Origin of the sequence: Streptomyces sp. NPDC091272 (assembly GCF_044757485.1) — a bacterium.
In the GTDB taxonomy this organism is placed as follows: Bacteria; Actinomycetota; Actinomycetes; order Streptomycetales; family Streptomycetaceae; genus Streptomyces.
Map to the genome: position 1 here is coordinate 113,252 of NZ_JBIVVC010000016.1, position 54,964 is coordinate 168,215.

Consider the following 54,964-nt stretch of genomic DNA (forward strand, 5'->3'; position numbering starts at 1 on the left):
CGGCCAGTGCGCGTTCGGTGACGCTGATCATCGCGATGCTCTCCGCGGGCCGTGCCTTGCCCACGACGAAGCTGATGGCGGCATCCGCGGCGACTCCGCTCTTGGAGACGGCGAGGTCAAGGGTGAGCAGGTCACCGTCGGCGAGCGCGTAGTCGTGGGGCAGGCCGTGGAGTACCGCGTCGTTGACGGCCGTGCAGATGTAGTGGCCGAACGGGCCGCGCCCGAAGGACGGCGCGTAGTCGACGTAGCAGGACTGAGCTCCTGCCTCGGCGATCATTTTCTTGGTCCAGCGGTCGATGTCCAGGAGGTTCGTGCCGACGGTGCTCCGGTCCTTCATCGTCTGCAAGATGTCCGCCACCAGGGCGCCCGTGTCCTTCGCGCGGGTGAGCAGGGCGGGGTTCAGGATCTCGATCATGTGCCACTTTCCTTCTGGAACCAACAACTATACCGGTCAAACTATACCGGTATAAGAATCGGGCATCCATGCGGGAAATGTTCCGGCTCCGGCACGCCCCTTGTGTGCATTTTGCGGTGCATATGCGGTTTCACCGTTACATCCCCTACGGAATGCCTTGATGTGACATGCGTAGCTTCGTAGATGTCGCCACGGAGCAAACGGCTCGGGCGGACATCACATCCTGAAACCGTGACCCGGAAAGGGCCTCTTTCACCATGCGTATGACTCCCCGCGCGCTGCGTACCAGCATCATCACCGCGACCGCCGCCGGCGCGATCACCTTCGGCGCGGCCTCCGGCGCCATCGCCGCCACCCAGGACCACGCCCCGGCGGCGATCGAGGCCTCCGCCCACGCCGACACCAAGCGGCCGCACGTGAAGACGGTCAAGCTCGCCTCGAAGAACCACACGGCGAAGATCTACAAGCTCGGCAAGTGCAAGTACCGGGCCGACGTCCTCTTCAAGGGCAAGAAGATCGCCGTCCTGAACGCGTTCGGGAAGACCGCGAACGCCAACCTCAACGGCCTGCACGTCAAGCTCACGAAGACCGGCACGGTCTCCTCATGGGTCGAGCGCGCCAAACCGCAGCCCAGGCCGCACCCCAAGCCGCACCCCAAGCCCAAGCCCAAGCCGAAGCCGCAGCCGGAGAAGCGGGAGCACGTGCGCAACGACACGCTCGCCGACGGCTCCATGGCCCGGGTCTACAAGCTCTCCGCCGGCCACTGGCAGGCCACCATTTACGGCGGCAGTGCCGGCGCTTCCGCGATCGGCACCCTGGACGCCGACGGCCGTTCCGCCGCCGGCGAGCACAACGGCATGCACGTCGTCCTCGCCCCGGACGGCTCCCTGACGTCGTGGCTCGACACGGCCCCCGTCCCGGACCCGGAGCCGAAGCCTGACCCCGAGCCCAAGCCCGACCCCGAGCCGAAGCCGGCCCCGGACCCCGTCGACCCGATCGGGCCCGATGACAACGCCAAGCCCTACCCGGACGTCCCGGACGTCCCGGACGTCCCGGACGTCCCGAGCACCCCGGACGTCCCGAGCACCCCGGACGTCCCGAGCACCCCGGACGTCCCGAGCACCCCGGACGTCCCGAGCACCCCGGACGTCCCGAGCACCCAGGACGTCCCGAGCACCCCGGACGCCGTGGCGCCGCAGCCGAACAAGGCCACCGAGCCCGCCCCGGCCCCGGTCGCGCCGTCCACCGACCCCGGCAAGGTCCAGCTCACCCCCGCGGCCTGATCCACCGCAGTGCCGGGGCGCGCCTCCCCGCGCGCCCCGGCCGGGCGTACTCCTTCCGCACACGCCCGCAGTGGGTGTGCTAGCCACGCAGACATGCCCCCCCGCCGGGTGTGCTCGCCACGCACGTCTCCCCACGCACCCCCCCGTTCGTTCCCCCCGTCGTCCGGTACGGAAAGGCAGCCGACCCATGCCCGCGCGCGAGCGACTTCGAGCTCTGGCCATCGTGACCGGGGCCCTTGCCGCCACCACCCTGCCCACCGTCGCGGCCTTCGCCCACACCCCGCAGCTCCCCGCGAACGTGCCGCACTCCACTCCGCGCGAGGAGATCCAGCCGGCCGCGCACATCGTCGGCCAGCTCGCCCGCCGGACCGCCGAACGCTTCACCGGCAAGCCCCTCGGCATCGTTCCCGAGCAGCCCAGCCGGCTCATCGCGCTCAAAGCCCCGCTGCCTCACCCGTGCAGCCCCAACTGATCCGCGTCGCCGGGCAGTCGTGCGACGTACGAGCCCGCCCTTCGGGTGGCACGTGCCTGTCGCCGAGGTGTGTGCCGGGCGGGTAGCGGTGATCATGGGCCCATGTCCCCGCGACCGGTACGACCCCTGCTCGGCGCGATGGTGATCGGCGCGGTCGCCACCCTCGCGGCAGGGTGCGCGGACGCGGAGGAGCTGCGCGGGTACGGCGACCAGGCCGAGCTCAAGGCGCCGCTGTCCATGTGGGCGACCTCGACGCCCTCCCCGCCGGCGCCCGGCCAGGCCCCCAACATGCCCACCCGGATCGACACCCCGGACGTCCCGTCCGGCGACATGCGCGGGGCGGACGCCCTGGCGGTGGTGAAGGCGGACGTGGCGGCCTCGGGACGGGCCGACCGAGGCAAGGGCACTCTCGTCGACCCCCGGGCGGTCGCCGCCCTGGCGTCCTGCCGGGGCGACCGCTGCCCGGTACGCCCACCGGTGCACCACGACCTGACCGGCGACGGAAAACCGGAACTGATCACCGCCGTGGACCTGGACGGCAGGGTCAGCGAACTGCGCGTCTACACCGCGCGCGACACCCAGGTGGTCCGGATCCTCGCCCGCCGCGCGGTACTGGAGGCGACCGAGGTGGCGGCGGGCCATCTGACCGTACGGGAGCCGACCTCGAACGCGGACTTCGTCAGTGTCTCGGAGTACATCTGGGACGGCACCCGGATGCGTCTGGGCGGCCTGACCCTGGACGACTGCCCCGCGCACAAGAAGTCGGCCGCGCCATGTCCCCGCAGCGAGCTGTGAACCTCCCCCGCTACCGCCCGGCCTGGGCCTCCAGCCTGCGGTGGACGATCGCCGCGAGTACCACCGCAGTGTGCTGCGCCGTCGCGGTCGTGCTCGGCACGCTGGTGCACAACGAGGTCGCCCGGCAGACGGTGGGTCAGGTGCGGGCGGAGGCCCGCCAGGCGCTGGACGAGGCGTCGACGCAGTACACGTACGGCACCTCCAGCGGCGCGGTGGCCGTCGAGATCGACCCGAAGGAGCTGCCGGAGGAACTCCGTGAACTGGTCCGGGGCAGACGGAGCGGGAGCATGGTGGGGCGCCGGGCGGGCAAACCCGTCATGTGGGCCGCAGCACCCGCCGACGGACGGGCGCTCGCTGTCTGGGTGCCCTACGAGAGGACCCGTTCCCACCTGCGCGACATGGACACGGCGATCATCGGTTTCTCGGTCCTGGCGGCGGGGCTGGTGGCGCTGGCGGGTCTCTTCCTGGCGATGCGGATCAGCCGCCGTCTGTCCGCGACCGCGGAGGTGGCACGGCGGATCACGGACGGGGACCTGAACGCGCGGGTGGGGATGGCCAGGGGCGGCCGGGGCGAGAACCGCGACGAGGTCCTGGCGGTGGCGACCGCGCTGGACTCGATGGCGGGCTCGCTCCAGGCCCGCCTTGAGAGCGAGAAGCGCTTCACCGCGGACGTGGCCCACGAACTGCGGACACCTCTGACGGGAGTGCTGGCGGCGTCGGGTCTGCTGCCGGAGGGCCGCCCCAAGGAAATGATCAACGACCGGCTGAACGCGCTGCACAGACTGACCGAGGACCTGCTGGAGATCTCCCGGCTGGACGCGGGGGTGGAGACCGCTGAACTGGCCGTGCACCAGTTGGGGCCGATGACGGAGCGCGCGGTACGGGCGACCGGCCTGGGCGCGGAGGTACGCGTCCTGCGGGACGCCTGGGTGGAGACCGACCGGCGTCGCTTCGACCGCGTCCTGGCCAACCTCATCGTCAACGCGCACCGCCACGGAGCGCCTCCGGTCACCGTCACCGTGGACGGACCCGCCGTCGAGGTCCGCGACCACGGGCCGGGCTACCCGCAGGGCCTGATCGAACAGGGCCCGCAACGCTTCCGCACCGGTGACCCGGGCCGGGGCAGGGGCCAGGGCCTGGGACTGACGATCGTGCAGGGCCAGGCGGAGGTACTGGGGGCGACGCTGGAATTCGGCAACGCGGACGACGGCGGCGCACGGACGGTGGTGTCCTTCCGATCGGCGGAGGAGCAGCGGCGGCGTGCGGGAGCGACCGAGGCCTGAGGTCCGGGGACACCCCGTTTCCTCCCGGCGGGAGGGGGCAGGCGGTCGTTCGAACACCGATGGAGGGATCACCATGAGCGCTGGAGAAAAGGCCAAGGCCAAGACCGAGCAGGTCGTCGGGAAGGCCGTGAAGAAGACGGCCCACGCGGCCGGCAAGGACACCACGGCAGCCAAGGGCGCCGCCCTGGAAGCCCGGGGCGAGGCCCGGGAGTCCAAGGAGAAGGCGAAGGACACCTTCAAGCGCTGACGCGTACTCGGCGTTCGACCGCACACACAGGCAGGGCGGGTTTCCGGTGACGAGCCGCAGACCCGCCCTCCGTGCGTCCGAGCGCGGTCGCGGGCCCTCCTTTCGAACGGCCTGCCATAGTGTGGAGGATTCGATAGATGTAGCGGGCATCATTTAGTGCGCTTCGAGGTGGATCGAGCAGATCGTGCCGGTTGAGCAGATCATGCAGATCGGCCAGATCGAGGCGGACTGACGGGAGATGCCCGCGGCGAGCCCCCTGGAAGACCGTGGACACCAGCAAGAGCAGCACCGGGAACGACCCCCAGCCGGCCGGCCCCGCCGGACCCGACGGCGCGCCACCCCGGGAAGTACCTCCCTCACGGCGGGGCTGGCGGCGATGGGCGGTGGACACCCGCCCGTTGCGCATCCCCGCCTACCGCCGTCTGTGGTCCTCGACCATCGTCACCGCGGTGGGCAGCCAGCTCACCGCCGTGGCCGTGCCCAAACAGATTTACGACCTCACCGGCTCGTCCGCGTGGGTCGGCGCCGCGAGCATGGCGGGGCTGGTGCCCCTGATCGTGTTCGCGCTGTGGGGCGGTGCGATCGCCGACAACGTGGACCGGCGCAAGCTGCTCCTGGTCACCAACTGCGGCATCGCCGTCACCTCGGTGCTCTTCTGGCTGCAGGCCGCCGCGGGACTCGACTCCGTCGCCGCGCTGATGGTGCTGCTCGCGGTGCAACAGGCGTTCTGGGGGCTCAACGCCCCGGCCCGTAACGCCTCCATCGCCCGTCTGGTACCAGCCGACGAGCTGGCCGCTGCCAACGCGCTCGGCTCGACGGTGATGCAGACCGGACAGGTCATCGGCCCGCTGCTCGCGGGCGTCCTGATACCGGTCATCGGCTTGCCCGAGCTGTATCTCGTCGACGCGCTCGCGCTGTGCGTCACGGTGTGGGCGGTCTACCGGCTCCCCTCGCTGCCGCCCCTGCACAAGGAGACCGGCCGGCGGACCGTGCGACTGGGCGGTGTGCGCGAGATCGTGGCAGGTTTCCGCTACATCGCCTCGCACAAGGTGCTGTTGCTCTCCTTCCTCGCGGACATCATCGCGATGGTGTTCGGGATGCCCCGGGCCCTGTTCCCGCAACTCGCCGCCGAGACCTACGCCCCGTACGGCGAAGGGCTCGCGCTCGGCCTGCTGTTCGCGGCGATCCCCGTGGGCGCGGTGCTCGGCGGTCTGTTCTCGGGCACGTTCTCCCGGGCCCGGCGGCACGGCTGGATGGTGATCGGCGCGGTGCTCGCCTGGGGCGCGGCGGTGGTCGGCTTCGGGCTCAGCGACAGCCTGTGGCTCGCGGTGATGTTCCTGGCCGTGGCCGGGATCGCGGACATGGTCTCGATGGTCTTCCGCGGCGCCATCCTGCTGTCCGCGGCCACCGACGAGATGCGCGGCCGCATGCAGGGGGTCTTCACGGTCGTCGTGGCGGGCGGACCGCGGCTGGCCGACGTCCTGCACGGCTCGGCGGGCTCGGCCTTCGGGGCCCCCGCGGCGGTGGTGGGCGGCGGGCTTCTCGTCGTGGTCGCCATGACGGTACTGGCTCTGGCGGTACCCGCCCTGCGCCGCTACCGCATCTGAGGCGATGCGGGGGCGGGGGCGGGGGCGGGCCCCGGGGTGCGGAGCCCTCTCCTGCCCTGACAGGAGAGGGCCCCGCGAGTCAAGAACCGGTTACGGGCGCCCAGTTCGGACGACGGGCTCTCAGGGATGGACCTCGATCTTTCCGATGCCGGTGCCGAGTGCGCCGCAGTGCGCGGTGGACTGGCCGCTCTGGCCGGGACGGATGGTGACGCGCTCACCGTCGACGTCCGGGGACCAGCCGCAGATCAGATGGACCCAGAAGGTCTGTGTTGAGCCTCCGTTGTTCGTACAGAACGCCCAGCCGGTGTAGTCGTCGTTGTTGTGGACGCCGGTGTCGCAGGACAACCCCGGCGGGATCGCGACCGGCGCGTCGGCGAGGGCGGTGCCGGTGGTCAGCGGCACGGCGAGCACGGCGGCCAGCCCGAACGCGGTGGCGGCCCGGACCGTGTTCCGGAGGAGGGACGAAGCGGTACCCAGGAAAGGCGACATGGTGGTGCTCCCTTTTCTGCTGAGATGTTGCTGATTGAACCGCTTCACGAGGTTGATCCCCACGAAGCACCCCGAAGCTCCCCACACCCTGAGTGAGGAAAACATCGGGAGACTTCGCTCTCTGTCATCAGCCTGACGGGTGGGCCGACACGGGGTGCACATGGCGATGCCGGCGAACGCTCGCCGCCGGCCCTCGCAGGCCGCCCTGGTGCGCCAGTTGGCGGCCGGGCAGGCTAGTTTGGCTCGGATGAGTCTTCTTGATGATGTGGCTGAGCGCGACGGCTGGCAGTGCTGGGTGTGCGACGAACCGGTGGACCCCGACGAGTCGGTGAACGATCCGCGGGGGCCCAGCGTCGACAGCCGGACCGCCGACCGTAAGGCCAAGGTCGCCGAGCGCCTCGCGCACCGCGGGTGCAACACCCGCAAGGGCGCGGTCAAGGTGGTCATCGCCTGGCCCGAGCACCTCTACGTGGTCGAGCCCGCGCCGCTGATCGCGGTCGCGGCGAGGCTGGAGCGCAAGGGGGGCCGCGAGATGGTGGGCCGCTGTCCGACCGAGCGGGACGCCCAACAGGCGGCGGACTGGCTGGTGGACCGGTTCTCCCGACTGGTACCGGGGCTGCCGGTGACCGCCGGCGTCGAGGCGGGCGGCGGCCAGTTCCTCGTCACCCTGTCCACCGGCCGACGCTGACCCGGAGCACCGCGGTACGGGAGCGCTTCCCGTACCGGAACGCCGAGCGGGCGTCAGTGCCGGCCGTGCTGTCGCTCGTTCAGCGGCTGCTGATTCTTCGGGACCGGGGAGCGGCCGTCACGGGGAGCTCCTCGGGGGCGCCGTACCCGTCGTCCGTGGGTTGTTCCTGGTGGGGGAGGTCCGGCTCGACGAAGAGATTGTTCCAGGCGGGCTTGGCCGGGGTGCGGATTCCGGCGACAGGCGCGGAAGATGTGTGGGGCTGAGCAGTCATGGGCGGGACTCCGGTGGAAAGTGTGTACGGGCAGATGAGCTGAGTGTCCCTCAGCGCACGTCGAACGACTACAGCACCTCCCCCCTTCCCGCGCGGTGTAGGCACGCGTGGCGCGACCCACCAGCTTCCCGAGCGTGAGAAGTCAGGGCGTGCCACGGTGACTCCCGGTGCTCCAGCGCGACGGAGGCGGTTGCCACCTCTCACGCACCGAGCCCCGCGCACCCGTACGAACAATCACAACAATCACATGGTGCGCAGCGCCTTCCGTGGACAGAATGGCCGGATGCGCCGTCTCGTGGTTCTTGACGCCCCGTCCAACCTCGGCCTCAGGCCGCCCGCCGAAGGCACCGTGCCCGGGTGCTACAAGCTGGCGGGTGCGCTGCGCGAGCAGCGGCTGGTGCGGCGGCTCGGGGCGTACGAGGGCGGAGTGGTCGTGCCGCCCCGCTACGACCGCGGCGGGTGGCAGGAGGGTGACGGCGTGTTCAACGCCGGGGCGATCGCCGCGTACACCCGCAAGCTCGCCGATCGCATCGAGCAGCACGTCCGGGCGGGGGAGTTCCCGGTGGTTCTGGGCGGGGACTGTTCCATCCAGCTCGGCGCCTCTCTCGCGCTGCGCCGCATCGGGCGGTACGGGCTGGCGGTCGTCGACGGTTCGTCGGACTTCCGGCACCCGGGGAACTCCGACCACGTCGGCGCCGCGGGTGGCGAGGAACTGGCACTCGCGACCGGCCGCGGCCAGGCGGACCTGACGGACATCGAAGGGCTGCGGCCGTACCTCAGGGACGAGGACGTCCGGGTCCTCGGCATCCGGGACTACGACAAGGACCGGGCCGAACTCACCGAGCTCAAGATCACGAACGTGACGGTCGGGGAGATCCGGCAGTGGGACGCGGCGGAACCCACGGGCGGGGTGCTGCGAGCGCTCGAAGCACCCGGGACCGAGGGGTTCTGGGTGCATCTGGACGCGGACGTGCTGGATCCGTCCGTCATGCCCGCCGTGGACAGCCCCGACCCCGGTGGGCTGCTGCCCGCCGAACTCGCCTCGCTGCTGCGCGCCTTGGTGAGGTCGGAGCGGTGTGTCGGCTTCAACCTCACCATCTACGACCCCGATCTCGACCCGGACGGCTCCTGCGCGGCCCTCCTCGCCGACCTCCTCGAAGCGGCCTTCGTACGCCCTTGAGGCAGGTGTGACGGAACCGGCGGACCGGTAGGCGCCCGGCCGGGCCGTTGCCGGGGACACGGTCATGCGGTCACCTGCGAGGTGGATCCGGCAGGTGTGAATGTGCGGTCCGTGGGACACATGGGATTCCAGGGATGCATTTTTACGTACGAAACGCCGCAAAGCGCACGAGAGGGAAGGGCAGTACCGATGGGTGAGACCCCGCAGGATCCGAGGACCAAGCACCCGCAGCCGAAGTTTCCGCAGCAGGACCAGGAGACGCCGGGCGCGACGGGGGCCATGGACCCGGCGCCCGACCACGGCGAGGAGTCCTACCGGGGCAGCGGACTGCTGCGCGACCGGGCCGCGGTCGTGACCGGCGGCGACTCCGGCATCGGCCGTGCCGTCGCGCTCGCCTACGCCCGCGAGGGGGCGGACGTCCTCTTCACCCACCTGCCCGAGGAGGCGGAGGACGCACGCACGACGGTCGGCCTGGTGGAGCAGGCGGGACGCCGGGCGGTGGCCGTGGAGTGTGACATCCGGGAGGAGGAGCAGTGCCGTGCGCTCGTCGAGCGGGCCGTCGCGGAGTTCGGGCGGATCGACGTGCTGGTCAACAACGCGGCCTACCAGATGTCCCAGCCCGAGGGCATCCAGGACATCAGCACCGAGCAGTTCGACCGGGTCGTGCGCACCAACCTGTACGGCATGTTCTGGCTGTGCAAGATGGCCGTGCCGCACATCCCGTCCGGCGGGTCGATCATCAACACCACCTCCGTGCAGGCCTACAAGCCGAGCCCGCACCTGCTCGACTACGCGATGACCAAGGGCGCGATCGTCACCTTCACGCAGGGCCTCGCGCAGATGCTGATCGAGAAGGGCATCCGCGTCAACGCCGTCGCACCGGGGCCGGTGTGGACACCACTGATCCCGGCCACACTCCCGGACACCGAGGAGTTCGGCGCGCAGGCCCCGATGGGGCGGGCGGCCCAGCCCGCCGAGATGGCCCCCTCGTACGTCTTCCTCGCCTCGGAGCACGCGAGCTTCATCACCGCGGAGATCATGAACGCGACCGGCGGTACCCCGCTGCCCTGACCGGTCCTCCCGCCGCGCGCCGCCTCACGTAGGCGCGTGGCCCGGTGGCGGGAGCGGCGGGGGCGGATCACCCCGCGGCGGGCGGACCCGGCGGGGGGCGGGTCACCCCGCGGCCATGTCCGGGCCGGGTCGCAGCGTCTCGTCGAGGTGGTACCCGAGTTCCTGGAGCCCGCGGGCGACCGCGATGGCGCGGCGGTGGCGCTGGGCGAGTTCCGGGGACGGCGGGTCCTGCGAGGGGGCGCCGGTATCCGCCCCCTCCACCGGGTCGGGGGCCGGCGGCGTGGCGTCCTGCACCGCGTCCCAGGCGTCACGAGCGACCTGTTCCGCCACCTGGTCGTCGACACGGCCGCTCTCGCGCCACTGCTCCAGTTGCGCTTCGCGGTCCGGGGACTGCGTACGGGCGAGGAATTCCTCGACGGCCTGCCGCGCCTGGCGGACGTCGCCCGAACCGGCCGAGCCCAGATCAGATTCTGTCGTCATGTCGACAACTTAACGTGACGGGTGGGTACTGGGCATGCGGACACGAGCAGGCGCACGGTCGGTCCACGCCGGCCCCGGTCCGGCGAAGTGTGCCCCTTTCGTCGTCGGGTGTGCCCCGGCGCACCTGGATCCACGGTGCCGGATCGAGTGAAATGGGAAGATCCATTTCCTTGAGGAGGACACATTGGCTTCCGCCATGGACCGGGAGAAGGGGCGCGCCGGAGAGCGCGAGGCCGCTCCCCGGCGACGTACCGACGCTCCCGCGAGCACCGTCGACCGAGGTCTTCTCGGGCTGCAGGCGGCGGCGGGGAACGCCGCTGTCGTCCAGCTGCTCCGAAAGAACGGGCATCCGTGGGCCCAGGACGACCATGAACACTCTGCCCACTGCGGCGCGGGGGCTGAGCAGCACGCGGTGCAGCGTTCCGCCGTCCACAACGTTCTGCGCGGGCCGGGGCAACCCCTGGAAACCGGGATCCGCGCCGAGATGGAAGCGCGCCTCGGGGCCGACTTCTCCAATGTCCGCATCCACTCCGACAGCGCCGCGCAACAGTCCGCGGCGGAGCTGGGAGCGCGTGCGTACACCTCGGGCAGCCATGTGGTCGTCGGGCAGGGCGGTGGCGACAAGCACACCCTCGCCCACGAGTTGACGCACGTCATCCAGCAGCGCCAGGGCCAGGTCGCGGGGGCGGACAACGGCAACGGGCTGCGGGTGAGCGATCCGTCCGACCGCTTCGAGCGCGAGGCCGAGGCCAACGCGCAACGCGTGATGGGCGGCCCGGCCCCCACCCGGAGCCACGAGACCGCCACCCCGGCCGCGGGCGGCGCCGACGAACTCGCGCCGACCGTCTCGCGGGCGGTGCAGCGCGCGTACGGCGGCCGTCACTATGTGCAGTACGGCAGCACGAACAACGGCGTGGGCACCGCCATGTCCGCCGAGCTGCACCCCAAGTCCCTGGGCAAGGGCAGCTCGCCGAAGGTCAAACCGTCCTGGTGGCCGTCGTCGAGCAGCGGCGCCACGGGCGCCTGGTTCGCGCGGAACATGGTGCAGGGCCACCTGCTGAACGAGAACCTGGGCGGCCCGGGAAACACCCTGACCAACCTGACCCCGCTCACCAAGACCGGCAACTCCAACCACCTGCACTACGCAGAGGCGAACGTGAAGAAGGAGATCAAGAACGGCAACGTGGTGGAGTACCAGGTGATCGCCCACTTCGACGGAGTGACGGGCGCCGACCTGGGAGCGACCGGCGCGGTGGCGGCCGACATCGACCAGAACTACGCGTACGCCATTCCCTCGCACCTCGAATGCAACGTCCAGGTGTACGACAAGCGGGGCAAGGAGCTGTACGGCGAGAGCTGGTTCGTACGCAACACCAAGTGAGCCAGCCCCGCCCCAGCAACCTCAACACCCCCGCCGGCGGTCGTTCGAGAGCGCCGGCGGTCGTCGCACACGGGCCTGTGACAGGCCGGGGGTGCTCCCCGTCGGCCCGCGTTGTCAGTGGCAGCTGGAAAGCTGGGACGCATGGACAGGGACGAGGAGTTGCTGCGCGGCCGTATCTACGGTGAGGAACACGATCACCCACGGCCCGGCCCCAAGCCGGGCCGGGTCTACGCGCAGTTGGTCGGCGGGCCGCTGGACGGCCTGCTGCTCGACATCACGGGATGGACGGCGGACGAGATACGGACCGGCGCCGTCCTGCAGACCGAGCTGGGAAGGTTCGGCGCCGGCGGCCGGGCCCTGTACGACCCGCGCCCCGGCGAGAGCACCAGGTGGGACTGGTCCGGCGACACGCCCTGATGTGCCGGCTCCGCCCCGGAGTCCATGACTGACCGACGCGGGAACGCCCACCGACTCCAACTGGTCGCGGCAAATAGATGGTTGATCAACACATCCGGGTTGGCTAAGGTCCTTCGATTGGATCAGCTGGTTCGAACGAGCGCGCGTGCCGGGCTCCGAGGACCAGCGTCATCCGCAACACGAGGCGCTGCTTCACACGAGGCGCCGCTTCACACGAGGCGCTGCTTCACACGAGGCGGCGCTTCACACGAGGCCCCGCCTCCAAGCCCTCGCCGACACCTCGTCGGACGCCACCCCACAGAAGGAGTCCTGTGATCACGAACCGTCGTCTCAAGCGAATAAGTGCCGTCGCGGGCACTGTCTCCGCCGCGCTGCTCCTCACTGTCACCCAGGCGAACGCCGCCGGCCGTGAGGTTGACCGCGCCACCACCACCTCCCACGACGGTGAGTGGGTGAAGTGCGTGAACAAGAAGGAGAACGGCAGCATCGTCTACCAGGCCTGCTTCGACCCGACCGGCGACTGGTTCGCGGTCTACGACGGTAAGTCGGACGGTTCCTCCGCCGTCGTGGACTGGGAGGCGGGCAGCCGCTGGGGCGCCATCTTCAACGCCGACGGCGCCTCGGACTACCGCTACAAGAACAAGGACTTCCCCGAGAGCTCGACGATCCGCTTCCGCGTCTGCCTTGGCCACTGGGACACCAAGCTGATCACCGCGGGCACGTGCTCCGGCTGGGTGAGCAACCTCGCCTGAGACGAAGCTCGGTGAGCCGGCCGCATGAGCCCGGCCGGCTTGCTCGTCCCACGGGGTTCGGCCGAGGTGTGCGGGGCAGCCGCCGCGCACGTTCAGCCGTGGATGCTGCGCTCCGTGGCCAGGGCGATGCGGTCGACCTTTTCGGTGGTACCGAGGGGGAACCGGGTGAACTCAACGCTTGCCGACCTGCCACGCGACCGCGCCACGGGAGACGTCGAATGACCGACACGGACGCCGGCGCGGCCACCGTGACCAAACGGCCCCTGGCCGCCCTGGTCGTGGCGAACTATCTGTCCTGGATCGGGAACACGATGACTCTCGTCGCCGTCCCGATGTACGTACTGGAGATATCGGGCAGCGCCGCCGAGGCCGGGGCCGCGGGGTTCGCCGGAGCGCTGCCCATGATTGTCGCCGGGCTCGCGGGCGGCGTGATAGCCGACCGCGTCGGGGCACGGCGCACCAGCGTGTGGGCGGACGTGCTGGCCGCCGTCTTCATGGCGGCGGTGCCGCTGCTGCACAGCACGGTCGGGCTCGCGCTGCCCGCGCTGATGGCTCTGCTCTTCCTGCGCACCCTGGTCGACGCCCCGGGCGCGGCGGCGCGACTGGTGCTCCTGCCGAGCGTCACCGAGCTGGGCAAGGTGCGTTCGGAGAGTGCGAACTCCCTGTTCCACTCGGCGCAACGGGTCGCGTTCGTGGTCGGCCCCCCGGCGGCGGGCGTACTCGCGAGCCTCACGGAACCGGCCGCGGTGCTCTACCTGGACGCGCTGACCTTCCTGGCTTCCGGGCTGCTCATCGCGTTCGCGGTGCCACGCGCCCAACCGGCTGCCGGTACCGCCCCGGACGCCCGGAAGGCGGAGTCGCAAGAGCCGCGGCCGGGGCTGGTACGAGAAGTGAGCGAGGGCGCCCGGTACATCCTGCGGACGCCCGTCCTCGCCGCGATCATCAGTGTGGTCGTGTGCACCAACTTCCTGGACGACGCGCTCACACCGGTGCTGCTCCCCGTCTACAGCCGGGACGTGCTCCTCGACGCCGACCTGGTCGGCTGGCTGCTCGCCGCCAACGGCACGGGCGCCGTCATCGGATCGTTCGCGTACGCGCCCGCCAGCCGAAGGCTGCTGCGCAACCGCTGGGCGACGTTCGTGGGATGTTTCGCACTGATCTGTGTCGCCCGGCTGGCGATGGTGCTCGAACCGGGGCTGTGGCCGATGCTCCTGGTGACCTTCGCGATCGGTCTGGCCAGCGGCCCGATCAACCCCCTCGTCACCGGAGTGGTCGAACGATCCACGCCGCCGGAGATGCTGGGCCGCATCTGGGGCGCGGTCATGGCCATGGCCTTCGCGGCCGCCCCGATCGGCATCTTCCTGAACGGCTACCTCACGGAGGAACTGGGGCTGCGCGCCACGCTCGCCGTCTTCGGCGGGCTCTACGTCCTGCTCATCGTGTACGCACTCACCAACCGGGCCCTGCGAGGGCTGGCGGACGAGGACCACAAGAGTGAGAAGGGAGAGAAGGGAGAGAAGGGAGAGAAGGGCGACAAGGGCGACGGGGGCGACGAGGGCGCGGGGGACATTCGCGACGGGGCGCCGGCTCAGTCGGCGTAGGACTGCCCACCCGCCGTTGGCAGCACAATAGTTATTGACCGAGCGTTCTGGATACGACTATGGTCCTGCGTGTGGCCAGGACCAAGGAATTCGATCCGGACGCCGCGCTGCAGTCGGCCCTGGAGCTGTTCTGGCGGCGCGGTTACGAAGCGACGTCGATCGCGGACCTCGTCGAGCACCTCGGCATCGGCCGCGCCAGCATCTACGCGACCTTCGGCAGTAAGCACGGGCTGTATCTGCTGGCCATGGACCGGTACGCCGAGACGCGCGACCCGCTCCTGCTGGCCGAGCTGTCCCAGCCGGGCCCCGCGCTGCCCGCGGTGCGCGCGGTGGTGCGCAGGTTCGCCGCGGAAGCCGGTTCCCCCCAGGAGCGCCTGAACGGCTGCTTCGTCACCAACACCGCGGCCGAGCTGGCTCCGCACGACGCCGCGGCTGCCCGCCGCGTCCAGACCAGCTGGGAGCGTATCGAGACCCCGCTGCATTCGGCGCTGGTACGGGCCCAGGCCCAGGGGGAGCTGCCCGACGACCGGGATCCGCGCGCCCTGGCCCGCATGCTGCTCGTCCTGCTGCAGGGCGTACGGGTCGTGGGCAAGGCGTCGGACGATCCCGCCCGGGTGCGGGACGCTGCCGAGCAGGCGCTGACCCTGCTGGACTGAATCAACCTCACCGGAGTCACCGGGCCCGATTTCGTGTGCCCGAATAATGGATCGATCGGTCAAATATCGGGGGAGAGCATGACCGTCACAGGCACCGCCCGCACCGCCCGCACCGCCCGCACCGCCCGTACTGTCCGTACTACCCGTACTACCCGCACCGCCCGCACCGCCGCCACGCGGCACCGACCCGCCTTCGTCCTCCTCGGCGGCGTCCAGACCACGCTGATCTTCACGCTCGCCGCGATCGCGGTGCCGCTGCCCCGCATCGGACGCGAACTCGGGCTGCAGCGCGCCGACTTGATTCTGCTCAGTGCTGCCTACGGGCTGACCTTCGCCGGCCTGCTGCTCCTCGGCGGACGCCTCGCCGACCGCTTCGGCGGACGGCCCGTCCTCAACGCCGGTCTTGTGCTCCTCGCCGTCGCCTCGGCCGCGGCCCCTCTCGCCCAGGACATCGGGACCCTCCTCGCGGCGCGCTTCGGCCAGGGCGCGGGCGCGGCCCTCGTCGCGCCGGCCGCCATGGCCGTGCTGCGCGTGGTCCTCCCCGACCCCGGCGCGTACGGCAGGGCCATGGTCACCTGGGGCGGGCTCTCCGTACTCGGCGCGACCGCCGGCAATCTGCTCTCCGGTCTCATCTCGGCCCTGCTCGACTGGCGTTGGGCCTTCGCCGTGCCACTGGTGGTCGCGGTCGCAGCCCTCGCCCTCGCCCCGAGGCTGCTGCCGGACACCGTCCCGAACCGGGGCAGAGCCCTTGACCTGCCGGGTGCCCTGCTTGCCACCGCCGGTATCACCCTCACCAGTTACGGGCTCGTCGTCACGGACGACCGGCCCTGGTCATCGGCCGTCGTCCTGGTGCCGCTGCTCGGCGGGGCAGCGCTGCTCGCCGCCTTCTGGTACGCCGAACACCGCGCGCGGGACCCGCTGTTGCCCATCCGCTTCCTCCTCGACCGGCGCCCGGCCCTCGCGCTCACCGCCATCGCCCTGAGTGCCTGCGGGACGGCGCGGAAGCCGTCACCACCGCCGGGCTCGGCACGGCCGCGGCAGGGCTCGCCCTCCTCGCGTTCACCGGGCTCGACGCACACCTCTGGTACGGGTACGGCTTGCTGCCCGGCCTCGTACTGCTGCCGGCGGGCGCCGCTGCCTCCTTCGCCGGAGCCGCCGTGCTCACGACCAGAGGCGTACCGCAGCAGCAGAGCGGGCTGGCGGGCGGTGTGCTGAACACCGCGATGGAGTTCGGTCCGACCGCCCTCTTCGCCGTCCTGCTCACGCTCGGCAGTGACACCGCCTCGCTGGCCACGGCCGGGGCCGCCCTCGCCGTCGCCGCCCTCCTCAACCACCGCACCAAGTAACCCGTCGGACCGACGTCACACCGGACCGACGTCACACCAACGAACAGCGCACCAGACCGACATCACACCAGGGAGTCACCGAGATGAACCGCTTCACCGGCAAGACCGTCCTCGTCACCGGCGCCGGCTCCGGCCTCGGCCGCGCCATCGCGCTCGCCTTCGCCGCCGAGGGGGCGTCCGTGGTCGCCGCGGGACGTACCGCCGCCACCCTCGACGAAACGGTCGGCCTCATCGAGGCGGCCGGCGGCGCGGCCGCTGCCGTCACCGCGGACGTCACCGTCTCCGCCCAGCTCCAGCACCTCGTGGAGGAGAGCGTCACCCGCTTCGGCGGACTGGACATCGCCGTGAACAATGCCGGCATCCTCCGCGGGAACGGACCCGTCGGCGAGGTGAGCGAGGAGGACTGGGACGCGGTCCTGCGCACCAATGTCACCGGCGTCTGGCTGGCCATGAAGCACGAGATCGCCCATATGAAGGAGAACGGCGGCGGCGCCATCGTCAACATCGCCTCCAACCTGGGCGCACACCTGCGGATCCCGAACGCCGCCGCGTACATCACCTCGAAGGCGGCGGTCTCCGCACTGACCCGCGCGGCCGCTCTCGACCACATCCATCAGGGCATCCGCATCAACGCGGTCAGCCCCGGCGCAGCCGCCGCCCCCATGTCGCTGCGGGCCGGCGAGACCGAGGCCGACCGTACCGAGCGGGTGAAGACGGAGAACCCCCTCGGCCGCGTCGCGGAGGCCGAGGAGGTGGCGGCGGCGGTGCTCTACCTCGCCTCGCCCGCGGCGGGCGCGGTGGTCGGCACCGACCTGGTCATCGACAGCGGTGCGGCGGCCTGACGGCCACGCCTGCGCCCGTTGACATGCCGAAGGCCGTGCTCCCGCGCCCCGTTCAGGCGCGGGCCGGTGCCTGCCCCACCGGTGCTTCGTCGTGGGCCGGGGCGGGGGAGCCGGCGCGTACGGCCGGGATGAGGCAGGCGACGGCTGCGGAGGCGAGTGCGACGCCGCAGCCGATCAGCAGGCCGGTCCGGAAGCCGCCCTCGGACGCGAAGGTCCGGCCGCCCATGGTGAGGGTCATCGGCCGAGGAGACGGCCAGGGGTCGGGGGAGTGCTAGTGGTCGGAGTAGCTGAAGTCGCCCACGGTCCAGGCGCTGATGTCCTTGATGGCCACCCGGTACATTCCGCCGGTTTCCGGGATGCCTACCGTGCCCTGCAGGATTCGGGCGACGTGGAAGTGCAGATGGGTCGGCGGCTCGTCCCGCTTCGCATGGGTGTGGAAGACGGCGGAGAACTCTCCCAGTGCATCGGAATCGGTGAGCACCTCCGACACCCGCAGCCGCCACACTGCTTCGGGAGCGAGCCGGCCGGTGATGACAGCACCACCGGTGACCACGGTCAGGGACATCTGGGTGCTCTGCCCGGATTCCACCAGGGCGGCTACGTCAACGAGCAGCGCGTCAGGCTTCGACATAGGACGGATTGTATCCGCCGGTCACACACCTGCTCAGGCGGAGGGGTGTTTTCGAACCCGCCACAGGCTTCCTGCGGGCAGGCGCGTCAGCGCCGGCCGAGGACACGCACCGGCACCTGCTGCCGCGTACCCTCGACCAGCTCCCCCGGGGGCCCGGGTGTCACTGAGCATCCGTGCCCCTCCGGCGCGTCCACAAGCTCCGCGGGACTGCCTACAGTTCGAGCGTCCGTAGATGACGCGGCTCAAGGACCCGTGCCCCGTACGCCGCGACCGTGGTGCGCAGTGACTCGACGGCCGCCTTGTTCACGCTTGCGGCGAGGTCGGGCTCGGGCCCGCGCAGTGAGGTGAGCATGTCGTCGTGATGGCTCGGTACGACGACGGGCGGAGCGCCGAGTGCCTCCATGACCCGCTCGACGTACCTGTGCACCGCGGTCTGACCGCTGACGCCCAGGACCAGGACGTCGGGGCGGGCGCCCGAGACCTCTCGCTCGACGAAGTTCGCCGTCCCGCTCAGGAACATCACCCGCAGCCTGTCGGCGCCCACCGTGACCTGGTACGCCAGCGTGCCGCCCTCGCGCATGTCGCCGAGGGTGCGGACCTGCGCGGGCGGGTCGTTGAGGGTGCCGGGCGCGAAGAAACCGTGACCGCCGTACTGGCTGTGCAAGCTGCGGAACGCCTCCACCGTGTACGCGGGCGTCGTCGCCGTCGGCCCGGCCGGGAACCTCAATACCTCCCCGCCGGTGAGTACGACGCACCCGTCGGTACGCGCACGGCTCGTTCCCATGCCCCGCAGCAGGTGCCAACTGGTCTCTCCGCAGAGGGTACGAATGGGGTGCTCCTGCCAGGCAGGGCGGTCGAGGAGGTGCGGTACGTCGAGCAGGTGGTCGAAGTGTCCGTGGGTGACGAGGACCAGGTCGGGCGGGGCCGGGAGGTGCCCGTTCACCACGTGCTCGACGAGGTCGGGCATCGGCTCCAACGGCCGGTCGGCGTCGATGGCGCCGGTGCCGGGGACGCGGTACTCCTGCCTGGAGAGGTACGGGTCGACCAGGATGTGGTGTCCCTCGAACGCCAGCTCCCAGCCGGCGACGCCCAGCCAGCGCAGCGAGACCGGGTGCCCGTCCCCGCGCCGCCGGGCCCGCTCGCGGGCAGCCCCCGCCTCAGTCGCCCCCGCGGCACCGTCGGCCCCCGCGGCACCGTCGGCCCCCGTGGCACCGTCCGTCCCCGTGGCACCGTCAGTCCCCGTGGCGGTGTCCTGCCCTGCGGCTTGTGCCTGCCCTGCGGTGCCCACCGTGAGTCCGATGCCCGCGGCGGCCGTTCCCCCCAACGCGCCGCGGAGCAGCCCTCGTCGGCCGATCTCGGACCCGGGCACCTCCGGTGCGCCGCTACCGTCTCCCACACCACCACACACACCGCACACGAAACTTCAGCCCCTTCTGTGTCGGAGTCACTTCGTGTGATCAAGGACGCCGCTCTCCTGGTGCCGGTTGCGGGGGGACGGACCTCGGCCCTGTGCAGGAAAACGGCGCAGTCGTCGGTGCTCCCAGACGTACACCTGCGGGCGGTCGGCGGTGGCCGCGACGTGCGGGCGGAACTCCGGGACGGAGAGATCTCGCGTCGAGTTGTTCGCATACGGATTCCCAGCCCGTGGGCGACCTTCTCCAGCTCCACCAGGACGCGGGAATTCAGCTGCGGATCCTGGGCAACCTGTGGGAGTTCTGGGAGGCGGTCACAGTGAGCACCTTGGGATTCGGCGGAATAGGTCTGAGAAGTGCGCTGCCCCGTCCTGAACGGCACTGACGTCCGCGCCCGGCCGGAAAAACACCCGACCGGAAAAACAGATGATGAATCCCGATGCCTGCCGGGCCTCATCCTTTCGTTCGAAATCCGACAGTGAATCGGAACCCGTAGCGGCCAATTGACTTTTGGTACAACGGGGATTGGACTTTCACGGCGGTGTCACGCAAAGTCTTCCCGACCGCAGGTGGGCCGTCGGCGGCTCCGGGATGAAGTGAGTCATTCAGGTGTTTGGCAAGGGCGTTGAATTCGCGGGTTCACGAATTCCCTTCCGTGGGCCGGTCATTCCCGCGACGGGTCGTTCGTACTGCCGGTTGGCCGAGGTTCTGGTGTCCGCGTGCTGAGCGCGGAAGCCGCGGTCCTCAGCCGCAAGCTGGTCCGGAGCTGGCTGCGGACCACGGACCCCGAGGAGACCGGCGAGGTGTACGCCGGGCTGCGGGGGGCCGGGCCGCTGGTCCGGGCGCCCTGGGGTGCGCTGCTCGTCCCGGGACACCGGGACGTGCGGCAGGGGCTGGTCGATCCGGCGCTGGTGATGCTGGACGCGCCCTGGCGGGACGTGCACACACCCGGCTGGCGGGGGAGCGCGGCGACCGAGGCGCTCTGCGGGTCACTGCTGATGCAGAATCCGCCGGAACACCCGGTCAACCGGCGCCCGTTGGTCGCCGCGCTCACCGCGCGCTCGGTGGCGTTGCTGGGTGACCCGATCCGGGAACAGGTCTCGGCCGCCGTCGCGGAGTTCATCGGCGTGCTGCGCAGGGACAGGACCGCGGACCTGATCGGCGACCTGTGCAAGAGGCTGCCCGCCGAGGTGCTGTGCCGGCTGACCGGACTTCCCGAGCAGGAGGCCGGACGGCTGGCGGAACTCGCCACGGTGATCTCCACCGGCGGCGAGATCCGCCGCCCCGTCGAGGAGCTCGCAGTGGCCGACCGGTCGGCGGAGGAACTGCTGTGCCTGCTGGCGAGGTTCACGGCCCGGCGGGACGCGTCGGTGCGGCCCGAGCCCGAACTCCCCTCGCGCATCTCGCCGTTCTCCTCGGGCCAGTTGTTCGTCATGAAGGTCGCGGGACTCTTCACCACCACGCATCTGCTCGGCAACCTGTGTGACCGGCTGCTAGACATGACCGTGGGGGCGCAGCGGAAGGCCACCGCCCCGGAGGGCCGCGGACCGCTGATCGAGGAGACGTTGCGCTGGGACCCGCCGGTGAAACTGGCGACCCGGAGGGCCGAGCGCCGCACGGTGCTCGGCGGCTCGGAAGTCCCGGCAGGAACGGTGCTGCACCTGATGGTCGGCGCCGCACACCGCGACCCGGCCTGCTGGCCCGACCCGGACGTGTTCGAGCCGGACCGGGACCACCGGCCCGGCTTCCCGTTCGGCCAGGGCGCTCACTTCTGTCCGGGCGCGGCACTGGCGCGGGCCCAGGCCGAGGCCTTCCTGGAGAGTTTCGCCGAACACCTGCCGGCCGTCAGGCGCGAGGGCCCGACGGTCCGCCGCCCCGGACCGAGTTTCACCGAACCGGTCACCCTGCCGGTCTCCCTGCGCTCGACCGCTCCGCGCACGACCGCGCTCCCACCCACTCCACGCCCCGCCGCATCGCTGCTGCCCGCACCGCACCCGACCGCGGCACCCCCCACCCCGCACCCGACCGCTCTACGTCCCGCCCGCACCGTGGCGTCGACGGCGGTCCGCCCCCTTACGGAGGACTCCGATGGCTGACCGTAACGACGCGTACTCCCGGCTGGTCCGCATTCTGATCGGCCCGCTGGAGGTCGACTTCGCGTTGGTCTCCCCCGAGGCCACCCTGTCCGAGCTGCGGTTGGACTCGCTCGCGGCGGAGGAGTTCGTCCTGCTGGTCGCCGAGGAGTTCGGCGGCGACGGCTCCGCGCCGTACGACCTCGGCGAGGTGCCGCTGGCAGAGCTCGCCACCCGGCTGGCCGGTGCCGGATCGGGCGCCGGTGAGCCGTGCCCTGCCGTGACGTGTGCTGTCGGACAGGGCCAGGCCGGGCCGGATGCTGCCGAGCCGAGTCTTGCCGGGCACGGCGGGGCCGGGCGGACCGGTGACGTCGGGCGGGTGTCCGGATGAACCGGGCGGTGGTGACCGGGATCGGGATGGTGACCCCGGCCGGTGTGGGTACGGAACGCAGTTGGGCAGCGATCTGCGCGGGCCGGCCGGTCGCGACGGCCGACCCCCTGCTAGGTGACTCCCCGGTCGGGATCTCCTGCCGGGTACCGGAGTTCGACCCGGTGGCCCTGCTGGGCGCGGGCCCGGCCCACCGGCTGGACCGCATCTCCCAGTTCGCCCTGACCGCGGTCCGCGAGGCGGTCGCCGCGTCGGGGCTCGTCCACCAGGACTGGGACGGCACCCGGGTGGGCCTGGTGCTGGGCATCGGCGGCTGGGGCTCGAACACGCTGGAGGCGCAGCACCAGCGGCTGCTGGTCCAGGGGCCGGCCAAGGTCAGTCCGTACTTCCTGCCGATGGCGCTGCCGACCGGGGCGATCGCGCCGATCGCCGTCGAATTTGGTGTGCACGGGCCGACCCATGTCGTCTGCACGGCCTGCGCCTCCGGCACCAGCGCGATCGGCCAGGCGCGGCAGCTGATCGCCACCGGGGCCTGCGACGTGGTCCTGGCCGGTGGCTGCGAGGCCTCCCTCACCCCGCTGATCAGTACCGGCTTCTCCCGGATGGGGGCGCTCTCGCGCCGGACCGACGACCCGGCCGGGGCGTCCCGGCCGTTCGACGCCGATCGTGACGGCTTCGTGCTGGGCGAAGGGGCCGCCGTACTGGTGCTGGAGAACGCCGTCCATGCGCGAGGCCGGGGCGCGCGTCCGCTGGCCACCGTGGCGGGGTACGCCGCGACCAACGACGCCTATCACGCGGCCGCCCCGGACCCGGCGGCCACGATGGCCACCGCCGCGATCCGCCTGGCGATCGCCGACGCAGGGGTGTCGGCCACCGAGGTGGACCACGTCAATGCGCACGGCACCGGCACCCGCCTCAACGACGTCACCGAGGCCCGCGCGATCGGCGCCGCCGTCCGGTCCACCCCGAGCGTCACCTCCGTCAAGGGCGTGACCGGCCACCCGTTGGGCGCCGCGGGCGCGATCGAGGCGGCCTGCACCGTGCTGAGCATCAGGGACGCCCTGGCCCCGCCCACCGCCAACCTCCGCCGGCTGGATCCGGAGATCGATCTGGACGTGGTCGCGGGACCGGCCAGGCCGCAGCGGATCGATGTGGCGCTCAGCCAGTCACTGGGCTTCGCCGGGCACAACGCGGTACTCGCCTTCACCTCGCCCTGACCCGTACCTGACCTACCGCGCTCGCCCGGGCCCGTACCGGACCTGCCTTCACCTTGCCCTGACCCGTACCGGGAGAACCCCCTCGCATGGACAGCACGATGCAGCGCACCACCTGGCAGCTCGTCGACGCCGCGGTCGGGTTCCTGGCCAGGCACTACTTCCGGGTCGAACTGATCGGCCTGGAGAACGTGCCGGACGAGGGCGGGGCGCTGCTGGCGGCCAACCACGCCGGCATGATCCCGCTCGACTCGGTGCTGATCGTGTCGTCCGTACGGCAGCATCACCCGCTGGCTCGTACCGTGCACGCGATCGCCGACGAACTGCTGTGCAAGGTACCGGTGTTGGGTGAACAGGCGCGGCGCTCGGGGCAGGTCTGGGCGACCGATCCGGCCGCCACCAGGCGGCTGCTGCGCGAGGGCGAGCTGGTGCTGACGTATCCCGAGGGCGTCCGCGGACTGGGGAAGGGCTACGCGAAGCGCTACCAGCTGCAGGACTTCGGCCCTGGCGGGTTCGCCGCCGTCGCGATGGCCACCGGGACGCCGATCGTGCCGGTCGCGGTGATCGGCACCGAGGAGGCGTATCCGGTGCTGGCCAACTGCAAACCGCTGGCCCGTCTGCTGGACCTGCCGTACGCCCCCGTCACCCCGACGCTGCCGCTGCTCGGCCTCGCCGGGCTGCTGCCGCTGCCCGCGAAGGTCACACTGGTCTTCGGCGAACCGATCAGGGCCGAGCCTGCGGCCCGCGCCGCGGCGGTGCGCGAGCAGGCCGGGGCCCTCGCCGGGCAGGTCCGCTCGGTCATCCAGACGGCGTTGGACACCTATGTCGGCCGTCGCCGGAACGGCGGCTTCGGCTGACCCCCTGCCCCTCCGGCCCTCTGACCTTCCGACCCTCCGTCCCTCCGGCCCTCACGGCCGTCCGGTCCGGTCCGGCGGCGAGCCCGGCAGCCGGCCGAGGAGGTCCGCGGCGTGGCGCAGGTCCGCAGCGGTGACGGCGCAGCGACGGGCGTGGCCCAGCAGGGCCAGCCGGAACTTCTCACCGACCGGGCCGTGCCACCTGGCGTCGTCGGCGCATTCGACCAGGCCGTCGGCGTGCCGGGCGAGGCGGGCCGCCCCTGCGGTGGCCAACCGGGCGTAGTGGGAGGTGGGTTCGCCCTGCGGGGCGAGGTCGCGGGAGGTACCGGTACGGCGGGGCTCCGGTCGGGCCGGGACCGGCTCGCCCTCCGGGTCGCGCAACGCCAGCCGCAGTGCCTCGGGGCCGAGCACCGCCGGCAGTCGGTGGCGGTCCAGCGCCGGGGCGAGCAGGACCGGCCGGCTGGCATTCCCCACCGCGTCGACCACGCTCCGGGCCACCGCGACGGCGAGGTCGGTGGCCCGGCACGGGTCGGCAGAGGCGCACAGCGGCGACGTGAGCGGAGCCGGCCGGGCCCCGTCCGCCTCCCGGCGGGCCAGCGCGTTCAGTACGGCCGACGCGCACAGGATCGTGGACCCGGCGGGGACCTCGGTGCCTTGCCAGTCGAAGGGCCGTCCCGTCCGGTACAGCGTGGCGGCCACCGGTGGCCACAGGTCGAGCGCGGCCCGGACGGTGTCCTGTGCGCGGTCCTGACCGGTGTCGGCAGCGGTACCGGGGTCGGGGTCGGCGACGGTGCCCAGCGCGAGGGCGAGCGGGACGGTGTGGCAGAGCGCCTCCGTCACCAGGGCCAGGGTGTGTTCGACGGCCGGCGCCACTTCCTGGAGCTCGGCACGCCGGGTCAGGTAGCCGGCCAGACCGCTGCGGGCCGAGCCGCCCAGGTAGGGGGTCAGACGTCGACGCAGGGCCTCGGCCCAGTCGGCCTGGCGACGCGTGCCGGTCGCCTGCACCGTGGCGGCGACCAGGCGGCTGAGTACGGTGTCGTCGGCCGCCGCTTCCCCCACCACCAGCCGCCGGGCGATCCGCTGGGCCGCCTCGGTCCAGTTCGGGGCGGGGATCAGGTCCTCGGAGTCCCGGTGCGCCAGCAGCCGGACGGTCTCCTGGGCGGCGACCGCGGCGGCGGTCCGCTCCAGGGCCCGCGCGGGGTAGCGAACGGGTGCACAGGCCGGCTGACCGTGCGGACGGCCCGCGTGGTCCAGGCCCGCGCCTGGTTCCAGCGCGCCCGCCGCGCGAGCCGCCAGGAGCAGGTCGCCGGCATCCGCCGCGCCGACCGGAACCAGATAGGTGCCGAGTGGGGTGGGCAGCCGGAGCGGGTGTCCGGCGTGCACCTTGTTCAGGTGCCCGGCGAGCAGCTCGGTGAGTCCGTCCAGGGTGAGCGCCCGCATACCGAGGGCACGGGCGGGCGCGTCCAGCCACGGCAACTGACGTGCCGTCAGCAGTGCGCCGAGCAGGGCGCCTTCGTAGGACCAGAGGGCCGATGGCCTGGGCGGTCGCGCCGGCGTCGTGGTTGTCGTGGTCACCTGGGGGGGGCCTTCCGGGGTCAGTGGTCGCGCAGCAGATAGAGCTGGTTGCCGACGATCTCGCCGTCGTAGCGGCTCAGCAGCATGTTGGCCGTCTCCCGCTGCGGTGCGGCGAGGCCCCGCAGCGAGATCGCGTACGCCTGCGGGGAATGGCTGAGCGGGTAGTCGAACGTCGAGTCCAGCCAGGCCAGTTCGGTCCAGTCGGCGGGGACGTCGTGCGGGGACGCGGGGCCGCGGCCGTCCATGCCGGTGATGACGTCGTACCCGTTGACCAGGCTGATCACCTTGGTGTCCGGGTCGGCCGGGCGCTTGTCGTCGATCGCCGATCCGGTGGGCAGGACATGGGTGAGCCGATAGGTGGTGACGAACTCGAGGTCCGCCGCCAGGTTCATCGCGGCCATGCCGCCGAGACTGTGCCCGATGATCATCAGCTCCGCGCCGAGGGGGACGCCCGCGGATTCCAGGGCCCGTCGTGCTGCCCGGGTGTACGTGGTGTCGGTGTGCAGCGTGTTGTCGATCCCGCCCATGATGTCGGCGGGTGTGTTGTTGCTCGGCCTGGCGAAGGAGAGCCCCGGCAGCAGCAGGACGTAACGGGTCGTGCCGTCGGTGCAGTGGATCCGGCGGAGCAGCGCGGCGCCGTGGTTGCCGAGGGCGGCCATGTTGTCGAGGTAGCTGGTGATGTCGTTCACCGAATCGGCCATCACCTGCGCCAGCAGCGGGTCGGGATCGACCGCCTCGGCGCGGCCGGGACCGCGCTCCAGATGGGAGATCCAGCCGGACGGCAGGCCCACCACCGGGTCGGTGGGCGGGAGTTCGCCGTGCAGCAGCGCCCAGGCGGCGTCGTCGTTGAACGGGTTCTCGTCGAACAGGCCCGCCCAGGCCAGCAGTTCCTGGGCCACCGGTCCGACCGTGGTCAACGCCCTTGTCACACCGAGGCGTTCGACGAGGGCGAGCCAGGCCCGCAGGGTCGCGGGGCGGTCCCTGGCAGCCACCGCCTCGACCAGAGCCGCCACCAGGGGCGACTCCAGGTTGGGATGCTCGAATGCCGCGGCCCTCACCCGCAGGTCGAACGCGTCCGCCGCCATCGCCACGGCGGCGGACCTGCGCCGGGCCAGCGCCCCGGCCCAGCGGAACGCCTCGCCGACGGCCCCGCCGACCGGGCCGAACCCGAGTCCCGCCGGGTTGAACAGGGCCCGCGCCACCGAGGCGGCGGCCATCGCGGCGGGCACCGGCTCGCGCATCGCGTCGAGCGCGAAGCGCCAGCCGGTCACGCCGGCAGTGAGCCCCGCGCCCGCCCTGCGGACTTCGAGCGCGGCCTCCGCGAGCAGGACGGACGCCCGCAGGAGGAGTTCCGGATCGGGGCCCGCCGTCGTCGGCTCGGGCCGTCTCTTCTCGGCAGAGGGGCGCAAGATCTCTCCTTCACGGGCACGCCGTCCACCCGCACGAGCGCGCTGTCCAGTAGGCCGCACGCTCGGTGCAGCCCGCCCCTGAGTACCACCGACGTCCGCTCCGGGCCTGCCCGGCGGCCCGGTGCGCTCGTACGTTCACCCGGACGTGTCGCGGGCAGCGGACACCGGTCGTCGCCGACGCCGGCGCGACCTGCCCGTCTCGGGGCCCACTGCGGCCGCCCTACGGCTTCTCCGCCGCGCTCATGCGCCGGGCCAGCTCTGCGAGCCGATAGTTCTGCGCCTTGGCCGCCTGCCCTACGACCAGGGCCCGCAGCGGTCGCGGAAAGGTGACCCGGACACTCTCGTGCAGGTGGGTTCCCGCGCTGTCCGTGGTCAGATCGACCGTCGCCTCCAACCGGACCCGGCCCGGACTGCGGACCTGGCTGACGATCCGCCGGCCGGGCCGCGGGAAGGTCATGGTCACCCGTATCGGGTTGTCCCAGCGCAGTGGCCCGAGCCGGAACCGTTCGACGGCGACGTACCGCACCTCGTCCGCCGAGAGGTGGACGTCCCGTACGGCGATCACCAGCGGCGACAGGCCGACATAGCTGTCCGGGCGGGCCAGGTGGTCGAACACGGCCTCCGCGGGGCGGGCGACCGTGACGCCGCGGGTGAACTCCTCGGTGAGCATGGGCACATCATGCCCGGGGCCTTCGTGCGGGGTCGATCCCGGGCCGCCGGAAGTCCACGCAACGGGCCGGTGGCACGGCGGCCGTGCTCTCCTCCCGGCAGTGCGGTCCGCCGCGGAACTCACCCTCCCGCGAGCCTGACCGCCCTGCTCAGGGCCGCGACGAGTTCGCGGTTGCTCACACCTTTGAGTACGTACTCGCACACGCCGACGCTCATCATCTGCTCGCGGGAACCCTTGTCGTCGTACGCGGAGAACGCCACGATGCGGCTGGCCGGTGAGCACCGTGCGATGTCTCTGGCGACGGCCGGACCGCCTCCGGGAAAGCGCATGTCCAGCACCACCAGGTCCGGTTGCCGGGTGCGGGCGAGCCGTACCGCCTGCTCGCCGGTCCGTGCGGTGCCCACGACCGTCAGGTCCGGTTGTGCCTGCACGACCTCGATCAGGGTTTCCAGCAGCAGCTGGTTGTCGTCGCACAGGATCACGCGGAACGGTGGGCCGGGGGAGCCGCCCGGCGCCGACGCCGTCACGCCGCGTCGTCCGATGTCGTCGGCGCGGGAATCGGCGGCAGGTCGGGCAGCCAGAACTCGACCTTCGTACCCGCTCCCGGCCGGCTGTGCACGGACCACCAGCCACCTGCCGTCTCGGCCCTCTCCCGCATCTCGATGACCCCGAAATGGGAGCGGGCGCCGTCCTGGGACGCCGGCTGTCCGGTGCCGTCGTCCACGACGAGGGTCAGGACACCCCCGTCGGTCGACCCGATCCGGACGTCGATCCTGCTGGCGCGGGCGTGCTTCCGTACGTTCAGCAGCGCCTCCTGGACGATACGGAAGATGGTGATCGCAGTCTCCGGGGTGGGTTCCCGGTCCAGTTCGTGCTCGAACGCGTAGGCCATGCCCCAGGCGTTGCCCACGACGTCCTCCAAGTGGCTGGAGAGCCCCTCGACCAGGCCGTGCCTGTCGATCCCGGGCGGATGCAGCCGGAAGGTCAGGCTGCGCAGGCGGGTGATCGCCTCGCGCACCGATGCGTCGAGACGGAGCAACTCGGCGGAGAACGGCTCCGGCACCCGGTCCGTCAGAAGCTCCAGCCGCATCGCGACCGCGACCATGGCCTGGATGGAGTCGTCGTGGACGTCCCACGCGATGCGCCGTCGTTCCGTCTCCTGGGCCTGGACCAGGTGGTCGAACAGCCGCCGTCGCTCGGTGAGGGCGTGCTGCGCCGCCCGCCGTTCGGACATGTCCCGGGTGACCTTGCCGAACCCCTGGAGTACGCCCTGGTCGTCCCACAGCGCGGTGATGACCACGTTTGCCCAGAACCGGGAGCCGTCCTGGCGGACGCGCCACCCCTCGTCCTCCAGGCTTCCCTCGGCGACGGCGGTCTCCAGCTCCCACTGCGGTTTGCCCGACGCCTGGTCCTCGGGCGGGTAGAAGGCGGAGAAGTGCTGCCCGAGGATGTCCTGCGCCCGGTATCCCTTGATCCGCTCGGCGCCCGCGTTCCAACTGATGATGTAGCCCTGCGGGTCGAGCATGAAGATGCCGTAGTCGCGCACTCCCTGGACCAGCAGGGTGAAGGCCGCTTCGGACAGCGGAGCGGCCTGCTTGCGCCTCCGCTTCTGGTGCGGCGGTTCCAGGGTCACTGGAGGAGCCCCTCGCGCCGCGCGATCGTCACGGCTTCCAGCTGGGAGCGGGCCCCCAGCTTTTCCAGTACCCGCTGGACGTGGTTGCGCCCGGTGTTGAGAGCGACGCCCAGCTGGTCGCTGATGTCCGCCGTGGTGCGGCCCTGCCCCAGCAGTTGGAGAGCTTCCCGCTCGCGCGGGGTCAGGTTCGCACCGACGAGTGGCGTCCGGCCGGTCAGTTGCCCCAGTACATCGCCCAACAGGTCCTGGCTGAAGACCACTTCGCCCGCCGCCACCCGGCGGACGGCATCCTCCAGCTCGCGCAGGCCACGGGCCTTGAGAATCAGGCCCGCCCCGCCGCTCTCCGCGACCCGAGCGGCCACCGACCCGCTCCCCTCGCCGGCCAGGATCAGTACGCGAACCCCGGGCCTGATTGCCAGCAGGTCCGCGATGGCGGCCACCCCGTCGCCGTCCGGCAGCCGCCGGTCCATCAGCACGACATCCGGCTCGCACCGCGTCGCGTCGTGCAACGCCGCCGCCAACGTCGCCGCCCGCCCCACGATCCGCAGGTCGGGAGATCGTTCCAGGGCCATGCAGATGGCCTCGGCCACCATGTCGTGGTCCTCGACGACCAGAATTCTGACCGGACTGCTGTGCGGGGGCGGTGAGGGCATTTACACATCCTTGCAGGCGGCGGACCCCATGATCATGTCAGTAGGTCCCGGAGGGGCACCTCCGCGGTGGCCATAGCGGTGTCGTGACGTATGGCGATCACGTCCGAGGACATTACGTCCGAGGACATCACGTCCGAGGTGATCACGTCCGACGTACGGCGGGCAGGATGGGCGTCCGCCTGCCTGCCGTGCTCGACGAGGATGTCGTCGGCCCCGATCAGGGAGATCAGCCGCGCCAACTGCGCGCAGATGCCTTCCACCAGAAGGTCCGTGCCCGCCCGGAGGACGGCCAGCCGGGCACGGAGCAAGGCGTTCAACCCGGCGCAGTCGCAGAAGGAGACGCCGGTCAGATCGAGGAAGAGAGCCGTGGGCCGCTTCGCGAGAGCGTCCGCGACCGCCGCCCGGACGTGGGGGGAGGCGTCCAGGTCCAGTTCGCCCGTGAGAATCACTCGGGCGACGCCTTCATGGACCGCGGTTCGCGAGGTGAACCGGTTTCTGGTCACAACGCCCCACCCTTCTCCGTGCACTTGCGCGGTACGCGCCGACGCGGGGTGCACTTGCACGGTGTGCGCTTTCGGGGTGCGCACCTGTGCGGTGCGCGCGGGTGTGGCGTCGGCCGGTGAGGCCGTCCTGCGGAGAGCTCCGTCGGTGTCGGCTGCCGCATCACTACCTCATAGTGCGAGAGCATCAGTGCATCCCTAGTGAATCTGCACCAGGTGCGGAAGTCAACACGCCTCAACGGGGGTTGACGGCGGCATCGGAAGGGGGCGGTGGGCGGGGTGACGGCCCGCGAAGACGCCCGCCAGTCAGGTCCGGCTGGGCACGTCTGCCGTCGGCCTGCAGGTCCGGCTCGGCACGACTGCCGTCGGCCTGCGGGTCGGGCTGGGCACGACTGCCGTCGGCCTGCGCGGTGACGCCCGTCCGCTGCCGGTCCGCTGCCGATCCGCTGCTGGTCCGCCGCCGGTCCACTGCTGATTCGCTGCTGATTCGCCTCGTGCACGGTGGTTCCTGCCGGTCCACCAGGCCGGCGCAACACGCAGACAAGAACACGAGGTATCGGTCATGACACTGGGGATTCCCGGCTTCGAGTACCTGCGGCTGCCGGGTGTGGACGATGTCGAACTGAATGTCGCGGTGGGCGGCAGCGGCAGCCCGGTCGTACTGCTGCACGGTTTTCCCGAGACCCACCTGATGTGGCGGCACGTCGCCCTGAGGCTCGCCGCCGGGCACACGGTGATCGTTCCGGACCTGCGCGGCTACGGGGCGAGCGACAAGCCGCGGGCGACGACCGAGGACGTCTACTCCAAGCGCACCATGGCCGCCGACATCGTCGCGCTCGTCGCCCACCTCGGCCACCAGGAGTTCGCCCTGGCCGGCCACGACCGCGGCGCACTGGTGGCCTTCCGGGCAGGACTGGACCACCCGGAGGCCGTTACCCAGCTGGGGATTCTCGACGTCGTGCCGACACTGGACATGTGGAACGTGCTCCAGGGCCTGCCGGCGGCGGTCGGCTTCCACCTGTTCCTCATGGCGCAGCCCGCGGGCCTGCCCGAGACGATGATCGCCAACAGCTCGGACGCGTTCTTCGCCTCCTTCCTCGACACCTGGGCGAAGGACCCGGCGGCCGTCCCGGACGAGGTGCGTGCGGAGTACCTGCGGGCGAGCGCGGGTGCGGTGGATTCGATCGTCGCCGACTACCGGGCATCGGCAGGTGTCGACGTGGTCCAGGACCAGGCGGACCTCGACGCCGGTTCCCAGCTTGCGATGCCCGTCACCGTGATCCAGCAGGACTGGGGGTCGCAGCTCGGCTTCGACGCCTCGCAGGTGTGGCGGGCCTGGGCACCCGACCTGGACCACCGTCTCACCCGGGCGGGGCACTTCATGGCGGAGGAAGCACCTGATGAGATCGTGGCAGCCCTTCAGGATCTGCTTGCCCGCTGACACTGCCCGCCCGCGCGGCGTGCCCGGGGTCGGCAGGGGCGCGTACGCCTGTGACCGGGAGGGGCCCGTGCCCCGCGACCCCGAAGGAGAATGCACCACATGCGGATCGATGTGCTCGGCGCGGTACAGGCACGGCACGACGACGGCCGGCCGATCAGCCTCGGCGGACCGCGTCACCGGGAGGTCCTGGGCCGGCTGGTCGCAGCCGAGGGCAGCATGGTCACCACCGACGCCCTGGTCGGCGATCTCTGGATCGATCCCCCGGCCGGGGCGGTGGGGGCGCTTCGTACCTTCGTCGCCGCACTGCGCCGAGCCCTCGAACCCGACCGGCCGCCCCGTACGCCCGCCCGGCTGCTCGTCACCCAGGGCACCGGCTATCTGCTGCGGCTGCCCCGCGAAGCCGTCGACGTCCACCGCTTCCAGGACTTGCTCGCGGCGGCCCGCCGTACGCCCGCCGAAGCGGCCGGCCTGGGCGAGGCGCTCACCCTGTGGCGTGGACCGGCCTACGCCGACCTGCCGAATTCACCCTGGGTCCAGCAGGAACGCTCCCGGCTTGAGGAACTGCGGCTGCAGGGCGTGGAGCTCAGGGCGGACGCCGTTCTCACCGCGGGGGGCGGCGCCGACCTCGTCGCCGAACTCGGCGGACACGTCGCCGAGCACCCCTGGCGCGAACCTGCCTGGGGGCTGCTCGCCAGAGCGCTCTACCGCGACGGACGCCAGGCCGAGGCACTCGACACCCTCCGCAGGGCGCGCACCATGCTCGTGCAGCAGCTCGGACTGGACCCCGGCCCGCGACTGCGACGCCTGGAGACCGACATCCTCAGACGATCGCCCGACCTCGACCCGCCCGGCGCGCAGCACCCGAACGACCCAAGCGTTGTACGGACCGGCGCGCTGGGCCCGAACGACCCAACTCGCGTACGGACCGGCGCCCAGCACCCGAACCGTTCATCCCCCGCAGCCCCCGTGCCCCCCAAGCTGGGCCCGCGCACGACGGTGGAGTTGGCGCGTACCCTCGCGCTCGCCGGGGGCGACGCGCTCGTCGGGTCGCGGCGTGACCGGTTGGCGGCCGTCGCGGCAGCCGAACGTACCGGGGACGTACTGCTGACCGCACGCGTCATCGGCACCTACGACGTCCCTGCCATCTGGACCCGGGCCGACGACCCCGAACAATCGCGTGCCGTCGTCGCGGCAGCCGAGCGTACGCTCCACCAACTCGGCCCCCAGGGGCCCGCCGATCTGCGCGCCCGCCTCCTCGCCACGATCGCGGGCGAGAGCCGCAGCGCCGAGACCACCGGTACCGCTCTCGAAACCGCGCGCGTGGCTGCACGTGATGCCGAAGCCCTGGCACGCGACCTCGGGGATCCCGCCCTGCTGGCCTTCGCCCTGAACGGCGTGTTCCTGCAGTCCTTCAACCGCCCCGGGCTCGCGGCGCCGCGCGATGCCGTCGGCGCCGAGCTCGTCGCGCTGTCCCGTCGGCACGCGCTGCCTGCCTTCGAGATCCTCGGTGCTCTCGTACGCCTGCAGTCCGCGTCAGCACACGGCGATCTCGCGGCAGCAGCCGATCACGCCGAGGCTGCGGAACAGGTCGCCAACGTCCACGAGTCGCCGCTCGTCCCGGTTCTCACCGCATGGTTCCGGGCCCGCGTCGCCGCTGCCCGCAGTACCGAACCCGGCGGCCCCACGGCCGCGACGGCCGCTGCGGCCTACCGCGCCGCCGACAACGCCCTGGCCACAGCAGGCATGCCGGGACTCCACCGGGGCCTGCTCCCACTCGCGCTCCTGGGCCTGCGCCTGTTGCACGACCGCCCCGCTCCCACCGACCCAGCCCTGGACTGGGGGCCGTACCTGCCCTGGGCAACACCCCTGCTCCTGCTGGCCGACGGCCGGACCGAAGAGGCCCGCGCCGCCCTCACCGCAGCCCCCGAACCCCCCGGCGACCACATGCAGGAGGCTCTCTGGTGCCTCGTCGCGCACGCCGCGGTGCGCCTCGACGAACCCGACATCGCCGCCCGCGCGGCGGCGGCGCTGCTCCCCGCCCGGGACGAACACGCGGGCGGCGCAAGCGGGTTGCTCACCCTCGGGCCCGTGGAGCGCTACCTCGACGAGGCAGCGGCCCGCGTCCGAGGACGTCACTGAGCCCGACGCTCCCTGCCGCCGGCGAACAACCGGTCCAGATGCAGATCGATGGCACGGAGCGCGTCCTCGGGCTCGATCACGTTCAGTTCGATCAGGGGGGTGAAACCGGTGAGCGCGAGGAGCAGGTTCGCCTCGGTCGCCGGGTCGTGCCCGGGGCCGATGTGCCCGTCGTCGACCGCCTGGCGGACCAACTCCTCGACGAGGGAGCGCCCTTGCAGCAGGCCCTGGCGGGCCTGCTCGTGGACGGCTTCGTCGTGCAGCGCCTCCAGGACGTAGGCGGCGCTCATCCGGCTGGTGGCGCGGGCGTCGGCGTGCAGGGGAAGCATCTCCGCGAGCGTCAGCCGTAGCACCTCGCGGGGGTGCGGGGAGTCTCCGTACTCCTTGAGGCCCTGATGGATGCGCAGTGAAGTCTGCTCGGACGCGAAGTCCATGGCGAAGGCGAGCATGGCCGCCCGGGAGGCGAAGTAGTGCTGCAGCTGGCCGAGGGAGATGCCCGCCTCTTGCGCGACCACGCGCATGGTCAGCCGTGAGACGCCCTGCTGCGCCACCACCCGCCACAGCGCTCGGGCGATGGCCTCGCGACGGCCGCGGTGATCCACCTGTTTGGGCAACTGCCCACCTCTCTCCCGTACGACTCGGCGAGCTTAACCCATACAGTTGACATAATACGGTTGACCTATAACGGTGGAGTCCACGGGAGAATCCACCGGAGACCGGAAGACCGGAAGACCGGAAGACCGGAAGACCGGAAGACCGGAAGACCGGAAGACCGGAAGACCGGAAGACCGGAAGACCGGAAGACCGGAGCGCGGAGAGGGGCAACGCCATGCGTGATCAACTGCCGGCACGGCCAAGGGTGCGGACCGCCGAAGGTGTGGTGCAGGGGGTCCGTCGCGGCGGGCACGCGGTGTTCCGGGGCATCCCCTATGCCCGGCCCCCGGTGGGCGCGCTCCGGTTCGCGGCGCCCGCCGCGCCGAGCCGCTGGGAGGGCACGCGGCAGGCGGTGGAGTTCGGTCCCTCGGCTCCGCAGTCGCTGCCCGTCGACCCTGATCCGGCACAGGGCCCCAGCGCCCCGGGCCCGGCACAGGGCCCCAGCGCCCCGGGTCCGCCGCAGGGCACGGACTGGCTGACCCTCGACGTCGCCACCCCGGATCCGGGGGCGGCCGGACTGCCGGTACTGGTGTGGATCCCGGTGGGTGGTTACGTGGCGGTGGCGTCGAGCAACCCCGCGTTCGACCCTGGCGCACTGGCCGAGGGGGGACTCGTGGTGGTGAGCATCAACTGCCGTGTGGGTGCGGAGGGTTTCGCGTTCCTCGACGGCGCCCCGCCCAACCGCGGCTTCCTCGACCAGATCGCGGCACTGGAGTGGGTGCAGCGCAACGTGGCCGCCTTCGGGGGTGACCCCGGCCGGGTCACCGTGGGCGGGGTGTCCGCCGGGGCGGGGTCGGTCGCCGCCCTCCTGACGATGAAGTCGGCGCGCGGACTGTTCCGGCGGGCCGTCGCCCATTCCGTGCCGGGGCTGCACAGCACCCCCGCGCTGGCACGGCAGGTCACCGCCGCGCTCGCGGACCGGCTCGGCGCGTCGGCGCCCAGCGCCGCGGCCTGGCGCGACATCGACCCCTGGCACCTGGCCGCGGAGCTCAGCTCGTTCAGCGCCGGCCTCCCCGCGTACCGGGAGGGCTGGGGGAGGCTCACGGAGACCGGTACCGCCCTGTGCCCCGTCGTCGACGGCGAGATCCTCCCCGAAACGCCCTGGTCCGCGCTGACCGGTGGGCGGGCGGCCGGGACCGAACTGCTGGTCGGGCACACCCGGGACGAGTTCAGGGGGTTCAGCGTCCTGAGCGGCCGGCAGGGCACCTTCACCGAACAGGACGCCCTCGCGGCCCTGCGGCTGCTCGCCCCGCAACCGGACGGCCCGCGGGCGTACCGAACCGAGTTCCCGCAGGCCGGCCCGGAGGAGCTGGTGGAAGCGGTGTACGCCGACGCCCTCTTCCGTATGCCCTCGCAGCAGCTGGCCGAGGCGAACACCGCAGCCGGCGGAACCTCCTACCTGTTCGAGCTGTGCTGGACCGCCCCGGCCCTCGGCGGTGCTCTGGGCGCCTGCCACGGCCTCGACGTGCCCCTGGCCTTCGGCACGCTGGGCAGCGCCGTGGGCAGACAGTTCATCGGCGACGAGGCCACCCCCGAGGCGGTCGCGCTCTCCCGCGAACTGAGGGAGTCATGGATCCGCTTCGTCACCACCGGCGACGCGGGATGGGCCGCCCACCGGCCCGACCGGCTGCTCACCCGGGTCCTGGACACCGAACCGGCGACCCTGCCCTACCCCGAACAGGCCTCCCGCCGGATCTGGAAGGACCGGTTCCCGGCGCCCTTCGCCCTTTCTTAAGTAGGGGCGTGGGAGCTTCTTAAGTAGGGGCGCGGGAGCGTGGACGCCGGGAGCGCTGAGCCCGTCCGACGAACCCTGGCCGCGATGTGCTCACCAGTCGTGCACGGTTCCGTCCTGCAGTCGGTTGACCGGCAGGTAGGCCGCCTCGTACGGGTGGGACGCCGCGAGTTCCTCGTCCAGTTCCACGCCGATTCCGGGGGCGTCGCCCGGGTGCAGATGGCCGTCGGTGAACGTGTAGGCGTGCCGGAAGACCTCGTCGGTGCGGCGGGTGTGGCCCGAGTACTCCTGGATGCCGAAGTTGTGCACGGCGAGGTCGAGGTGCAGCGCTGCCGCCATGCCCACCGGGGAGATGTCCTCGGGGCCGTGCACCGCGCTCTTGATCTGGTACTGCGCGGCGAAGTCGAACAGCTTGCGCAGCGGTGTGACGCCGCCGAAGTGGGTGACCGCGGAACGTACGTAGTCGATCAACTGCTCGGTGATCAGGGTCTGGTAGTCGTGCACGGTGTTGAAGACCTCGCCGATGGCCAGCGGCGTGGTGGTGTTGCGGCGCACCAGCCGGAGGGCCTCCTGGTTCTCGGCCGGTGTGCAGTCCTCCAGCCAGAACGGGCGGTACGGTTCCAGGTCCCGGCCCAGCCGGGCCGCCTGGATCGGGCTGAGCCGGTGGTGCGCGTCGTGCAGCAGCGGCAGCGCGTCGCCGAACTCCGCGCGGACCGCCTCGAAGATGGTCGGCGTGTGGCGCAGGTAGGCGTCGGTGTCCCAGTCCTCCACCAGGGGGCGGGCCTGCTGGTGCAGGACGGGAGCGCCGTCGTCGTCGGCAATGTGCACGCCGTAGACGGCCTTCAGACCGGGGATGCCCGACTGGATGCGCACCGCCTGGTAACCCTCCGCGAGCCGGGCCCGCACGGAGTCGAGGAGTTCGGGGATGTCGCGGCCGTTGGCGTGTCCGTAGGTACGTACGCGCTCCCGGCTCGCGCCGCCGAGAAGCTGGTAGAGCGGCAGGCCTGCGGCCTTGGCCTTGATGTCCCACAGGGCGACGTCGACGGCGGCGATCGCCGCCATGGTGACGGGACCGCGGCGCCAGTAGGCCCCCCGGTACAGGTACTGCCAGGTGTCCTCGATCCGGTGCGGGTCGCGGCCCACGAGCAGGGGGACGACGTGGTCGGTCAGATAGCTGACGACGGCGAGTTCGCGGCCGTTGAGCGTGGCGTCGCCGAGACCGGTGAGGCCGTCGTCGGTCGTCAGCTTCAGGGTGACGAAGTTGCGTCCGGGGCTGGTGACGACGATCTTCGCGTCGACGATCTTCATACGTGGGTTCTTTCCGGTGCGGTGGCGAATGGCGGGGGAGGGGAGGCGCTCGGCCTCTGATCGGGGATCAGCCGCTGATCGGTGCTCAACCCCTGGTAGGTGCTCGGCCTCTGGTGGGCTCAGCCCTTGGTGGCGCCCGAGGTCAGGCCCGCCACCAGGTACTTCTGTCCGACGACGGCGGCGATGACCACGGGGACCGTGATGAGGGTGGCGGCGGCCATCAGACCGCCCCAGTCGGTGCTCGCGTACGAGATGAAGTTGAAGAGGGTCACCGGCACGGTCTGGGTGCGGTCGTCGGCGAAGACCAGCGCGAACATGAAGTTGTTCCAGCTGAAGACGAACGCGAGGAGCGAGGCCGTCGCCGTGCCCGGGGCGGCCAGCGGCAGCGAGATCCGCCAGAAGGCGCCGAACGCGCTCAACCCGTCGGTGCGCGCGGCCTCTTCGAGCTCCACCGGAAGACCGGCGAAGAAGCTGATCATGATCCACATGATCAGCGGCACGGAGACGAACATGTGGCTGAGCACGAGGACGGTGTAGGAGCCGACGAGCCCCAGCTGCGCGAACAGGTAGTACCAGGGCACGAGCAGCGAGATCGCGGGAACGATTCGGGCGATCAGGATCACGGAGCCGGTGCGGTGCATGCCGAACCGGCCGACCGCCCACGCGGCGGGCACCGCGATGACCGCGGAGAGCACCGTGGACACCGCCCCCACCAGCAGGGAGTTGCCCATGGAGCGCACGATCTGGCCGGCCTCCACGATGCTGCGGAAGTTGTCCAGGGTGGGCTTGAACCACAGGCCCACGCCCGGATCGGTCACCTGCACGTTGGTCTTGAACGCGGCGGCGAACATCCACACCAGGGGCAGCGCGAAGACCAGCGTGACCAGGGCGATGGCCGTGCCGCGCAGCCAGGTCCACCTTCGTCGCCCGCGGGCGGCGGGCGCTGCGGGCGGACGGGTGACGGCCGGCCGGGTGGCGGGGGTGGTGGCACTCATGCGGTCCTCCGTCCGCCGCGGCGGCGCAGCAGGACCACGACACCGATGATGAACAGCGTGAACAGGACCAGGACCGCGGCGGCCAGGCCGTACTCCTGGTAGTCGAAGGTCAGGCCGTAGGCGTAGACGTTGAGGGTCTCGGCCTCGAAGTCGGAGCCGCCGCCCGCGCCCTTGGTGGCGTAGAGGATGTCGAAGGTCTTGAGCGCGTCCACGGCGCGCAGCACCAGCGCCGTGGCGAGCGTGGGGCCGAGCATCGGCAGGATGACGTGACGGAAGCGCTGCCAGGCGTTCGCGCCGTCGACGAGCGCGGCCTCCTCCGGCTCCTCGGGCAGGGTGGTCAGCCCCGCGAGCAGGAGGAGCGTCATCATGGGCGTCCACTGCCAGACGTCGATGAGCATCAGCACCGGCAGGGACTGGCTCACCGAGCCCAGGAACTCCTGGCGGGGCAGGCCGACACCGGCGAGCAGGTGATTGGCGATGCCGTTGGTGGGGTCGAGGATCAGCAGCCACAGCACACCGATCGCCACGGGGGTGGCGAGCAGCGGGATGATCAGGACCGTGCGCACCAGGCGCATCCCGCGAAACGGTTTGCGCATGAGCATCGCGAGCGCGAGGCCCAGGACCGTCTCCAGGAGCACGGCGCCGACGGTGAAGACCAGCGTGCGGCGTGCGGCGGGCCAGAAGCGGCGGCCGTCGCCCAGGGCGTCGGCGAAGTTCTGCAGTCCGATGTGGCGCTTGCCGGCGTTCACCGCCCCGAACGCGTCGGTCAGGCTCAGGTCGAGCGTGAAGGCGAGCGGGAAGACGATCATCAGTCCGACGAAGAGCAGGGCCGGGGCGAGCATCGTCCACTTCAGCCGCCGGTTGGCCTGCTCGAAGGTGCGCGGCGGCCGGTCGCGGCGGCGCGCGGCCGTGCCGGGGGGCGCGTCGTGGCCCCGGGCGGGGGAGACCTCGGTGGCGGCCATCAGGACTCCTTGTGGCGGTTGTCGCGTACGAGGAAACTGGCGAACTCCGCGTCGGCGTCACGCGCCACGGGCGGTACGGGCTCGCCGAGAATCGCCGCGACCAGCGGTCGTCCGACGATGTCCCTGGCCCGGCCCACCTGCAGGACCGGGGGCCGGTCGTGACCCAGACCGCGTGCGGCGTTGATCCGCATCGAGTCGGCGAGGTCCTTGGGGAAGGCAGCCAGCGTCCGGGGGTCCTCCCACACGGAGCTGCGGGCGCCGGGGATGCCGTCGGACTGGAGAGCGGCGGACATGTCAGGTCCCGCGGCCCACCTGATGAACTCCCAGGCCTCGTCGCGCAGGAGGGAGAAGCTGTTGATCCCGAGACTCCAGGACGGAATGTTGTGCGGCCTGGCGCCTGCCGGGCCTGCGGGGAACGGCGCGAAGCCGACGGACTCGCGCACGCCCTGCGTCGCGACCTTCGGGTCGAGGAAGCTGCTGTAGACGGCGTCGGCGTCTATGTAGAACGCGACCTTGCCCTGCGCGAAGATCGGCATGGCCTGCTCCAGGCTCATGTTGGTCGCTCCCGGCGGCCCGGCCCTGCCGAGCAGCCCGCCGTAGTACTCGTAGGCCGCCAGCGCCTCGCGACTGCCGATGCCGGACCTGCCGTCGACGAGGAAGTCACCGCCGTGCGAGTACAGGAAGCTGGACCACTGCGAGACCGCCCCGCTGCGCTGCCCGCGGCCGACGTACCCGTAGAACCCCTTCTTCTTCCGGGTGAGCTCCAGCGCGGTGGACATCAGCGCGTCCAGGGTGCGCGGCGGCCCGTCGACGAGGTCCTTGCGGTAGTAGAGCGTGGGGCGTTCGGTCACCACGGGGACGCTCAGCACCTTGCCGCCCGCCACGGAGGCCTCGCGCGGAGCCTTCTGGAAGTCCGCCCAGGCGAACTCCCGGTCGCCCTCGACGCGGTCGGTGAGGTCGGCGAGCCAGTCGTTGTGAGCGAAGACCAGCTGCTCCTGCAGCGCGCGCACCATCATGACGTCCACGTCGGTGCCCGAAGCGTTGAGCTTGACGTTGTAACTGCTCGACAGCTGGTCGGCGGTGAGCAGGGTCATCGAGACCCGGCGTCCGATCCGCTCCTCGAACTCCTCGGTCCGCCGCTTGACCGCCTGCGACCACACATGGTTGATCGCCATGATCCGCAACGGGCTGTTGGCCGAGGCCTTGGCGCGCTGCGGTGAACAGGCGCCCAGCGCACCCGCGCCGACGGCCCCCGCCGCGCCCGCGGCCAGCCTGCCGAAGGAGCGCCGGCTCAACAGCTGGCTGCTCGTGGACATCGTTGTCCTCGTCTCTGTGAGGGTGTTCCCGAGGGTGAGTTCCCGTAGTGCCTTGGTGGGTCTCTCGCTCTCCCGACCACTGGTCCAACTGGTAGGACCAGTTGGATCTGACGGGACCGTAGCAGGATGCGCATGCGCGGGAACAGCCCCTGAGTGAAAGATCCGTACAACGGAACGGTCACGCCGCGCCTCTATCCGGGCGTTGACCTCGGGCGTTGACCGGGGGTCAACGTTCCCCGGTGCTACTTACCCGCCCGGCCGTCCGCCCGCCGCGCCTGTGACCGGTCCAGCAGCGTCTCGATGTGGTTGCGCGCCATGATGTCCACCTGCACGTCGAGATCCGCGCCGTACGTGCGCAGACCGAGCATGAGGTGCTCGCGCATCCGCGTGGCCGCGAGTTCCTCGTCCCGTGCCTCGATCGCCTCGAAGATCTCCGGGTGGTGCGGCACCCCGGGCTCTCCGATGGAGGGGTCCGAGTTCGAGCGGAGCATCATCTCGAACATCATCCCGCTGATCGACGACAGCATGATCCGCAGTACCGGATTCTTGCTCGCCACCGCGATCGCGTCGTGGAACTCCATGTCCGCCTGTGCCTTGACCACGACGTCCTTGGCCGACTCCAGGGCGTCCCGCGCGCCACGCAGCACGGCGATGTCCTCGTCCGTGGCGTTCCTGGTCGCGAGCCTGACCATCTCGACCTCCAGCGGGAGCCGCGCCTCGATGAGCTGACGGACCGTCGGGCGGCCCGCGCGGTACAGCGAGTCGTACTCCCTGGCCCGGCCCGAGCTCTGCTCCCGTACGAAAGAACCACGCCCCGGCGCGACTTCGATGAGGTGCTGCGCCTCCAGCCGCCGCAGTACCTCGCGTACGACATTGCGACTGGAGCCGAACTGCGCGGCCAGCTCCCGTTCGGAAGGCAGCTTCGCGCCGACCGCGATCCCGCCCGACCGGATCTCGTGCTCCAGCTGACGCGCGATCCGCTCCGTCAGCAGGCCGCGCTCAGCGGGTTCGGTGGGACGGTCCGACTGCGCGGAATCCGGCGAAGGAGAGGGAGCGGACGGCTGCATGGTCGCAGCGTACAGCCGTCACGAGGGCCGGAACCGGCCGAGGGGCAGGAGCTGTCGGGGGCAGGGAGTGCGGGTGCCCGGGACGGCCGGGCAGGGTGTTCGGGATGGCCGGGCAGGGTGTTCGGGATGGCCGGGCAGGGCGCTCGGGCTCGCCTGGCGAGGTGCTCGGCTCGCCGGGGCTGGGTGTGCGAGGACCGGCTTTGGCCGTCGGGGAGCACCGGTTGCGCCGATTGCCGTGAGTATGAACGTATTACTCCACTTGGCTCCGGAAAGACGAAATGTCCTCGTCGTCCTCTGCTGCGTGTGTTCTGTATGAGGCGTCACTGGATTCGTCTCAGAGGAGAGACTCGTGCTTCGTCGCATCGCAACTGCCCTGGCCGTGGCCACCGTTGCCGGTTTCATGGCAACCGGCACCGCCGTCGCCGCCGACAACGACAACGGCGTCTACGGCGAGGGCCGTCACGCGAGCCACCAGGCCTACAACCTGGGCGGCCCCTACGGAATCACCCACACCGGCACCAAGGTCGGCGGCTACCGCTACGCGGTCTCCTTCGACCACGCGGACAACGACGACTGACACTCCCAGCCAGGTGGCCAGGGAGTCCGCCCCACCGGACGACCGCCACCGGCCGGGGTGAGCACCACCCGGTAGAGCGACCTGAGGCCCCGCCGCCAGCGGGGCCTCTGTCGCGTCCGGCCGCGTCTCAGCGGGTCACTCGGCGGGCCTGGGCCGGGTCGGGCCTGCGCCTTCGGCCCACCGCGAGGGTGGCGAGGGCGGCCACCGCGAAGGAGAGCAGGGAGGCGCTCATCCACGGCTGGACGGTGAGGCCCACGGCGCCTTGCAGCCAGGCCCAGAAGTCGGACCAGCCGGCGATGTTCGTCGGCGCGATCAGCTGGTAGGCGGCGAATCCGAGTACCCACGGCACGAGCATGACCGCGCGGGTGGGGGCCTGTTCGGAGACGTCCCAGGCGCGGTGGCCGCCGAGCACGAAGAAGTCCACCACGAGGACGGCGAACATCGGGATGAAGACCGCGCCGATCAGGTAGAGGAAGCTGGCATAGCTGTCCATGTTCACCAGGAGCGCCAGAGCGGTGGCCACAGTGCCGCTGACCAGGCACAGGACGCGGCGGTCCGTCCGGGGCAGCAGGTTCTGGGCGGAGACGGCGGTGGAGTAGACGTTGGCGAAGGACTGGTCGACCTCGCGCAGCACCAGGACGCCGAAGCAGATCACGCCGACGCTGGTGGCGGTGAACGGGTCGAAGACCTTGTACGGGTCGGTGCTGTCGAACGCGATCACTGCGAGGGCTGCCACGCCGAGGACCGAGCCCGCGATGCCCGCGAGGGTCTGCCCGACCACCAGGCCGCCGAACGCCTCCTTCTCGCTGCGGGAGTGCCGTGAGTAGTCGGCGACCAGCGGCAGCCACGAGATCGACACGGCGATCACGCTGTCGGCGGCGAACCAGAAGTCCTTCCAGGAGCCGCCCTCCATCGGGATGCCGCGGCCGGCCAGGTCCCAGCCCAGGTACAGGATGGCCAGGACGACGGCGACGGTGACGTAGCGGCGGATGATGCGCAGGGCGCCCAGCGGACGCAGGGTGAGCGCTGTCGTCACCGCGCCCGCGACGAGTACGTACAGCCAGCCGGGGCCCGGCTCGCCGAAGGCCTGGCGGGCCAGGATCTTCAGACCGGTGGAGATGACCACGAGTTCGAAGACCGCCCAGCCGACCATCTGCAGCACGTTGAGGACGGTGGGCAGATAGGACGCCTTCGCGCCGAACAGGCCGCGCAGCAGGACCATGGAGGGCGCGCCGGTGCGGGCCCCGGTGACGGCGGCGAGACCGAGCGCGAGCGTACCGATCAGGGTGCCGACGACGGACGCGGTGACGGCGGCGGCGAACGACAGGGTCGGACTGCCCGTGCCCAGCGGGTCGAGGACGACCAGCATGCCGCTGAAGCCGAGCAGGCTGACGCCCAGGTTGGCCCAGAAGGCGCCCTGGTCCAGGCCGGTCAGGACCTTGGGCGTGGGCTGGCCGAGGGTGAGCGGCGCCTCGTTCGCGGGGGCCAGGCCCGGAGCGGCGGGTTCGGTGCCGGTCGTCACTTCGCGGGCTCCGAAACCTGGGCAGGGGCGGCGCCGAAGGGCCAGGACTCCATCCGCCAGGCGGCGTCCCAGAACATCCACTCCCAGGTGGAAGCGGTGGTGAACGCCGTACGCATCCGGGCCCGGGTGGCCGGGTCGGCCTGGTCCGCGAGGCGGCCCACGATCTGTCGGGCGCGTTCGGTCGAGGCTTCGAACTCCTCGTCCGCGTAGGTGCCGATCCAGTCGCCGTAGGGGTGGGCGGCGAGGTCGCCGGCCTGGCCGAGGAGGGTCCGGCCCACCTCGGCGTAGATCCAGAAGCAGGGCAGGACCGCGGCGGCCAGCTCGGGATAGCCCTGGGTGTGGGCCACGGAGAGCAGGTAGGAGGTGTATCCGGTGCAGGTGGGCGAGGGCGCCCAGGCATCGACGTCGACGACGTTGGTCTCGTGCAGGCTGCTCTCGACGACGACGGCGTCGTGCGCGGACTTGGCGAAGAACGCGATGTCGCGGGGCCGGTCCGCCTTCGCGGCGGCGCTGGCCAGCGCACGGGCGTAGTCGCGCAGGTAGAGGGCGTCCTGGGCCAGGTAGTAGACGAACTTCTCCCGGTCCAGGGTGCCGTCACCGAGGCCGGTGACGAACGGCAGCTTGTCGATGGCCGCACGTATCCCGGCCGTGTCCGTCCACAGGCCGTCGCAGAAGGTCGTGGTCATGGGGCTCAGCTCCAGTACTGGTGGAAGTGGTGGACGGGGCCGTTGCCGCGCCCGACACGCAGGGTGTCGGCCGCGCGCAGGGCCCCGGTCAGGTACTCCTTCGCGGCGCGGACGGTGGTGTGCCAGTCGTCGCGCTGCGGGCGGAGGGCGGCGATCGCGGCGGAGAGGGTGCAGCCGGTGCCATGGGTGTTCCGTGTGTTCACGCGCGGCGCGGACAGCTCGACGACGCCCGCGCCGTGGGCGGGGTCGACGAGGACGTCGACGGACTCGGTGTCGTGCGTGTGGTGGCCGCCCTTGAGGAGGACGCGGCTTGCGCCCGTGCCCAGGAGAGCGCGGGCCTGCTCGACGGCCTCGGCGCGGTTCCGCGCGGCGGCGGTGCCGAGGAGGTCGCCGGCCTCGGGCAGGTTGGGGGTGACGAGGTCGGCGAGCGGCAGGAGACGCTCGCGCAGCACCGCCACCGCGGCGGGCTCCAGGAGGCGGTGGCCGCTCGTCGAGACCATGACGGGATCGAGGACGACGTACCGGGGCCGGTGCCGCTCCAGGGCGTCCGCGACGGCCGCGGCGATGGCGGCGTCGGCGAGCATTCCGATCTTGACCGCGTCCACCTGGACGTCGGCGAACAGAGTGTCGATCTGCTCGGTGACGAACGCCGGGGGGACGGCATGGATGCCGGTGACGCCCCGGGTGTTCTGGGCGGTCAGGGCCGTCACCACTGCTGTCCCGTACGCGCCGTTGGCGGAGAACGCCTTCAGGTCGGCCTGGATCCCGGCGCCGCCGGAGGGGTCGCTCGCGGCGATGGTGAGGGCGATGGGCGGGGTGGTCACGAGGGTTCCTCCTGTCGCAGGGCGTGGACGAGTGAACGTGCCGCGGCCTCGGGGTCCGGCCGGCCGCAGACCGCGCTGACGACGGCGATCCCGGCTGCGCCGCCTGCCATGACCGAGGCGGCCTCGGCCACGCCGATCCCCCCGATGGCCACACAGGGCAGCGGGCTGTCCCGGACGATCCGGGCCAGGCCGGCCGGCCCGAGCGGTGCGTCCGCGTCGGGCTTGGTGGACTGCGGGAACACCGGACCGACGCCGAGGTGGTCGACGGCGTCCGGCACGTGGGCCAGCTGCTCGGGCCGGCTGACGGACAGACCCACGTACGCGTGTGGACCGAGCAGGCGCCGAGCGGTCTCGGGGGAGACGTCCCGCTGCCCGAGGTGGACGCCGTCCGCGCCGAGCCAGGCCGCCACGTCCAGCCGGTCGTTGATGATCAGGGGGACGCCGGTGCCGTCGAGTTCGGCCTGGATCGCCCGCCCGAGCGAGAACAGCGCGCGGGCGTCCGCGTCCGGGTCGCGCAGCTGGACGGCGGTGACGCCGCCCCTGACGGCGGCTGCCACGGTGCCGGCGACGCCACGGCTGCCGCAGAGACGGGTGTCGGTGACGAGGTACAGGGAGAGGTCGAGAGGAGGTCGCGGGGATTGCAGGGGTCGCAAAGGTCGCATGGGCAGGTCCTTGGAGGCCTCCGGCCGGCTGAGGGCACGGGAAGCGCATCGGGATGTACGGGCAGGAAGTACGGGCAGGGGAGGGCCCTAGCGCGCAGGAGCGGTTTCGGCGGGTGGCCTCCGGGCCGGCCGCCAGCACGGGAACCCCGCGGTACGCGCGCGCTCAGCGCAGGTTGACAGCCTCGACGAGCCGGTCCTGGCCGAGCGCGTACAGAGCGTCGATCAGGGCGACGGCGAACGTGCCCGGCCCCGCGGAGCGGCTCGCGGCGTCCTCGGCGGCCACGGTGAGCAGCGCGGTCGCGGCAGTCGCGGCCAGCAACGCGTCGTCCGTGACGGCGGTGCAGGCGGCAACCAACGCGCCGAGTGCGCAGCCCGTCCCCGTCACCAGCGGCAGCAGCGGGTGCCCGTTGGCCAGGCGCACCACGCGTGTCCCGTCGGTGAGGACGTCCTGCGGGCCGCTCACCGCCACCGTGCAGCCGTACCGTCCGGCAAGTGCGGTGGCCGCGGCCAGCGCCGCCTTGGGGGCGTCCGCGCTGTCCACGCCGCGTCCTCCCGGGCCGCCGTCCAGCGCCAGGATCTCGGAGGGATTGCCGCGGACGACCGCGGGGGGCGCGATGTCCAGCAGTTCGTGGGCGAGCCCGGTGCGCCAGGGCAGCGGACCGACCGCCACCGGGTCGAGCACCCACGGCCGCCCGGCCCCGGCCGCTGCTGCGACCGCGACGCGCATCGCCTCCGCCGTCACGGACGTCACCGTCCCCAGGTTGACCAGGACGCTCCCGGCCACCCGCGCCATGGCGCCGGCCTCCTCCGCGCTGTGCACCATCGCGGGGGCGGCGCCCACCGCGAGCAGCACGTTCGCGGTGAACTGCGACACCACGACATTGGTCAGACAGTGCACGAGGGGCCCGGAGCCCCGCAGCGAAGCGACCACGCCCGCCACGTCCTCGCGGGAAACGGCAGAGCCGTACCGGCCGGGTATGGAGGCAGTATCCATCGTCAGCACCCTTCCTACGCCGGCATTACCCGGTCCAGGTTCATGCGGTCGGCGGAAAGGGGAGCCAACAGCTCCCGTCCGCCCTCTCAGCCCGGCTGCTCCCGAGCTCCCGCGGTGGTCGCTACGCAATGTACCCCCTTAGGGAACGGCAGTTCGCACTCGGGCCCCGGCGGTCCGTCCCGCGGGCGCAGGTGGCTCAGACGTCGGCCACGCACCGGAAGCCGATGTTGCCGCTGCTGCTCTCCTCGGTGTTCGAGGTGCGGGCGGCCACCCGGTAGCGGTTGCAGTACGAGGCGTGGCACAGGTACGAGCCGCCGCGCATGGCCCGTCCGGCCCGGCCGGAGCCGAAGGGGTCGGCGGTCCACTCCCACACGTTGCCGACCGTGTTGTACAGCCCGAAACCGTTCGGACCGTACGCGTCGACGGGGACCGTTCCCACCTGCCCGTCCTCCTTCTCCGTGACCAGCGGGAACTCGCCGCGCCAGATGTTGCACCGCCAGGCGCCCTCGTGGTCGAGGTCGTCACCCCACGGGTAGCGGGCACCCGGCAGGCCGCCGCGGGCCGCGTACTCCCACTCCGGTTCGGCCGGCAGCCGCTTGCCCGCCCACACGGCGTACGCGCGGGCGTCGTCCCAGGAGACGTGCACCACCGGATGGTTGTCCTCGTACACGGATCCGGGCCCGTACGGTTCGCGCCAGGACGCGCCGCGGACCCCTCGCCACCAGGGGGTCGCGGCCGGGGCGGGGGAGGCGTGCACGACGGCGGGATCGAGGAGACCGGCGAAGACGTACGACCAGCCGGTGCGCTCCGCGGTGGTCCGGTGTTCCGTGGTATCGGCGAATAGCCGGAACGCGGCGTTGGTGACCGCGGTCGTGTCCACCCGCAGTGCGGACAACTCCACTTTCCTGACCGGTCCTTCGGCGTCCTGCGGATTGGCGTACCGGTCCTCGTTGCCCATCAGGAAGGCGCCGCCCGGGAGTTCGGCCATGCCCGCGTACCGGTCCGGGTCCGGGAGCGGGGTCGGGTCCAACTCCGTTGTGTACGCGGCTGGTCGGCCGGCCACCGGCCGCGCGGGAGCGCAGCACGGTGCGGGTTGGTCCGGCATGAAGTCCTCTTGGTGGAAGGGTGGGTGGCAGGGCCGGTGGGCGGGGCGGTGGACGGGGCGGTGGTCAGCGTGAACGCCGTGCACCAGTGTGCGGGTACGTCCGAGCCGCCAGGTGCGCCGTCACAAGCTTTTTATGTTGTGTACATGGTTATCCCGGCCCGTACTGCGCATGATCGGCGCACCTGGCCGCCGAGCGGAGCCGTCCGCGCCCCAAGGAGTCCCCATGTCCAGTCGTCGACACTTCCTCGCCGGGTCCGCAGCGGCCCTGGGCCTCGCCGCCGTGCCCGCCGCGCCCGCATCGGCGCGGTCCGCCGACTCCCGTGCGGGCGGCGGCCGGGCGGCCGTCCGCGCACCCAATCTCGTAGTGATCCTGGCCGACGACCTCGGCTACGGTGACCTCGGTGCGTACGGCCAGAAACTCATCACCACTCCCCGGATCGACCAACTCGCCTCCGAGGGGCTTCGGTTCAGCGACGCGTACTCCCTGGCGGCGGTCTGCGCGCCGTCCCGCTGCTCCCTGCTCACCGGACTGCACACCGGGCACGCCGCCGTGCGGGCCAATCCGGACGGGCCGCAGGGGCCGCTGCGTGACGGGGACACGACGTTCGCCGAGGTGCTGCGCAGCCGCGGCTACCGCACCGCGGTCATCGGCAAGTGGGGCTTCGGCCCCGAGCAGGGCGATCAGGCCAGTCATCCCAACGCGCGCGGCTTCGAGGAGTTCTACGGCTACATCGACCACGGCCACGCCCACCAGTACTACCCGCAGTACCTGTGGCACAACGGTGTCAAGGAGCCGATCCCCGCGAACGAGGGCAACGCCAAGGGCGCGTACGCCCCCGACCTCATCGAGCGGCACGCGCTGGAGTGGATCGACGCCCGTGCCGACGAGCCGTTCCTGCTGTTCCTCACGCCCAACGTCCCCCACTCCCCGAGCGACATCCCGGACAGCGGCGCGTACGCCTCCCGCCCGTGGACCCAGCAGAACAAGGGGCACGCGGCGCAGATCAGTTACTTCGACGCGACCGTCGGCAAGGTCGTCGACAGGCTCAGGGCCCGGGGCATCGCCGACGACACCATTCTGTTCGTCACGAGCGACAACGGGCCGCACGAGGAGGGCGGTGTCGACCCGGACCTGTTCGATGCGGGCGGGCCGCTGCGCGGCTACAAGCGCAACCTGTACGAGGGCGGCATCCGGGTCCCGCTGATCGCGTGGTCGCCCGGCCGGATCGGCAAGGGCACCACCGACCGGCCGACCCCGCTCACCGACGTGCTGCCCACCCTCGCGGACCTCGCGGGCGCCCCGGCCCCCGCCGACATCGACGGGCTGTCCGCCGCCCCGCTGCTCGCCGGCACCGCTGACGCCGCCCGGCACAACCACCTCTACTGGTACCGGGACGAGCGCGGCGTCACGAGCCGGGCCGACAAGCAGGACAAGGGCCGGGCCACCTGGCTCGCGGAGGCCGTACGCAAGGACAGGTGGAAGGCCGTGCGGTTCGCCCCGGTCCGCGACCACAACCTGCCCGACGGACAGTGGCAGGTGGAGCTCTACGACCTGTCGAGCGACCTCGGCGAACAGCGCGACGTCGCGGCGCAGAACCCCTCCGTCGTCACCGGCCTCGTGGCGCTGATGCGCTCCTCGTGGGCCGACTCCTATCCCCGCAAGCCGCACGGCCTGCGCGTCACCGTGCCGGAACAGGCCTCCCCGGCACAGGCGTTCACCGTCTCGGCGACCTTGGGCAACGCCTCGGCCAAACCGTGGACCGACGCCCTGCTCACGGTGCGGGCGCCCGCGGGCTGGGCGGTCAGGGCGATCACGGCGACCGGTACGGCCCGGCTGGCGCAGGGCGCGAAGCTGACCGCCTCCTGGCAGGTCACCGCACCGGCCGGGACCGCGCCCGGCACCACCTGGCCGGTGTCCTTCGAGGCCACGGCCGGTTCCGCCGGCGGGCCGCTGAGGTACACCGGGGCCGGACGGACCAGCACCCTACCCGCGGCGCCGACCGTCGACTCCTGGCTCAGCGACCTGGACCGGGTGTCCGCCGCGAACGGCTGGGGGCCCGTCGAGCGCGACCGTTCCAACGGCCGCAAGGAGCCGGGGGACGGCACTGCGATCGCGTTCGGCGGCACCACGTACGCCAAGGGCCTCGGCGTGCACGCGCCGTCCGAGGTGGTGTACCACCTGGGCGGCAACGCGAGCCGGTTCACCGCACTCGTCGGCATCGACGACTTCTCCACCCGGCAGGCCGCGACCGGGGCGACGAAGGCCTCGGTACGCGGCGACGGCAAGGTCCTGTTCAGTACGGGCAAACTGACGGGGGCGGGCGGTCCGGTGGCCGTGGACGTCGACGTACGGGGGGTGCGGCTGCTGCACCTGGTGGTGGAGGATGCGAACGGGAACTCGGCGTACGACCACACATCGTGGGCCGACGCACGGGTCACCGTCCGCTGAACCTGGCCGGTTACGGCCCCGCCACCCCCACCGCGACCGGGCCCGGCTCCGGCCCCACCACACCCCCGTGGCCGTCGGTCCGCTCAGCCGACGGTCACGGGGTGGCGGACCACCGCGTCGAACAGATAGCCCTGTGTGTTGTGGACCGTCACCGCAGGCTGCGTGTACCCGGCGGCGTCGGTCGCCCGCGCCAGCAACGTCGTGGGACCGGCCGTCCGCGGCAGCCACTCGGCGGCCCACCGCACCCAGTCGCCCCTGCGCGGCACGTCCAGCAGCCGGGCCCGGCGCCACCGCTCACCACCGTCGGTGCTGACCTCGACCAGGCGCACCGGCGCGCCGCCGGACCAGGAGCGGCCGGTCAGCCGGTACGGGCGCCGCAGCGCGAAGCGCGCACCGGCGGGGAGTTCGAAGACGCTCTTGAGCGCCTGCCGGGTGAGGGGTGCGCTGCCCCCGGCCGGGTAGGCCTCGCCGAACAGCCGGTACAGCCCGGTGTTCCAGGGGGAGGCCAGCGGTGTGTCGCTCACCTCGATGTCACCGACCCACTTCACCGATGCCACCCCCACCCAGGACGGCACGACGACGCGGACCGGGAAGCCGTGGTCGGGCGGCAGGGGCAGGCCGTTCATCTCGTACGCGAGGATGACGTCGTCCAGCGCCTTGGCGACGGGCAGCGGACGGCGCACCCGGCCCTGGTTCACCCCGTCGGTGACGACCTCGCCGTCGAGGCCGCGTGGCATCACGTCCACCGCGTCGGGGCTGATGCCCGCCCGCCGCAGCACGTCGGCGAGGCGGGCCCCGCGCCAGCGGGCAGCGCCGACCGCGCCGAGCGTCCAGGCGGTGCCGGTGACGGCCTGGCCCTGCTGGGAGGTGAAGAAACTGCGGCCGTTGCCCGCGCACTCGATGAACGCGGTACGGGTGACTGCGGGCAGGGCGCGCAGGTCGGCGTAGGAGAAGTCGACGGGCCCGCCGCGCAGCCCGCTGCCCCAGACGGTGAGCTTCCAGGTCGTGGCGTCGATACGGGGCGTACTGGTGTGGTTGCGGACGAAGAACCGGTCGACGGGGGTGAGGTGCCCGGTGCCGCGCAGGGCCTCGCTCCTGGTCTCCGCGTTGGTCCCGCGAAGGGTGAACAACTCGGCGGGCAGCGGCTTGACGACACCGGGCAGCGTGGGCACCGGGGCTGCCGGGCGGGTCCGCGCAGCCACGGTTCCGGTGCCGAGGAGTGCGGTGAGCGGGACGCCGGCTCCGGCTGCCGCGGCGAGCCCGAGCACTCTGCGCCGGTCCGGGCCGGCGCCCCCGGCTCCCGCTTCGGCGGGGTGGCGGCCGGGGGCGGCGGGGCCGGCCGGAAGACTTGCGGGCATGGAGTCTCCTTGAAGGTGCCGGGACGAGGGGGCGGCCCGGGTCCGCGCCCGAGCCTGGGACGGAAGGTAGGGCAGAGGCGCCCGCGGGGGTAGAACTCCGTTCGGATCCCCACGAGTTGGCAATGTCCGGCAATGCTCCGGAAACGAGGGTGGCTGCCGGGCGGGCCCCGCCGACCCCCGGTGCGGGAGGAAGCCCGCGGCCACACTCCTGTACCTACTCCTGTACCAACTCCTGTACCAAGCAACCAGCCCTGTTGCCGTACGTGTCGTCCCAGCTGCGGTGCGTATGAATCCTGGTCGGTCGCCGCGGCTTGGGGTGGGTCGGGTGAGGGCACTGATGCCCCCTGACAACTCGCCCTTCTCCGCGCGCAGTTGATGCGTGCGGCGCATGGGTGAACAGATACCTCCGGATGGAGCGAACACCGTGATACCGCACCACTCCCGAAGACCCGGTTCGAGCCGGCCCGGCGGGCCGCGCCGACAGAGCTCCCGTTCCCGGCGCGCCGCCGTACTGCTGACAGCCCTGGCTCTGGCACTGGGCGGCCTCGGGCTGGGCACGCCGAACCCGGCCGAGGCCGACACCACCTTCGCCGCCAAGGTCGACTTCGCCCCCGCGAGCACCGTGCCCCCCACGGGCTACCTCCTCGACCACGGCCAGGCCTACGCCGCCCGCACCGGCCCCCACCAGGGCACCGGTCTCAGCTACGGCTGGGTGGGTCTCACCTCCAGCACGCCGCTGAACCTCGTCGGCAACGGGCGCGACCGGGGCGCCGCCGAGCCCGACCGGCTGCTGGCCACCTTCCTGCACATGCAGCTCCCGGCCGCCTCCCAGGGCGTCAGCACCCCTGGACGCTGGGAGCTCGCGGTGCCCAACGGGACGTACGCCGTGACCGTCGTGGTCGGCGAGCGTTCGAACCTGGACAGTACGCACGCGCTACAGGTGGAGAACCAGAACGCCGTCGACGGCTTCGTCCCGACGAGCGCCGCCCCGTACCGCACCCGGACCCTGTACCCGACCGTCACCGACGGACGGCTGACGGTCAGTCCCGCCGGCGGGACCAACACCAAGCTCAGCCACCTCACCGTCGCTCCCCTGACAGACGCCGCGGTCCACCCCGAGATACGCACTGTGACGCCCGCCAACACCGCCACCGCCGTGCCGCCCACGGGAAGCGTCGTCGCGGACCTCCGGCTGGTGGGCGGCGGGGTCGACGCGGCCACCCTCACCGCCGCCACGGTCACGCTGCAGGAATCGGCGACCGGAGTCGCGGTCCCCGCCCATGTGGTCACCAGCGGCGGGGGTGACGTGATCAACCTGTCGCCGACCGGCGCCCTCAGACCGAACACCCGCTACCGGTTCACGGTCACCGCGGGTGCGAAGGACCTGTCCGGCCGTACCTTCACCCCGTGGTCCTCGGTGTTCACCACCGGCGCCGGTACCGGTACCGGCGGCCCGGTCGCCTTCGACAAGGTCGCAAGCGGCGCCTCGGGCAAGAGCTTCACCTCCGTGGTCAAGGGCCCGGACGGCAAGTTGTACGCGGCCACGCTGGACGGATACATCCTGCGCTGGACCATCGGCGCCGACGGCACGCTGAGCAGCCCGCAGACCATCTCCACCGTGCGCGACGACGCGACCGCCAGGGGCCTGCCCGGCGCGCCGAACCGTACGGTCATCGGTCTCGCCTTCGAACCCGGCACCCCGGCGGCCGGACCCGTCCTGTGGATCACCTCCAACACCATGTACGCGGGCGGCACCCCGAACGAGCCGGACTTCTCGAGCAGCATCGCGAAGCTGTCCGGGCCCGCCCTCGGGACGTACACCGAGGTGATCAGCCGGCTGCCGAGGTCGGTGAAGGACCACGAGTCCAACTCGCTGGCGTTCGGACCGGACGGCGCGCTCTACCTCAGCCAGGGTGCGAACAACGCGATGGGGGCCGCCGACGCGACCTGGGGGAACCGTCCCGAACGGCTGCTCAGTGCGGCGGTGCTACGCCTGGACCGGGCGAAGCTGCCCGCGTCGGGCCCGGTGGACGTCCGTACCGAGAGCCCGGGGAGCTACGACCCGTTCGCGGTGAACGCACCCCTGACCCTGTACGGCACCGGCGTGCGCAACGCCTTTGACCTGGTGTGGCACAGCAACGGCCACCTCTACGCCCCGACCAACGGCTCCGCCGCGGGCGGCAGCACCCCGGCCACTCCGTCCACCCTGCCGCCCGCCTGCGCCCGCCGGGTCGACGCCGGCACCAACGGGGCGTACACGGCACCTGCCGTACCGGGCCTCACCTCGGTCCGCAGCGCCGAGACGGACTACGTCTTCGACGTGCGCAAGAACCGCTACTACGGTCACCCCAACCCGGCCCGCTGCGAGTGGGTGCTGGCCGGGGGCAACCCGACGGCGGGCGTCGACCCGTTCGAGACGGGCGACTACCCGGTGGGCACCTTGCCGGACCGCAACCTCGACCTGGCCGGAATGTACGACGCGGGACTGCACGCCTCGGCGAACGGCGCGGTGGAGTACCGGAGCAACGCCTTCGGCGGCGCGCTGAAGGGCAAGCTGCTGGTGGTCCGTTACAGCAGCGGCCAGGACATCGAGGTCTTCGGCGTCGATCCCCAGGGAAAGCTGTCCGCCCCGACGACGGGCACCCCGGGGTTCACCGGCTTCCAGCAGCCGCTGGACGTCACCGAGGACACCGCGACCGGCAACTTGTACGTCTCCGAACTCGGCGCGTCGAAGATCACGCTGCTGCGACCGAGGGTGGTGCGGGGCTCCGGCGGGTGAGCCGGGGGGCGGCCCGAGGGGGCCATCCCCTCGGGCCGCCCCCGGCCACCTTCTCGGTAACGGCGACGACCAACGCGACGTCCACCACCCCACCCCTCCGTCCCCCTGCG

The 54,964-nt window shown here is 71.8% G+C and carries 53 protein-coding genes, 1 pseudogene and 1 riboswitch (1 of these 55 only partly in view); of the genes and pseudogenes, 27 read left to right on the forward strand and 27 right to left on the reverse strand.

The window, feature by feature from the left end; translation table 11 throughout:
- On the reverse strand, window positions 1-415 hold the 5' portion of the coding sequence (map, locus tag ACIQM4_RS32010) for a type I methionyl aminopeptidase (protein ID WP_401598691.1). 359 nt of this gene lie to the left of the window's left edge; only the first 415 of its 774 coding nucleotides appear in the window; the start codon lies at window positions 413-415; its stop codon lies beyond the left edge, outside the window.
- 257 nt (window positions 416-672) lie between these two features.
- Here map and ACIQM4_RS32015 point away from each other — a divergent pair, with 257 nt between their 5' ends.
- The 6 genes from ACIQM4_RS32015 to ACIQM4_RS32040 all read left to right on the forward strand — a co-directional run bounded on the left by ACIQM4_RS32015 (window position 673) and on the right by ACIQM4_RS32040 (window position 6,102).
- Window positions 673-1,698: a hypothetical protein gene (locus ACIQM4_RS32015; protein WP_401598693.1), complete on the forward strand. Its 1,026-nt coding sequence runs from the start codon at window positions 673-675 to the stop codon at window positions 1,696-1,698.
- Window positions 1,699-1,885: 187 nt separating this feature from the next.
- Window positions 1,886-2,170 (forward strand): hypothetical protein, encoded by a 285-nt coding sequence (locus ACIQM4_RS32020; protein ID WP_401598695.1) that lies wholly within the window; start codon window positions 1,886-1,888, stop codon window positions 2,168-2,170.
- A gap of 102 nt (window positions 2,171-2,272) precedes the next feature.
- A complete protein-coding gene (locus ACIQM4_RS32025) occupies window positions 2,273-2,965 on the forward strand; it encodes a hypothetical protein (RefSeq protein WP_401598696.1) in 693 nt (230 codons plus the stop codon).
- Window positions 2,944-4,248: an ATP-binding protein gene (locus tag ACIQM4_RS32030; protein ID WP_401598697.1), complete on the forward strand. Its 1,305-nt coding sequence runs from the start codon at window positions 2,944-2,946 to the stop codon at window positions 4,246-4,248. Before ACIQM4_RS32025 ends, ACIQM4_RS32030 begins: the two co-directional genes overlap by 22 nt.
- Before the next feature lie 73 nt (window positions 4,249-4,321).
- Window positions 4,322-4,495 (forward strand): hypothetical protein, encoded by a 174-nt coding sequence (locus ACIQM4_RS32035; RefSeq protein ID WP_401598699.1) that lies wholly within the window; start codon window positions 4,322-4,324, stop codon window positions 4,493-4,495.
- Between the two features lie 266 nt (window positions 4,496-4,761).
- Window positions 4,762-6,102 carry an MFS transporter gene (locus ACIQM4_RS32040; RefSeq protein ID WP_401598700.1) on the forward strand — a complete coding sequence of 447 codons (1,341 nt, stop codon included), beginning with the start codon at window positions 4,762-4,764 and terminating at the stop codon, window positions 6,100-6,102.
- Between the two features lie 120 nt (window positions 6,103-6,222).
- On the opposite strand, the gene ACIQM4_RS32045 is transcribed toward ACIQM4_RS32040, so the two are convergent.
- Window positions 6,223-6,591: a hypothetical protein gene (locus tag ACIQM4_RS32045; RefSeq protein WP_401598701.1), complete on the reverse strand. Its 369-nt coding sequence runs from the start codon at window positions 6,589-6,591 to the stop codon at window positions 6,223-6,225.
- A 247-nt stretch (window positions 6,592-6,838) separates the two neighbouring features.
- Here ACIQM4_RS32045 and ACIQM4_RS32050 point away from each other — a divergent pair, with 247 nt between their 5' ends.
- Window positions 6,839-7,279 carry a hypothetical protein gene (locus ACIQM4_RS32050; protein WP_401598702.1) on the forward strand — a complete coding sequence of 147 codons (441 nt, stop codon included), beginning with the start codon at window positions 6,839-6,841 and terminating at the stop codon, window positions 7,277-7,279.
- A gap of 79 nt (window positions 7,280-7,358) precedes the next feature.
- On the opposite strand, the gene ACIQM4_RS32055 is transcribed toward ACIQM4_RS32050, so the two are convergent.
- A complete protein-coding gene (locus tag ACIQM4_RS32055) occupies window positions 7,359-7,550 on the reverse strand; it encodes a hypothetical protein (RefSeq protein WP_401598703.1) in 192 nt (63 codons plus the stop codon).
- A gap of 283 nt (window positions 7,551-7,833) precedes the next feature.
- Between ACIQM4_RS32055 and ACIQM4_RS32060 the strand changes: the two genes are divergently transcribed.
- Entirely contained in the window at window positions 7,834-8,730 is an 897-nt protein-coding gene (locus ACIQM4_RS32060; protein ID WP_401598705.1) for an arginase family protein, read from the forward strand.
- Between the two features lie 189 nt (window positions 8,731-8,919).
- Complete coding sequence (locus ACIQM4_RS32065) at window positions 8,920-9,801, forward strand: SDR family oxidoreductase (RefSeq protein ID WP_401598706.1); 882 nt, start codon at window positions 8,920-8,922, stop codon at window positions 9,799-9,801.
- Window positions 9,802-9,903: 102 nt separating this feature from the next.
- Here ACIQM4_RS32065 and ACIQM4_RS32070 read toward each other — a convergent pair whose 3' ends face one another.
- The gene (locus ACIQM4_RS32070; protein WP_401598707.1) at window positions 9,904-10,281 is read right to left on the reverse strand and encodes a hypothetical protein; all 378 of its coding nucleotides are present in this window, start codon (window positions 10,279-10,281) and stop codon (window positions 9,904-9,906) included.
- A 184-nt stretch (window positions 10,282-10,465) separates the two neighbouring features.
- Here ACIQM4_RS32070 and ACIQM4_RS32075 point away from each other — a divergent pair, with 184 nt between their 5' ends.
- From ACIQM4_RS32075 to ACIQM4_RS32105, 7 genes and pseudogenes are all read left to right on the forward strand, one after another.
- Entirely contained in the window at window positions 10,466-11,662 is a 1,197-nt protein-coding gene (locus ACIQM4_RS32075) for a DUF4157 domain-containing protein (protein ID WP_401598709.1), read from the forward strand.
- A gap of 141 nt (window positions 11,663-11,803) precedes the next feature.
- Window positions 11,804-12,079, forward strand: a complete 276-nt coding sequence (locus ACIQM4_RS32080) for a hypothetical protein (RefSeq protein WP_401598710.1) — start codon at window positions 11,804-11,806, stop codon at window positions 12,077-12,079.
- 311 nt (window positions 12,080-12,390) lie between these two features.
- Window positions 12,391-12,831, forward strand: coding sequence for a hypothetical protein (locus tag ACIQM4_RS32085; protein ID WP_401598712.1), 441 nt, complete (start codon window positions 12,391-12,393; stop codon window positions 12,829-12,831).
- 218 nt (window positions 12,832-13,049) lie between these two features.
- Window positions 13,050-14,432, forward strand: a complete 1,383-nt coding sequence (locus ACIQM4_RS32090) for an MFS transporter (RefSeq protein WP_401598713.1) — start codon at window positions 13,050-13,052, stop codon at window positions 14,430-14,432.
- A gap of 71 nt (window positions 14,433-14,503) precedes the next feature.
- A complete protein-coding gene (locus ACIQM4_RS32095) occupies window positions 14,504-15,088 on the forward strand; it encodes a TetR/AcrR family transcriptional regulator (protein ID WP_401598715.1) in 585 nt (194 codons plus the stop codon).
- A gap of 78 nt (window positions 15,089-15,166) precedes the next feature.
- Window positions 15,167-16,434, forward strand: a pseudogene (locus ACIQM4_RS32100) (MFS transporter).
- Window positions 16,435-16,517: 83 nt separating this feature from the next.
- Complete coding sequence (locus tag ACIQM4_RS32105; protein WP_401598716.1) at window positions 16,518-17,276, forward strand: SDR family NAD(P)-dependent oxidoreductase; 759 nt, start codon at window positions 16,518-16,520, stop codon at window positions 17,274-17,276.
- A 52-nt stretch (window positions 17,277-17,328) separates the two neighbouring features.
- On the opposite strand, the gene ACIQM4_RS32110 is transcribed toward ACIQM4_RS32105, so the two are convergent.
- From ACIQM4_RS32110 to ACIQM4_RS32120, 3 genes are all read right to left on the reverse strand, one after another.
- Window positions 17,329-17,514, reverse strand: coding sequence for a hypothetical protein (locus ACIQM4_RS32110; protein WP_401598718.1), 186 nt, complete (start codon window positions 17,512-17,514; stop codon window positions 17,329-17,331).
- A gap of 33 nt (window positions 17,515-17,547) precedes the next feature.
- Window positions 17,548-17,907 (reverse strand): hypothetical protein, encoded by a 360-nt coding sequence (locus ACIQM4_RS32115; RefSeq protein WP_401598720.1) that lies wholly within the window; start codon window positions 17,905-17,907, stop codon window positions 17,548-17,550.
- 211 nt (window positions 17,908-18,118) lie between these two features.
- Window positions 18,119-19,303 (reverse strand): MBL fold metallo-hydrolase, encoded by a 1,185-nt coding sequence (locus tag ACIQM4_RS32120; protein ID WP_401598722.1) that lies wholly within the window; start codon window positions 19,301-19,303, stop codon window positions 18,119-18,121.
- Window positions 19,304-19,551: 248 nt separating this feature from the next.
- Here ACIQM4_RS32120 and ACIQM4_RS32125 point away from each other — a divergent pair, with 248 nt between their 5' ends.
- From ACIQM4_RS32125 to ACIQM4_RS32145, 5 genes are all read left to right on the forward strand, one after another.
- On the forward strand, window positions 19,552-19,704 hold the full coding sequence (locus ACIQM4_RS32125) for a DUF6886 family protein (RefSeq protein WP_401598724.1): 153 nt from the start codon (window positions 19,552-19,554) through the stop codon (window positions 19,702-19,704).
- A gap of 334 nt (window positions 19,705-20,038) precedes the next feature.
- Window positions 20,039-21,415, forward strand: a complete 1,377-nt coding sequence (locus ACIQM4_RS32130) for a cytochrome P450 (RefSeq protein WP_401598726.1) — start codon at window positions 20,039-20,041, stop codon at window positions 21,413-21,415.
- Window positions 21,408-21,782: an acyl carrier protein gene (locus tag ACIQM4_RS32135; protein WP_401598728.1), complete on the forward strand. Its 375-nt coding sequence runs from the start codon at window positions 21,408-21,410 to the stop codon at window positions 21,780-21,782. The genes ACIQM4_RS32130 and ACIQM4_RS32135 overlap by 8 nt, the downstream gene beginning before the upstream one ends.
- The gene (locus tag ACIQM4_RS32140; protein WP_401598730.1) at window positions 21,779-22,996 is read left to right on the forward strand and encodes a beta-ketoacyl-[acyl-carrier-protein] synthase family protein; all 1,218 of its coding nucleotides are present in this window, start codon (window positions 21,779-21,781) and stop codon (window positions 22,994-22,996) included. The genes ACIQM4_RS32135 and ACIQM4_RS32140 overlap by 4 nt, the downstream gene beginning before the upstream one ends.
- Before the next feature lie 86 nt (window positions 22,997-23,082).
- The gene (locus ACIQM4_RS32145; RefSeq protein WP_401598732.1) at window positions 23,083-23,850 is read left to right on the forward strand and encodes a lysophospholipid acyltransferase family protein; all 768 of its coding nucleotides are present in this window, start codon (window positions 23,083-23,085) and stop codon (window positions 23,848-23,850) included.
- Window positions 23,851-23,901: 51 nt separating this feature from the next.
- Here the strand turns inward: ACIQM4_RS32145 and ACIQM4_RS32150 are convergent, their stop codons facing one another.
- From ACIQM4_RS32150 to ACIQM4_RS32180, 7 genes are all read right to left on the reverse strand, one after another.
- A complete protein-coding gene (locus ACIQM4_RS32150; RefSeq protein WP_401598734.1) occupies window positions 23,902-25,422 on the reverse strand; it encodes a hypothetical protein in 1,521 nt (506 codons plus the stop codon).
- A gap of 20 nt (window positions 25,423-25,442) precedes the next feature.
- On the reverse strand, window positions 25,443-26,831 hold the full coding sequence (locus ACIQM4_RS32155; RefSeq protein WP_401598735.1) for a hypothetical protein: 1,389 nt from the start codon (window positions 26,829-26,831) through the stop codon (window positions 25,443-25,445).
- A 220-nt stretch (window positions 26,832-27,051) separates the two neighbouring features.
- Window positions 27,052-27,501: an SRPBCC family protein gene (locus tag ACIQM4_RS32160; RefSeq protein ID WP_401598737.1), complete on the reverse strand. Its 450-nt coding sequence runs from the start codon at window positions 27,499-27,501 to the stop codon at window positions 27,052-27,054.
- 119 nt (window positions 27,502-27,620) lie between these two features.
- The gene (locus ACIQM4_RS32165; protein WP_401598739.1) at window positions 27,621-27,983 is read right to left on the reverse strand and encodes a response regulator transcription factor; all 363 of its coding nucleotides are present in this window, start codon (window positions 27,981-27,983) and stop codon (window positions 27,621-27,623) included.
- A gap of 41 nt (window positions 27,984-28,024) precedes the next feature.
- Window positions 28,025-29,134, reverse strand: coding sequence for a PAS domain S-box protein (locus ACIQM4_RS32170; protein ID WP_401598740.1), 1,110 nt, complete (start codon window positions 29,132-29,134; stop codon window positions 28,025-28,027).
- On the reverse strand, window positions 29,131-29,787 hold the full coding sequence (locus ACIQM4_RS32175) for a response regulator (protein ID WP_401598742.1): 657 nt from the start codon (window positions 29,785-29,787) through the stop codon (window positions 29,131-29,133). The genes ACIQM4_RS32170 and ACIQM4_RS32175 overlap by 4 nt, the downstream gene beginning before the upstream one ends.
- Window positions 29,788-29,819: 32 nt before the next feature.
- A complete protein-coding gene (locus ACIQM4_RS32180) occupies window positions 29,820-30,374 on the reverse strand; it encodes an STAS domain-containing protein (protein WP_401598744.1) in 555 nt (184 codons plus the stop codon).
- Between the two features lie 475 nt (window positions 30,375-30,849).
- On the opposite strand from ACIQM4_RS32180, the gene ACIQM4_RS32185 reads away from it, so the two are divergent.
- The gene (locus ACIQM4_RS32185; protein ID WP_401598745.1) at window positions 30,850-31,728 is read left to right on the forward strand and encodes an alpha/beta fold hydrolase; all 879 of its coding nucleotides are present in this window, start codon (window positions 30,850-30,852) and stop codon (window positions 31,726-31,728) included.
- 99 nt (window positions 31,729-31,827) lie between these two features.
- Entirely contained in the window at window positions 31,828-33,867 is a 2,040-nt protein-coding gene (locus ACIQM4_RS32190) for a BTAD domain-containing putative transcriptional regulator (protein WP_401598747.1), read from the forward strand.
- Here ACIQM4_RS32190 and ACIQM4_RS32195 read toward each other — a convergent pair.
- Window positions 33,861-34,478 (reverse strand): TetR/AcrR family transcriptional regulator, encoded by a 618-nt coding sequence (locus ACIQM4_RS32195; protein WP_401598749.1) that lies wholly within the window; start codon window positions 34,476-34,478, stop codon window positions 33,861-33,863. The genes ACIQM4_RS32190 and ACIQM4_RS32195 overlap by 7 nt on opposite strands.
- A gap of 215 nt (window positions 34,479-34,693) precedes the next feature.
- Between ACIQM4_RS32195 and ACIQM4_RS32200 the strand changes: the two genes are divergently transcribed.
- The gene (locus ACIQM4_RS32200) at window positions 34,694-36,253 is read left to right on the forward strand and encodes a carboxylesterase/lipase family protein (protein ID WP_401598751.1); all 1,560 of its coding nucleotides are present in this window, start codon (window positions 34,694-34,696) and stop codon (window positions 36,251-36,253) included.
- Window positions 36,254-36,343: 90 nt separating this feature from the next.
- Here the strand turns inward: ACIQM4_RS32200 and manD are convergent, their stop codons facing one another.
- The 5 genes from manD to ACIQM4_RS32225 form a co-directional block, all read right to left on the reverse strand.
- The gene (gene manD / locus ACIQM4_RS32205; RefSeq protein ID WP_401598753.1) at window positions 36,344-37,558 is read right to left on the reverse strand and encodes a D-mannonate dehydratase ManD; all 1,215 of its coding nucleotides are present in this window, start codon (window positions 37,556-37,558) and stop codon (window positions 36,344-36,346) included.
- Between the two features lie 119 nt (window positions 37,559-37,677).
- Window positions 37,678-38,553 carry a carbohydrate ABC transporter permease gene (locus ACIQM4_RS32210; protein ID WP_401598755.1) on the reverse strand — a complete coding sequence of 292 codons (876 nt, stop codon included), beginning with the start codon at window positions 38,551-38,553 and terminating at the stop codon, window positions 37,678-37,680.
- On the reverse strand, window positions 38,550-39,515 hold the full coding sequence (locus ACIQM4_RS32215) for a carbohydrate ABC transporter permease (RefSeq protein WP_401598757.1): 966 nt from the start codon (window positions 39,513-39,515) through the stop codon (window positions 38,550-38,552). The genes ACIQM4_RS32210 and ACIQM4_RS32215 overlap by 4 nt, the downstream gene beginning before the upstream one ends.
- Complete coding sequence (locus ACIQM4_RS32220; protein ID WP_401598759.1) at window positions 39,515-40,831, reverse strand: ABC transporter substrate-binding protein; 1,317 nt, start codon at window positions 40,829-40,831, stop codon at window positions 39,515-39,517. The genes ACIQM4_RS32215 and ACIQM4_RS32220 overlap by 1 nt, the downstream gene beginning before the upstream one ends.
- A 242-nt stretch (window positions 40,832-41,073) precedes the next feature.
- Window positions 41,074-41,898 carry a FadR/GntR family transcriptional regulator gene (locus ACIQM4_RS32225; protein WP_401598761.1) on the reverse strand — a complete coding sequence of 275 codons (825 nt, stop codon included), beginning with the start codon at window positions 41,896-41,898 and terminating at the stop codon, window positions 41,074-41,076.
- Between the two features lie 349 nt (window positions 41,899-42,247).
- On the opposite strand from ACIQM4_RS32225, the gene ACIQM4_RS32230 reads away from it, so the two are divergent.
- Complete coding sequence (locus ACIQM4_RS32230; RefSeq protein WP_401598763.1) at window positions 42,248-42,475, forward strand: hypothetical protein; 228 nt, start codon at window positions 42,248-42,250, stop codon at window positions 42,473-42,475.
- Between the two features lie 127 nt (window positions 42,476-42,602).
- Here ACIQM4_RS32230 and ACIQM4_RS32235 read toward each other — a convergent pair whose 3' ends face one another.
- The 6 genes from ACIQM4_RS32235 to ACIQM4_RS32260 form a co-directional block, all read right to left on the reverse strand.
- Window positions 42,603-43,997, reverse strand: coding sequence for a purine-cytosine permease family protein (locus ACIQM4_RS32235; protein WP_401598765.1), 1,395 nt, complete (start codon window positions 43,995-43,997; stop codon window positions 42,603-42,605).
- Window positions 43,994-44,683, reverse strand: a complete 690-nt coding sequence (gene tenA / locus ACIQM4_RS32240) for a thiaminase II (RefSeq protein WP_401598767.1) — start codon at window positions 44,681-44,683, stop codon at window positions 43,994-43,996. Before tenA ends, ACIQM4_RS32235 begins: the two co-directional genes overlap by 4 nt.
- A gap of 5 nt (window positions 44,684-44,688) precedes the next feature.
- On the reverse strand, window positions 44,689-45,507 hold the full coding sequence (gene thiD / locus ACIQM4_RS32245; protein WP_401598769.1) for a bifunctional hydroxymethylpyrimidine kinase/phosphomethylpyrimidine kinase: 819 nt from the start codon (window positions 45,505-45,507) through the stop codon (window positions 44,689-44,691).
- A complete protein-coding gene (thiE, locus tag ACIQM4_RS32250; protein WP_401598771.1) occupies window positions 45,504-46,169 on the reverse strand; it encodes a thiamine phosphate synthase in 666 nt (221 codons plus the stop codon). The genes thiD and thiE overlap by 4 nt, the downstream gene beginning before the upstream one ends.
- A gap of 163 nt (window positions 46,170-46,332) precedes the next feature.
- Complete coding sequence (gene thiM, locus ACIQM4_RS32255; RefSeq protein ID WP_401598773.1) at window positions 46,333-47,163, reverse strand: hydroxyethylthiazole kinase; 831 nt, start codon at window positions 47,161-47,163, stop codon at window positions 46,333-46,335.
- A riboswitch (TPP riboswitch) is annotated at window positions 47,157-47,286 on the reverse strand. Its footprint overlaps the gene before it by 7 nt.
- A 73-nt stretch (window positions 47,287-47,359) precedes the next feature.
- Entirely contained in the window at window positions 47,360-48,268 is a 909-nt protein-coding gene (locus ACIQM4_RS32260; protein ID WP_401598775.1) for a formylglycine-generating enzyme family protein, read from the reverse strand.
- 223 nt (window positions 48,269-48,491) lie between these two features.
- On the opposite strand from ACIQM4_RS32260, the gene ACIQM4_RS32265 reads away from it, so the two are divergent.
- Window positions 48,492-50,717 carry a sulfatase-like hydrolase/transferase gene (locus ACIQM4_RS32265; RefSeq protein ID WP_401598777.1) on the forward strand — a complete coding sequence of 742 codons (2,226 nt, stop codon included), beginning with the start codon at window positions 48,492-48,494 and terminating at the stop codon, window positions 50,715-50,717.
- 83 nt (window positions 50,718-50,800) lie between these two features.
- On the opposite strand, the gene ACIQM4_RS32270 is transcribed toward ACIQM4_RS32265, so the two are convergent.
- Window positions 50,801-52,075, reverse strand: coding sequence for a sulfite oxidase (locus tag ACIQM4_RS32270; protein ID WP_401598779.1), 1,275 nt, complete (start codon window positions 52,073-52,075; stop codon window positions 50,801-50,803).
- Between the two features lie 424 nt (window positions 52,076-52,499).
- Here ACIQM4_RS32270 and ACIQM4_RS32275 point away from each other — a divergent pair, with 424 nt between their 5' ends.
- Complete coding sequence (locus tag ACIQM4_RS32275; protein ID WP_401598780.1) at window positions 52,500-54,854, forward strand: Ig-like domain-containing protein; 2,355 nt, start codon at window positions 52,500-52,502, stop codon at window positions 54,852-54,854.
- The last annotated feature ends 110 nt before the right edge of the window (window positions 54,855-54,964 follow it).

What these genes read in the sequence shown, in the direction of transcription:
- ACIQM4_RS32015 (WP_401598693.1), top strand. Translation starts at nt 673, where the DNA reads ATGCGTATGACTCCCCGCGCGCTGCGTACCAGCATCATCACCGCGACC.
- ACIQM4_RS32020 (WP_401598695.1), top strand. Translation starts at nt 1,886, where the DNA reads ATGCCCGCGCGCGAGCGACTTCGAGCTCTGGCCATCGTGACCGGGGCC.
- ACIQM4_RS32025 (WP_401598696.1), top strand. Translation starts at nt 2,273, where the DNA reads ATGTCCCCGCGACCGGTACGACCCCTGCTCGGCGCGATGGTGATCGGC.
- ACIQM4_RS32030 (WP_401598697.1), top strand. Translation starts at nt 2,944, where the DNA reads ATGTCCCCGCAGCGAGCTGTGAACCTCCCCCGCTACCGCCCGGCCTGG.
- ACIQM4_RS32035 (WP_401598699.1), top strand. Translation starts at nt 4,322, where the DNA reads ATGAGCGCTGGAGAAAAGGCCAAGGCCAAGACCGAGCAGGTCGTCGGG.
- ACIQM4_RS32045 (WP_401598701.1), bottom strand. Translation starts at nt 6,591, where the DNA reads ATGTCGCCTTTCCTGGGTACCGCTTCGTCCCTCCTCCGGAACACGGTC.
- ACIQM4_RS32050 (WP_401598702.1), top strand. Translation starts at nt 6,839, where the DNA reads ATGAGTCTTCTTGATGATGTGGCTGAGCGCGACGGCTGGCAGTGCTGG.
- ACIQM4_RS32055 (WP_401598703.1), bottom strand. Translation starts at nt 7,550, where the DNA reads ATGACTGCTCAGCCCCACACATCTTCCGCGCCTGTCGCCGGAATCCGC.
- ACIQM4_RS32060 (WP_401598705.1), top strand. Translation starts at nt 7,834, where the DNA reads ATGCGCCGTCTCGTGGTTCTTGACGCCCCGTCCAACCTCGGCCTCAGG.
- ACIQM4_RS32065 (WP_401598706.1), top strand. Translation starts at nt 8,920, where the DNA reads ATGGGTGAGACCCCGCAGGATCCGAGGACCAAGCACCCGCAGCCGAAG.
- ACIQM4_RS32070 (WP_401598707.1), bottom strand. Translation starts at nt 10,281, where the DNA reads ATGACGACAGAATCTGATCTGGGCTCGGCCGGTTCGGGCGACGTCCGC.
- ACIQM4_RS32080 (WP_401598710.1), top strand. Translation starts at nt 11,804, where the DNA reads ATGGACAGGGACGAGGAGTTGCTGCGCGGCCGTATCTACGGTGAGGAA.
- ACIQM4_RS32090 (WP_401598713.1), top strand. Translation starts at nt 13,050, where the DNA reads ATGACCGACACGGACGCCGGCGCGGCCACCGTGACCAAACGGCCCCTG.
- ACIQM4_RS32105 (WP_401598716.1), top strand. Translation starts at nt 16,518, where the DNA reads ATGAACCGCTTCACCGGCAAGACCGTCCTCGTCACCGGCGCCGGCTCC.
- ACIQM4_RS32110 (WP_401598718.1), bottom strand. Translation starts at nt 17,514, where the DNA reads ATGACCCTCACCATGGGCGGCCGGACCTTCGCGTCCGAGGGCGGCTTC.
- ACIQM4_RS32115 (WP_401598720.1), bottom strand. Translation starts at nt 17,907, where the DNA reads ATGTCGAAGCCTGACGCGCTGCTCGTTGACGTAGCCGCCCTGGTGGAA.
- ACIQM4_RS32135 (WP_401598728.1), top strand. Translation starts at nt 21,408, where the DNA reads ATGGCTGACCGTAACGACGCGTACTCCCGGCTGGTCCGCATTCTGATC.
- ACIQM4_RS32140 (WP_401598730.1), top strand. Translation starts at nt 21,779, where the DNA reads ATGAACCGGGCGGTGGTGACCGGGATCGGGATGGTGACCCCGGCCGGT.
- ACIQM4_RS32145 (WP_401598732.1), top strand. Translation starts at nt 23,083, where the DNA reads ATGGACAGCACGATGCAGCGCACCACCTGGCAGCTCGTCGACGCCGCG.
- ACIQM4_RS32160 (WP_401598737.1), bottom strand. Translation starts at nt 27,501, where the DNA reads ATGCTCACCGAGGAGTTCACCCGCGGCGTCACGGTCGCCCGCCCCGCG.
- ACIQM4_RS32175 (WP_401598742.1), bottom strand. Translation starts at nt 29,787, where the DNA reads ATGCCCTCACCGCCCCCGCACAGCAGTCCGGTCAGAATTCTGGTCGTC.
- ACIQM4_RS32185 (WP_401598745.1), top strand. Translation starts at nt 30,850, where the DNA reads ATGACACTGGGGATTCCCGGCTTCGAGTACCTGCGGCTGCCGGGTGTG.
- ACIQM4_RS32190 (WP_401598747.1), top strand. Translation starts at nt 31,828, where the DNA reads ATGCGGATCGATGTGCTCGGCGCGGTACAGGCACGGCACGACGACGGC.
- ACIQM4_RS32200 (WP_401598751.1), top strand. Translation starts at nt 34,694, where the DNA reads ATGCGTGATCAACTGCCGGCACGGCCAAGGGTGCGGACCGCCGAAGGT.
- manD (WP_401598753.1), bottom strand. Translation starts at nt 37,558, where the DNA reads ATGAAGATCGTCGACGCGAAGATCGTCGTCACCAGCCCCGGACGCAAC.
- ACIQM4_RS32210 (WP_401598755.1), bottom strand. Translation starts at nt 38,553, where the DNA reads ATGAGTGCCACCACCCCCGCCACCCGGCCGGCCGTCACCCGTCCGCCC.
- ACIQM4_RS32215 (WP_401598757.1), bottom strand. Translation starts at nt 39,515, where the DNA reads ATGGCCGCCACCGAGGTCTCCCCCGCCCGGGGCCACGACGCGCCCCCC.
- ACIQM4_RS32220 (WP_401598759.1), bottom strand. Translation starts at nt 40,831, where the DNA reads ATGTCCACGAGCAGCCAGCTGTTGAGCCGGCGCTCCTTCGGCAGGCTG.
- ACIQM4_RS32225 (WP_401598761.1), bottom strand. Translation starts at nt 41,898, where the DNA reads ATGCAGCCGTCCGCTCCCTCTCCTTCGCCGGATTCCGCGCAGTCGGAC.
- tenA (WP_401598767.1), bottom strand. Translation starts at nt 44,683, where the DNA reads ATGACCACGACCTTCTGCGACGGCCTGTGGACGGACACGGCCGGGATA.
- thiE (WP_401598771.1), bottom strand. Translation starts at nt 46,169, where the DNA reads ATGCGACCTTTGCGACCCCTGCAATCCCCGCGACCTCCTCTCGACCTC.
- thiM (WP_401598773.1), bottom strand. Translation starts at nt 47,163, where the DNA reads ATGGATACTGCCTCCATACCCGGCCGGTACGGCTCTGCCGTTTCCCGC.
- ACIQM4_RS32260 (WP_401598775.1), bottom strand. Translation starts at nt 48,268, where the DNA reads ATGCCGGACCAACCCGCACCGTGCTGCGCTCCCGCGCGGCCGGTGGCC.
- ACIQM4_RS32265 (WP_401598777.1), top strand. Translation starts at nt 48,492, where the DNA reads ATGTCCAGTCGTCGACACTTCCTCGCCGGGTCCGCAGCGGCCCTGGGC.
- ACIQM4_RS32270 (WP_401598779.1), bottom strand. Translation starts at nt 52,075, where the DNA reads ATGCCCGCAAGTCTTCCGGCCGGCCCCGCCGCCCCCGGCCGCCACCCC.